Annotated in this window: 57 protein-coding genes (2 of these 57 cut by a window edge); 46 read left to right on the top strand and 11 right to left on the bottom strand. The window is 33.2% G+C overall.

The window, feature by feature from the left end:
* The 10 genes from EG849_RS01375 to EG849_RS01330 form a co-directional block, all read left to right on the top strand.
* On the top strand, positions 1 to 764 hold the 3' portion of the coding sequence (locus EG849_RS01375) for a hypothetical protein (protein WP_125011291.1). 220 nt of this gene lie to the left of the window's left edge; 764 of the gene's 984 nt are visible here — the last part of the coding sequence; the start codon falls outside the window, past its left edge; the stop codon is at positions 762 to 764.
* Positions 765 to 774: 10 nt separating this feature from the next.
* On the top strand, positions 775 to 1,533 hold the full coding sequence (locus tag EG849_RS01370) for a methyltransferase domain-containing protein (RefSeq protein WP_125011290.1): 759 nt from the start codon (positions 775 to 777) through the stop codon (positions 1,531 to 1,533).
* Positions 1,521 to 2,234, top strand: a complete 714-nt coding sequence (locus EG849_RS01365) for a glycosyltransferase (RefSeq protein ID WP_158611906.1) — start codon at positions 1,521 to 1,523, stop codon at positions 2,232 to 2,234. The genes EG849_RS01370 and EG849_RS01365 overlap by 13 nt, the downstream gene beginning before the upstream one ends.
* Positions 2,234 to 4,351 (top strand): DUF6311 domain-containing protein, encoded by a 2,118-nt coding sequence (locus EG849_RS01360; RefSeq protein WP_125011288.1) that lies wholly within the window; start codon positions 2,234 to 2,236, stop codon positions 4,349 to 4,351. The genes EG849_RS01365 and EG849_RS01360 overlap by 1 nt, the downstream gene beginning before the upstream one ends.
* Positions 4,352 to 4,360: 9 nt before the next feature.
* A complete protein-coding gene (locus tag EG849_RS01355) occupies positions 4,361 to 5,425 on the top strand; it encodes an acyltransferase family protein (RefSeq protein ID WP_125011287.1) in 1,065 nt (354 codons plus the stop codon).
* A gap of 59 nt (positions 5,426 to 5,484) precedes the next feature.
* Complete coding sequence (locus EG849_RS01350; RefSeq protein WP_148096050.1) at positions 5,485 to 6,078, top strand: hypothetical protein; 594 nt, start codon at positions 5,485 to 5,487, stop codon at positions 6,076 to 6,078.
* Between the two features lie 101 nt (positions 6,079 to 6,179).
* Positions 6,180 to 7,460 (top strand): oligosaccharide flippase family protein, encoded by a 1,281-nt coding sequence (locus EG849_RS01345; protein WP_158611905.1) that lies wholly within the window; start codon positions 6,180 to 6,182, stop codon positions 7,458 to 7,460.
* Complete coding sequence (locus EG849_RS01340; RefSeq protein WP_125011284.1) at positions 7,457 to 8,371, top strand: hypothetical protein; 915 nt, start codon at positions 7,457 to 7,459, stop codon at positions 8,369 to 8,371. Before EG849_RS01345 ends, EG849_RS01340 begins: the two co-directional genes overlap by 4 nt.
* A 26-nt stretch (positions 8,372 to 8,397) precedes the next feature.
* Positions 8,398 to 9,660, top strand: coding sequence for a hypothetical protein (locus EG849_RS01335; RefSeq protein WP_125011283.1), 1,263 nt, complete (start codon positions 8,398 to 8,400; stop codon positions 9,658 to 9,660).
* Positions 9,647 to 10,753: a glycosyltransferase family 4 protein gene (locus tag EG849_RS01330; protein ID WP_158611904.1), complete on the top strand. Its 1,107-nt coding sequence runs from the start codon at positions 9,647 to 9,649 to the stop codon at positions 10,751 to 10,753. Before EG849_RS01335 ends, EG849_RS01330 begins: the two co-directional genes overlap by 14 nt.
* 16 nt (positions 10,754 to 10,769) lie before the next feature.
* Here EG849_RS01330 and EG849_RS01325 read toward each other — a convergent pair whose 3' ends face one another.
* Entirely contained in the window at positions 10,770 to 11,546 is a 777-nt protein-coding gene (locus EG849_RS01325; protein ID WP_125011281.1) for a 2OG-Fe(II) oxygenase, read from the bottom strand.
* Positions 11,547 to 11,738: 192 nt separating this feature from the next.
* On the opposite strand from EG849_RS01325, the gene EG849_RS01320 reads away from it, so the two are divergent.
* Genes EG849_RS01320 through EG849_RS01300 form a run of 5 tightly spaced genes read left to right on the top strand, consistent with a single transcriptional unit; the run spans position 11,739 to position 17,203 of the window.
* Positions 11,739 to 12,842: a DUF1972 domain-containing protein gene (locus EG849_RS01320; RefSeq protein WP_125011280.1), complete on the top strand. Its 1,104-nt coding sequence runs from the start codon at positions 11,739 to 11,741 to the stop codon at positions 12,840 to 12,842.
* The gene (locus tag EG849_RS01315; RefSeq protein WP_125011279.1) at positions 12,784 to 14,097 is read left to right on the top strand and encodes an O-antigen ligase family protein; all 1,314 of its coding nucleotides are present in this window, start codon (positions 12,784 to 12,786) and stop codon (positions 14,095 to 14,097) included. The genes EG849_RS01320 and EG849_RS01315 overlap by 59 nt, the downstream gene beginning before the upstream one ends.
* Positions 14,094 to 15,077, top strand: a complete 984-nt coding sequence (locus EG849_RS01310; RefSeq protein WP_125011278.1) for a UDP-glucuronic acid decarboxylase family protein — start codon at positions 14,094 to 14,096, stop codon at positions 15,075 to 15,077. Before EG849_RS01315 ends, EG849_RS01310 begins: the two co-directional genes overlap by 4 nt.
* Positions 15,077 to 16,429, top strand: a complete 1,353-nt coding sequence (locus EG849_RS01305; protein ID WP_125011277.1) for an exopolysaccharide biosynthesis polyprenyl glycosylphosphotransferase — start codon at positions 15,077 to 15,079, stop codon at positions 16,427 to 16,429. Before EG849_RS01310 ends, EG849_RS01305 begins: the two co-directional genes overlap by 1 nt.
* A 3-nt stretch (positions 16,430 to 16,432) precedes the next feature.
* A complete protein-coding gene (locus EG849_RS01300; protein WP_125011276.1) occupies positions 16,433 to 17,203 on the top strand; it encodes a glycosyltransferase family 2 protein in 771 nt (256 codons plus the stop codon).
* A 6-nt stretch (positions 17,204 to 17,209) separates the two neighbouring features.
* Here the strand turns inward: EG849_RS01300 and EG849_RS01295 are convergent, their stop codons facing one another.
* Positions 17,210 to 18,520, bottom strand: a complete 1,311-nt coding sequence (locus EG849_RS01295; RefSeq protein ID WP_125011275.1) for a phenylacetate--CoA ligase family protein — start codon at positions 18,518 to 18,520, stop codon at positions 17,210 to 17,212.
* 89 nt (positions 18,521 to 18,609) lie between these two features.
* Here EG849_RS01295 and purD point away from each other — a divergent pair, with 89 nt between their 5' ends.
* On the top strand, positions 18,610 to 19,881 hold the full coding sequence (gene purD, locus EG849_RS01290) for a phosphoribosylamine--glycine ligase (protein WP_125011274.1): 1,272 nt from the start codon (positions 18,610 to 18,612) through the stop codon (positions 19,879 to 19,881).
* A gap of 66 nt (positions 19,882 to 19,947) precedes the next feature.
* On the opposite strand, the gene EG849_RS01285 is transcribed toward purD, so the two are convergent.
* Positions 19,948 to 20,178: a DUF6341 family protein gene (locus tag EG849_RS01285; RefSeq protein ID WP_125011273.1), complete on the bottom strand. Its 231-nt coding sequence runs from the start codon at positions 20,176 to 20,178 to the stop codon at positions 19,948 to 19,950.
* A 100-nt stretch (positions 20,179 to 20,278) separates the two neighbouring features.
* On the opposite strand from EG849_RS01285, the gene EG849_RS01280 reads away from it, so the two are divergent.
* The gene (locus EG849_RS01280; protein WP_125011272.1) at positions 20,279 to 21,208 is read left to right on the top strand and encodes a DUF6427 family protein; all 930 of its coding nucleotides are present in this window, start codon (positions 20,279 to 20,281) and stop codon (positions 21,206 to 21,208) included.
* Here EG849_RS01280 and upp read toward each other — a convergent pair.
* Positions 21,203 to 21,856: a uracil phosphoribosyltransferase gene (upp, locus tag EG849_RS01275; RefSeq protein ID WP_125011271.1), complete on the bottom strand. Its 654-nt coding sequence runs from the start codon at positions 21,854 to 21,856 to the stop codon at positions 21,203 to 21,205. The two genes, EG849_RS01280 and upp, sit on opposite strands and share 6 nt — an antisense overlap.
* Positions 21,857 to 21,997: 141 nt before the next feature.
* Here upp and EG849_RS01270 point away from each other — a divergent pair, with 141 nt between their 5' ends.
* Positions 21,998 to 22,603, top strand: a complete 606-nt coding sequence (locus EG849_RS01270) for a DUF4254 domain-containing protein (protein WP_125011270.1) — start codon at positions 21,998 to 22,000, stop codon at positions 22,601 to 22,603.
* Between the two features lie 44 nt (positions 22,604 to 22,647).
* Complete coding sequence (locus tag EG849_RS01265; protein ID WP_233581732.1) at positions 22,648 to 23,688, top strand: glycosyltransferase family 9 protein; 1,041 nt, start codon at positions 22,648 to 22,650, stop codon at positions 23,686 to 23,688.
* 308 nt (positions 23,689 to 23,996) lie between these two features.
* On the opposite strand, the gene EG849_RS01260 is transcribed toward EG849_RS01265, so the two are convergent.
* A complete protein-coding gene (locus tag EG849_RS01260; protein WP_125011269.1) occupies positions 23,997 to 25,049 on the bottom strand; it encodes a ferredoxin--NADP reductase in 1,053 nt (350 codons plus the stop codon).
* A 124-nt stretch (positions 25,050 to 25,173) separates the two neighbouring features.
* Here EG849_RS01260 and EG849_RS01255 point away from each other — a divergent pair, with 124 nt between their 5' ends.
* The 15 genes from EG849_RS01255 to atpG all read left to right on the top strand — a co-directional run bounded on the left by EG849_RS01255 (position 25,174) and on the right by atpG (position 38,115).
* A complete protein-coding gene (locus EG849_RS01255; protein ID WP_125011268.1) occupies positions 25,174 to 25,506 on the top strand; it encodes a PadR family transcriptional regulator in 333 nt (110 codons plus the stop codon).
* A gap of 2 nt (positions 25,507 to 25,508) precedes the next feature.
* Positions 25,509 to 26,102 carry a hypothetical protein gene (locus tag EG849_RS01250; RefSeq protein ID WP_125011267.1) on the top strand — a complete coding sequence of 198 codons (594 nt, stop codon included), beginning with the start codon at positions 25,509 to 25,511 and terminating at the stop codon, positions 26,100 to 26,102.
* A complete protein-coding gene (locus EG849_RS01245) occupies positions 26,099 to 26,794 on the top strand; it encodes a hypothetical protein (RefSeq protein ID WP_125011266.1) in 696 nt (231 codons plus the stop codon). The genes EG849_RS01250 and EG849_RS01245 overlap by 4 nt, the downstream gene beginning before the upstream one ends.
* 56 nt (positions 26,795 to 26,850) lie before the next feature.
* Positions 26,851 to 28,320 carry a DUF5687 family protein gene (locus EG849_RS01240; protein ID WP_125011265.1) on the top strand — a complete coding sequence of 490 codons (1,470 nt, stop codon included), beginning with the start codon at positions 26,851 to 26,853 and terminating at the stop codon, positions 28,318 to 28,320.
* 24 nt (positions 28,321 to 28,344) lie between these two features.
* The gene (locus EG849_RS01235) at positions 28,345 to 29,040 is read left to right on the top strand and encodes an ABC transporter ATP-binding protein (RefSeq protein ID WP_125011264.1); all 696 of its coding nucleotides are present in this window, start codon (positions 28,345 to 28,347) and stop codon (positions 29,038 to 29,040) included.
* 208 nt (positions 29,041 to 29,248) lie between these two features.
* Positions 29,249 to 31,939, top strand: a complete 2,691-nt coding sequence (gene porW / locus EG849_RS01230) for a type IX secretion system periplasmic lipoprotein PorW/SprE (protein ID WP_199732243.1) — start codon at positions 29,249 to 29,251, stop codon at positions 31,937 to 31,939.
* Between the two features lie 2 nt (positions 31,940 to 31,941).
* Positions 31,942 to 32,349 (top strand): bactofilin family protein, encoded by a 408-nt coding sequence (locus EG849_RS01225; protein WP_125011263.1) that lies wholly within the window; start codon positions 31,942 to 31,944, stop codon positions 32,347 to 32,349.
* On the top strand, positions 32,318 to 32,539 hold the full coding sequence (locus EG849_RS01220; RefSeq protein WP_125011262.1) for an AtpZ/AtpI family protein: 222 nt from the start codon (positions 32,318 to 32,320) through the stop codon (positions 32,537 to 32,539). Before EG849_RS01225 ends, EG849_RS01220 begins: the two co-directional genes overlap by 32 nt.
* The gene (locus tag EG849_RS01215) at positions 32,539 to 32,922 is read left to right on the top strand and encodes a hypothetical protein (RefSeq protein ID WP_233581731.1); all 384 of its coding nucleotides are present in this window, start codon (positions 32,539 to 32,541) and stop codon (positions 32,920 to 32,922) included. Before EG849_RS01220 ends, EG849_RS01215 begins: the two co-directional genes overlap by 1 nt.
* Positions 32,923 to 33,055: 133 nt before the next feature.
* Entirely contained in the window at positions 33,056 to 34,210 is a 1,155-nt protein-coding gene (atpB, locus tag EG849_RS01210) for a F0F1 ATP synthase subunit A (RefSeq protein WP_125011260.1), read from the top strand.
* A gap of 40 nt (positions 34,211 to 34,250) precedes the next feature.
* Positions 34,251 to 34,451 (top strand): ATP synthase F0 subunit C, encoded by a 201-nt coding sequence (gene atpE / locus EG849_RS01205; protein WP_022827760.1) that lies wholly within the window; start codon positions 34,251 to 34,253, stop codon positions 34,449 to 34,451.
* A gap of 81 nt (positions 34,452 to 34,532) precedes the next feature.
* A complete protein-coding gene (locus EG849_RS01200; RefSeq protein WP_125011258.1) occupies positions 34,533 to 35,024 on the top strand; it encodes a F0F1 ATP synthase subunit B in 492 nt (163 codons plus the stop codon).
* 4 nt (positions 35,025 to 35,028) lie between these two features.
* Positions 35,029 to 35,562, top strand: coding sequence for an ATP synthase F1 subunit delta (gene atpH, locus EG849_RS01195; RefSeq protein WP_125011257.1), 534 nt, complete (start codon positions 35,029 to 35,031; stop codon positions 35,560 to 35,562).
* A 37-nt stretch (positions 35,563 to 35,599) separates the two neighbouring features.
* A complete protein-coding gene (gene atpA / locus EG849_RS01190) occupies positions 35,600 to 37,177 on the top strand; it encodes a F0F1 ATP synthase subunit alpha (RefSeq protein WP_125011256.1) in 1,578 nt (525 codons plus the stop codon).
* An 80-nt stretch (positions 37,178 to 37,257) separates the two neighbouring features.
* Complete coding sequence (gene atpG / locus EG849_RS01185) at positions 37,258 to 38,115, top strand: ATP synthase F1 subunit gamma (RefSeq protein ID WP_125011255.1); 858 nt, start codon at positions 37,258 to 37,260, stop codon at positions 38,113 to 38,115.
* 51 nt (positions 38,116 to 38,166) lie between these two features.
* Here atpG and EG849_RS01180 read toward each other — a convergent pair whose 3' ends face one another.
* Complete coding sequence (locus EG849_RS01180) at positions 38,167 to 40,251, bottom strand: prolyl oligopeptidase family serine peptidase (protein ID WP_125011254.1); 2,085 nt, start codon at positions 40,249 to 40,251, stop codon at positions 38,167 to 38,169.
* A gap of 167 nt (positions 40,252 to 40,418) precedes the next feature.
* Here EG849_RS01180 and EG849_RS01175 point away from each other — a divergent pair, with 167 nt between their 5' ends.
* The 10 genes from EG849_RS01175 to EG849_RS01130 all read left to right on the top strand — a co-directional run bounded on the left by EG849_RS01175 (position 40,419) and on the right by EG849_RS01130 (position 50,465).
* Positions 40,419 to 41,882, top strand: coding sequence for a lipopolysaccharide biosynthesis protein (locus EG849_RS01175; protein WP_125011253.1), 1,464 nt, complete (start codon positions 40,419 to 40,421; stop codon positions 41,880 to 41,882).
* A 7-nt stretch (positions 41,883 to 41,889) separates the two neighbouring features.
* Positions 41,890 to 42,324 (top strand): dUTP diphosphatase, encoded by a 435-nt coding sequence (gene dut / locus EG849_RS01170; RefSeq protein ID WP_125011252.1) that lies wholly within the window; start codon positions 41,890 to 41,892, stop codon positions 42,322 to 42,324.
* Between the two features lie 29 nt (positions 42,325 to 42,353).
* Complete coding sequence (locus tag EG849_RS01165; protein ID WP_125011251.1) at positions 42,354 to 43,364, top strand: sugar phosphate nucleotidyltransferase; 1,011 nt, start codon at positions 42,354 to 42,356, stop codon at positions 43,362 to 43,364.
* Between the two features lie 20 nt (positions 43,365 to 43,384).
* Positions 43,385 to 44,740: a tetratricopeptide repeat protein gene (locus tag EG849_RS01160; RefSeq protein WP_125011250.1), complete on the top strand. Its 1,356-nt coding sequence runs from the start codon at positions 43,385 to 43,387 to the stop codon at positions 44,738 to 44,740.
* The gene (locus tag EG849_RS01155) at positions 44,737 to 45,507 is read left to right on the top strand and encodes a DUF4292 domain-containing protein (protein ID WP_125011249.1); all 771 of its coding nucleotides are present in this window, start codon (positions 44,737 to 44,739) and stop codon (positions 45,505 to 45,507) included. Before EG849_RS01160 ends, EG849_RS01155 begins: the two co-directional genes overlap by 4 nt.
* Positions 45,508 to 45,527: 20 nt before the next feature.
* Positions 45,528 to 46,775: a murein hydrolase activator EnvC family protein gene (locus tag EG849_RS01150; RefSeq protein WP_125011248.1), complete on the top strand. Its 1,248-nt coding sequence runs from the start codon at positions 45,528 to 45,530 to the stop codon at positions 46,773 to 46,775.
* Between the two features lie 431 nt (positions 46,776 to 47,206).
* On the top strand, positions 47,207 to 47,548 hold the full coding sequence (locus EG849_RS01145; RefSeq protein WP_125011247.1) for a hypothetical protein: 342 nt from the start codon (positions 47,207 to 47,209) through the stop codon (positions 47,546 to 47,548).
* A 36-nt stretch (positions 47,549 to 47,584) separates the two neighbouring features.
* A complete protein-coding gene (locus EG849_RS01140) occupies positions 47,585 to 47,965 on the top strand; it encodes a GLPGLI family protein (RefSeq protein ID WP_262678981.1) in 381 nt (126 codons plus the stop codon).
* Positions 47,966 to 47,989: 24 nt separating this feature from the next.
* On the top strand, positions 47,990 to 49,513 hold the full coding sequence (locus tag EG849_RS01135) for a carboxypeptidase-like regulatory domain-containing protein (RefSeq protein ID WP_125011245.1): 1,524 nt from the start codon (positions 47,990 to 47,992) through the stop codon (positions 49,511 to 49,513).
* Between the two features lie 610 nt (positions 49,514 to 50,123).
* Positions 50,124 to 50,465 (top strand): hypothetical protein, encoded by a 342-nt coding sequence (locus EG849_RS01130; RefSeq protein ID WP_125011244.1) that lies wholly within the window; start codon positions 50,124 to 50,126, stop codon positions 50,463 to 50,465.
* A 221-nt stretch (positions 50,466 to 50,686) separates the two neighbouring features.
* Here the strand turns inward: EG849_RS01130 and EG849_RS01125 are convergent, their stop codons facing one another.
* Both EG849_RS01125 and EG849_RS01120 read right to left on the bottom strand, forming a co-directional pair.
* Positions 50,687 to 51,196: an acyl-CoA thioesterase gene (locus EG849_RS01125; RefSeq protein WP_125011363.1), complete on the bottom strand. Its 510-nt coding sequence runs from the start codon at positions 51,194 to 51,196 to the stop codon at positions 50,687 to 50,689.
* Between the two features lie 407 nt (positions 51,197 to 51,603).
* Positions 51,604 to 52,539 (bottom strand): HU domain-containing protein, encoded by a 936-nt coding sequence (locus EG849_RS01120; protein WP_317125174.1) that lies wholly within the window; start codon positions 52,537 to 52,539, stop codon positions 51,604 to 51,606.
* 106 nt (positions 52,540 to 52,645) lie between these two features.
* Between EG849_RS01120 and dprA the strand changes: the two genes are divergently transcribed.
* Positions 52,646 to 53,749 carry a DNA-processing protein DprA gene (gene dprA / locus EG849_RS01115; protein WP_125011242.1) on the top strand — a complete coding sequence of 368 codons (1,104 nt, stop codon included), beginning with the start codon at positions 52,646 to 52,648 and terminating at the stop codon, positions 53,747 to 53,749.
* 33 nt (positions 53,750 to 53,782) lie between these two features.
* Here dprA and trpS read toward each other — a convergent pair whose 3' ends face one another.
* Positions 53,783 to 54,757 carry a tryptophan--tRNA ligase gene (gene trpS, locus EG849_RS01110; RefSeq protein ID WP_125011241.1) on the bottom strand — a complete coding sequence of 325 codons (975 nt, stop codon included), beginning with the start codon at positions 54,755 to 54,757 and terminating at the stop codon, positions 53,783 to 53,785.
* Positions 54,758 to 54,881: 124 nt separating this feature from the next.
* Here trpS and EG849_RS01105 point away from each other — a divergent pair, with 124 nt between their 5' ends.
* Positions 54,882 to 55,643 carry a lysophospholipid acyltransferase family protein gene (locus EG849_RS01105; protein WP_125011240.1) on the top strand — a complete coding sequence of 254 codons (762 nt, stop codon included), beginning with the start codon at positions 54,882 to 54,884 and terminating at the stop codon, positions 55,641 to 55,643.
* An 83-nt stretch (positions 55,644 to 55,726) separates the two neighbouring features.
* Here EG849_RS01105 and EG849_RS01100 read toward each other — a convergent pair whose 3' ends face one another.
* Both EG849_RS01100 and EG849_RS01095 read right to left on the bottom strand, forming a co-directional pair.
* Positions 55,727 to 57,301 carry an outer membrane beta-barrel protein gene (locus EG849_RS01100; RefSeq protein ID WP_125011239.1) on the bottom strand — a complete coding sequence of 525 codons (1,575 nt, stop codon included), beginning with the start codon at positions 57,299 to 57,301 and terminating at the stop codon, positions 55,727 to 55,729.
* Positions 57,298 to 57,671, bottom strand: the 3' portion of a protein-coding gene (locus tag EG849_RS01095) for an RNA polymerase sigma factor (RefSeq protein WP_125011238.1). 172 nt of this gene lie beyond the right edge of the window; 374 of the gene's 546 nt are visible here — the last part of the coding sequence; its start codon lies off the right edge, out of view; it ends in the stop codon at positions 57,298 to 57,300. The genes EG849_RS01100 and EG849_RS01095 overlap by 4 nt, the downstream gene beginning before the upstream one ends.

The raw sequence follows: 57,671 nt of genomic DNA, 5'->3' as shown, positions 1-57,671 counted from the left end.
TAAATGCTAATTTTAGTTCAGTTGATTATGCGTACTCAAAAGTAAATTTGATCAATTCAAAAATTGGAGAAGGTGATATTTCTTTTTTAAAGGCTATTGGAATTAAAAACCCAAAATTATTGAGAGAAATTTCAATTGAGCCAATCAATGATGTGTATCAATTTGCAGAGCAACGTGAGCATAACTTTGAATTATTAAAATTGATGGCGGAAGATGGTGATATCAATAAAGTGATGGATGGTGAAGTGACAAGCAAAAACTATAAACAGCACAAAATTAAAATTACTACGAATGGTATTATCGACAGAAAATCAGTCATTGAACCTATTTTAACCTATTTGAATTCTAGTGAGTATTTTACAGATATCCAGAAATCGCTTACTGAAAGTACAAAATTAAGATATATAGAAAATGAAAAAACGATTGCTCAAATTGACGCAATTCTAGCAACTTTAGGTAAAGGAGGAACTGATGTTGGCGATAAAATGGTGTATTATAATAATGAAAATACCCAGTTAAATGATGTTCTTATAACGAAAAACAAATTAATTCAAGAGCAAGCTTTTATAAAGGTTGATTTAATTAGTTCAAGTAAAATAATCAAGGATAATAGTAGTTCTTTAAACGTTAAAAATAAAAAAGGGGTTAACGGGAAAAAGAAGGTTATTTTACCCTTAATTTTTATTGGTTTATTTGTAATATTGGGAACAATTAGAGCATTTTATCGTTCAAAAATGTATAAAATCAAGAGTAACCCAAGCTAGACTTAATAAAATGGATATATCTGAGTTTTCAAGATTAGAAGACAAAAGTAAATATAGAAGACATCCTTGGGAAACGTCTCGCAAAAACGTGTTGCACACTTTTTTAAAACAAGCAAAAATTCCTTTTCCTATTCAAAGAATTGTGGATATTGGAAGCGGAGATGCGTACGTAATTCACACATTGGTTGAAAAAAATTTAGCGACTGAATATTTTGCCATTGACACAGCTTACAATCCGGAAGTTGTGGAACAATTAAAAATTAATAATAACAATAGTAAAGTTCAATATGTTCAAAATCTGCAAGAATATTTAAAAAAATATCCTACAGAAGAACCAACACTTTTTTTGTGTATGGATGTTTTAGAACATCTGGAGGACGAGAAAATAATTTTAGACGATTTGAATCGCAAAGGGAATAACCATTATTTTTTTGCAGTTCCGGCTTTTCAATCTGTATTTTCAAGTCATGATGTGCTTTTAGGTCACTACAGAAGATATACTTTACCTCAATTATCTTCATTATTAAATAAAAATGAATTTGAAATAATTGATAAAGGATATTACTTTACAACATTGCTTTTCTTTAGAAAATTAGATAAATTCTTAAAGAAAGACAAAGAAGCCTCAATCGACAACTGGGAAGGCGGTAAGACCAAAACTTTTTTTATAAACACCTTATTAAAAGTTGATTTTATTACAAGTTTATTTTTAAAGAAAATAGGCTTTCAAATACCAGGCTTATCATGTTATTGTCTATGCAAAAAATAGCAATCATTATTCCTTGTTACAATGAGGAAAAAAGACTTCAAGAAAAGGCGCTACTTCATTTATTGGAGCATACTACTGTTGATATTTTTTTAGCAAATGACGGAAGTAAAGACAATACATTACCTATAATTGAAAAGTTTTCAGCTTTAAATTCTGAACGATGTTTCGTGTTTCATTATCCACAAAATCAAGGAAAGGCAAATACTGTTTTTAAATCAGTCAATGAAGTTTTAGCCAAAAATGAATATGATTTCATTGGCTATTTTGATGCTGATTTTTCTACACCAGCATCTGAAATTACAAGAATGACCAAAGAATTGAACAAAAATGAGGCATCTTTCATTTTTGGTTCAAGGGTTTTACTTTTAAATTCAAATATTCAAAGAAAATATTACCGCCATATCATTGGCCGAGTGATTGTAACATTCATTAATTTAAAGTTTCGCCTTGGAATTTATGATACTCAATGTGGGGCAAAAATTTTCTCTAAACAGACTGCAGCTGTAGCTTTTAATAAAGAATTTAGCACATCATGGTTATTTGATGTTGAGGTTTTTATACGATTGAGAAAAGAGAACTTATTATTGCTAGGACAAGAATTTCCTTTAAAAGAATGGAAAGATATCGAAGGCTCAAAATTAGGTTTTAAGACAAGTTTTAAAATTTTAAAGGAGTTGTATCTATTAATAAAGAAATATTAATGATGTTTAAAAAAGAAAGATATAATTACTTAATCATATTATTGATTTCAGTAATAGCATTCCATTTTAGTCACGGTTTAGATAAGTTAGACCCAACGAACATTAACTGGTTAATGTCTGTATATCATGATTGGGGAACACATTATCTGGGTTGGGCATTTTATAGAAATGATCCATGGACATTTCCAATAGGAGAAATTCAAAGTTATAATTATCCGAATGGTACAAATATTGGGTTTACAGATTCCATTCCATTGCTCGCAATTTTATTGAAGCCATTCACTTCTATTTTACCCGAAGACTTTCAATACTTTGGATTTTGGCTCTTTTTAAGTTCTTTTTTAACAGGTTTATATGCCTTTAAAATATTTAAACTATTCAATGTCAGTTCATTATATGCATTTATTGCGGTTGTGTTTTTTGTTTTAAACCCAGTACTTTTATTTAGAAGTTTGCACCCAGCCTTGTGTGCTCAATGGATAATTATCGCTTCGTTTTACTATTATTTAATTAGAACAGAATCAACAACTGCCAATTCTGTTAATAAAAAACAATTCTTAATTTTGGCACTAAGTGCTTTGATATCGCCTTATTTGACAGCGATTATTGGAATTTTTAATATTCTGTTACCTGTAAAAAACTATTTTTTCGATAAATCAATTTCTAAGAAAATGCTTTTTATGTATCCTGTTATTTCCATACTATCAGTCTTAATCATATGGTATATTTTAGGAATGATTGGCATAGGAGAATCGGTTAATTTAGCATCTTCAGACTCTTTTAATTTAATGAGTTTTAATTTGAATTCCTTTTTTGACTCTTACGGATATTTTTCAAAATTTCTGCCAAAATTAGGAATGGTGAGCGATAAACAATATGAGGGATTTGCTTATTTAGGTTTAGGTATGATCCTACTAGCATTCTTTACTTTATTTTGGCTTGGATTTAAAACTTTAAAAGATTTTAAGTTTTTAAAAACAATTGAAAAAAAATATCTGATACTTTTTATCGCCTGTTTCTTGTTGTCGCTTTTTGCAATAACAAATCATATTTCATTAAATGAAAAGATTTTATTTAAGTTTTCTCTACCTAACAGTATTGAAAAAATTTGCTATACTTTTAGAGCAACCGGAAGATTTATCTGGCCCATGTATTACCTGATATTTATATTTTCACTTTTAATTTTTTACAAAACAAAAGTAGCAAGTGGTTTAAAATATTTGATTTTGATCACCTTATTGATACTCCAATGTTATGACACACAAGATTTATTTAAATCTAATTCTTTAAGAACAGGACCTAAAAAAACTTTCGAAACAAAATTAGCAGACAACGAGTGGAAAAATGTGTTTAAAAATTTTGATGAGATAATTACATATCCTCCATTTAACACCAGTATTTTAACTCCGTTAGATTATCAAGATTTTTGTTTTTTAGCCTTAAAAAGTGAAAAGCCAATCACAAATGGATATGTTGCAAGAGTTGATGCACAAAAATCGCAAGAATTCACCTCTAAAATTTTTCAAAACTTGAGAAACGCAATAATTCAAGAAAATCAATTGTTTATAACAACACCTCAATTTATTCAAGACTTTAATGTTTTAATAGCAAAAAACAAAGTTGTTTTAAAAATGATCGACGGCTATATTTTGATATATTCAAAAGATAAAAAGATAGATATATCGACCAAAGATGATAACGCTTATATAGCTTCTTTGGTAAAAGATGCTACGCAAAATGATATTCAAATCACAACCGGAAATTTAACAGACACAGACGAGATTAAATTTTATGTTGAAAATTTTAATTTTGACAATAATGTACTTCAGGTTGAAGGTTGGGCTTTTATAAAAAACAGCAAAGACAATAGCAAAGATTCTCTTTTTGTAATTTTAAATGAAGAAGCTAGATACTATAAAATACCAGCAAATATGCTTCAAAGATCAGATATTACAAGCACATACAAAACAGGAAAACTAGACAATTCAGGTTTTAAAACAACCTTTATTGGTGACAAATTAGAAAATGGAAACTATAAAATCTTTGTAGGTATTAAAAATGAAAAAGGAGATTTAAAATATGCAAAAACGGATAAATCCATAAAAATCAATAACTAAATAGTGGAAATGACTGAATATTTAAGTCAAAAAATTAAAGCAGTTTCTTTTTTTGCCATTATATTGGTTGTGATTTTACATTGCTATAATCTGGATTTGTACCAATCCTTAGAAATTTATGATTCAAGCAAAAATTTCAATTGGTTTGTCCAAACAATTATTTCTTTCGGAATTACTCGAATTGCCGTACCGCTTTTTTTTATAATCTCGGGATATCTTTTTTTCTTCACATTTAATGGAAATGCTGACTTTGCAATCAAAATAAAAAAAAGGTTCCATACCCTTGTAATTCCTTATTTACTTTGGGGATTCTTTGGAATTTTATTTTATTATATATTGCAAATCATACCTCAAACTGAAGCTTTTTTTACCAAAAAGCTAATAAAAAATTACAGTTTAAACGAGTTTTTTGATGCTGCTTTTTTAAACCTGATTCCTTACCAATTTTGGTTTATACGTGATTTAATCGTTTTAACACTTCTATCACCACTTTTATATTTCATTACAAAAAAATTAAATTTTTGGTTTCTGCTGATCATTTTACCATTTTGGATAGTAACGTTAGACAATATAATTTTCACAAGTGAATCATTATTGTTCTTCTCTTTTGGAATTTATTTGTCGATACATAATCAAGAAGTTGTCAAAAAAACCATTTCTAAAAAAGCAGTTTTAAGTCTATTAGTTTGCTGGATACTTTTGTTGACAGTAAAAACGTTTTTTCAAGTAGAAAATTTCTCACCACTTTGGATACAGATCGGGCATAAGACAGCAATTCTATCCGGAATAATTGCATTTTGGTTTCTATATGATTTACTATTTAAAAACAACCAAGGTTTTATTACCAACTGTAATTCTTTATTCAAATTTACTTTCTTTATTTATGCATTTCATGAACCCATTTTGACGATTATTAAAAAAGGGATGTTTTATTTTTTTGGTAAGCAAGAAGAGATGCACATTGTTGTGTATTTTTTATCACCGATAGTGACAATTTTTATATGTTTGATTACCGGAATAATACTGAAAAAACTAATCCCAAAGGGGTTTAAAATAATTACGGGTAATCGATAAATATTTGTTTTCGAAAATTATTTCATAAATTCTTTAACATATTGAAAAAATGTATAGTTTTGCACAAAAATCAATTCAAAAACAGTATAATAAATATGAGAATCCCTAGCATTTTAGCGACTGCATTTTTATCAATTTTTCTTTTTTCTTGCAAAAGTGAAAATAAAGAACAAGACCAAAAAGATGTTGTTACCGTAGAAAAACCCCAAATAAATGACGAGTTATTTACAATTACTATAAATGCTGTCGTAGAAAAAGATGATAGTTTTCAAGTATATTATAAAGATGCTGAAAAAGACGCATTTGTAGAAGAGAAATCGCTTTACAATGTTTTTAAAGGAAGCAATCAAGCACAAGACATTCAGTTTGTACTTCCAGAAAATGCTTTACCAAACTACTTAAGATTTGATTTCGGAATAAATAAAGAACAATCTGAAGTGGTAATCAATTCAATAAAGATTGATTACTTGGGTGAAAATTTTACAATTAAAAATAATGAGCTAGACCTTTTTATAAGTTTTAACGATCAAACATTAAAATTTAATAAAGAAAAAGGATCAATTGCTCCATTTGTTGCTAAAGACGGTTCATATGATCCAATGTCGTTTACAGGACAAACATTATATGATAAAATTCAAATTTTTAAGCAATAGCAAAATTTAAATTAAACCACCTTTCTAGGTGGTTTTTTTATTTAAAGTCGCTTTGATAAGTAGATAATCCTATATTTGCAATCAACTTTTATAGCTTCCGATTGAACAAGATTTTAAATAGCTTTAGATCAAGCAAGGCATTAAAAAACTTTATCATTTATGGTTTTGGTCAGGCAGTGAATCTGGTAAGCCCGCTGTTGATTACACCTTACATCATTTATATCTGCGGATTAGAAAAACTTGGCGTCATTGCCGTTGGTCAATCATTAGCCTATATCTTAAACGTAATAATTGATTATAGTTCAAATATCATTGGAGTTAAAGAAATTTCAATAAGCCGTGAAGATAACAGCAAAATTCAGCAAACATTTTCAGAAGTTTATATTTCCAGAGTTTTTTTATTTTTAGCTGTATTTTTATTTATTTCGGTATTAATTTTCACGATACCTTATTTTGAAAAAAATGCACTTCTAATCTTTTTAAGCACTTCAATCATTCTTGGTCAAGCCATAAATCCAACTTGGTTTTTGCAAGGCATTGAGAATTTTAAGTGGATAACGATAATCAATATCTTGGCCAAAGTAATTTACATCGTTTGTATTCTCTTATTTTTAAAAAAAGAATCTGATTATATTCTAACTAATTTTTGGCTTGGATTAGGTACGATATTAGCCAACATTTTAGCGTTTGTTTGGATTATTCAAAAATTCAAAATTAAATTCAAATCAAAAGCCATACAAGGCGCAAAACGAATTATCAAAAGAGATTTTATGTTTTGTGTTTCTCAGTTTTTCTTTGCCATAAGAAATTATTCATCTGTTTTGGTCATTGGTTTTTTTGCCAGTGATTTTGTGGCCGGGCAATTCAAGGTAATTGAACAAATCATCAATCTTTTCAGAACGTATCTTCAGATGTTTTTTAAGTTTACATACACTTATGTTTGCTTTAGGATTGACAAAAGCATGGTAAACGGTTTGATTCTTTGGAAAAAATACAATGGTTTAAATTTAATTTTTTTAATTGGATTGCTTTTCCTTGCGTTTCTTTTTTCAGATCAAGTTCTGCTCTTTTTTAAAGTTGGAGCTGAATTAATTAACAAATTATCTTCTTATTTGAGATTAGCATTGCTACTTCCTTTTTTAATTGCAATAACACTTCCGTTAGAACAACTCATATTTAATTTTTCAAAAAATAAAGAGTATATTCGACTAACGATATTCTCAACAATTATTAATATTTTAGGCCTTACAATTCTAATTCGTTTTAGTGAAGATTTAAAGTATTCAATTCTGTTATTGATAGGTATTGAAATGTTTTTGATTTTAGCGTATTTGATTTTGCTTAAATCATATTTATTCGATAGAAAACTAGTTGAAAGATGAAAAATTTTTTAAGGATTTGGTATAAAAAAATATATCAAAAAACCAATTATGATGTGCATAAAGCACTGTTGATGAACGGAAAAATTCTTTCGCAATTGAACAGCCAAAAACAGAATATTGAGTCATTAGATGAGGTTGAATTTCAAGTGTTTTCGCAAAGAGGTGAAGATGGGATTATTCAATATTTGATTAGTAAAATTGAAATTCCAAATAAGATATTTGTTGAGTTTGGCGTAGAAACCTATACAGAATCAAATACCAGATTTCTTTTAATGAACAACAACTGGAGCGGTTTAGTCCTTGACGGTTCTGAAAAAAACATAGATTTCATCAAAAAAGATTTCATCTATTGGAAATATGACATCACTGCGAAAAGAAGTTTTATAACTAAAGATAATATCAATGATTTAATCTCAAGTTATACAAAAACAGAAGATATCGGACTATTAAGTGTTGACATTGACGGAAACGATTATTGGGTTTGGGAAGCTATAAATTGTATACAACCACGAATTGTAATATGTGAATATAATTCAGCATTTGGTCCTGAAAAAAAAGTCACAATTCCGTATAAAGAAAATTTTATAAGAGGTGTAGAACATTATTCTGAGCTATATTTTGGAGCATCATTAGCTGCATTTTGTGATTTGGCTGAAAAAAAAGGATATCAATTTGTGGGTACTACAAGCGCTGGAGTAAATGCTTATTTTGTCAGAAATGATGTCGCTTCGCCCTTTAAAAAGTACACTCAAAAAGAAGGATTTAATGAATCGGCAAATCGTGATTCAAAAACAAAGGTAGGAAAACTTTCGTTTTTGCGTCATTCTGAAAGACTTAGAGTAATTGAAAATATGCCTGTTTTTGATCTTGAAAAAGGCGAAATTTTAAAAATTAAAGATAGCTTTAAATAAAAGCTAAGCAATCAGCATCGGTTAAAATGAAAAATAAAGAGTTGTTATATCAATTGTTGTACTTTTTTTGTATTGGAGTAACATTCTTGAACAATTATGAGCTTGTTTTTGCAGTTTGGTCAGTCACAATTTTGTTGACTTTACAAAAAAAATATTCCATTACCTTATTAAAATATATTTCATTTTTTGTTGTAATTCTTTCAACGGCATTCATCAGTTCACTTTTTAGAGACCATAAAATTTATGGCATTATTAGAGACATAACTTATCTAGCCAAGCCAATTATGGGACTTTGGGCAGGATATCAGTTGTGCAAAGTCTCGTCAGAAAAAGCATTAAAAATGTTTATTTATACGGGCGCGATAATTTCATTTATCCACATAGCTATAATTTGCATTACGATAATTACCTATGGCACTTTTAATGTCAACTTGATTCGGCAAGAAGCGGGTTACTTTAGTGATTATGAAATCTATGTTTTGATTATGCTTATTTTTAGTGATAAATTTAAGATTCAATTTTCAAAATCAAGACTTCGAATTTTAATACTGCTAGTTGGAGTTTCAAGTTTTTTATATTTAGCCAGAACAAATCTGATTCAATTTGTAGTTCTTTTTGTTGCTTTAAAAGGGTATTTTGTCTTAACTAAAAAATCAATAATCGTTCTTGTTACCATTTTTATTACCGTTTTAATAGGTTATGGAGCCGTTTATTCATCAAACCCAAAGCGAGGAGGCAAAGGGCTTGAAACTTTTTTATACAAAATAAAAATTGCTCCGATTGAACCTTTTAAAACCAAAATAAACAAAGACGATTGGAAAGATTTTAATGACAATTACAGATCTTATGAAAATATTATTGCCGTAAAACAAGTTTCAAACGAAGGTTTATCGGCTGTTCTTTTTGGCGAAGGACTTGGGGCAACACTTGATTTAGGAAGAGAAGTTTGGTCAAATGACGGAGAATTTGTTAGATACATTCCCATCGTGCACAACGGATATATGACTGTTTTTTTAAAATCAGGAATCTTTGGGGTTTTCTTCCTCATCTGCTTTATCATAGTTCTCTGCAAGCAAAAAAGAGTGAATGACGACGAGATAAAGCACATCAATTATTTTTTAATTGGTACGGGAATATTTTTGATTTTTTCAAATTGGGTCTTTTTAGGACTTTATTTAAAACTCGACAATAAATCAGTAATTATAGGATTTTTGATTGCATTGCGACAAGTAATAGACAAAGAAAATAGAATCCTTTACTTAAATGCAAAAGAGAATGAAAAGGACTAATATTTTTGTTGACTGTCACGTTTTTGATGATGGTTTTCAAGGAACCACAACTTATTTAAAAGGACTTTATCAAGAACTGGTTAAAGACACAACTATTCATTTTTTCTTTGCAGGGGACGATGTTGAAAATTTGCAAAAAAATTTTGGAAGCTCTCCAAACATCAGCTATTTAAAATACAAATCAAAAAATAAATTCTTTCGGCTTATTTTTGATATTCCTAAGATGATTAAGTCTAACAATATTGATTTTGCTCATTTTCAATATATTGTTTCGCCTGTTAAAAGATGCAAATATATTGTCACCACGCATGATGTCTTGTTTATCGATTTTCCTGATTATTTTCCTCGACTTAATGCGTTGAAAAATAAGTTTTTGTATAAATGGAGCGTAAAAGCTTCTGATGTTGTTTTAACCGTTTCTGAATATTCAAAAGCACAAATTGAAAAGCATTTTGCAGTAAAAAATGTTTGGATTACCACAAATGCAGTCTCAGAGGAGTTTTTTGAAACCTATGAAAAGAAGAAGATTCAAGATGAAATTTTTCAAAAACACGATATTTCAAAATATATTATTTGCATAAGTCGCTGGGAGCCAAGAAAAAAGCAAGATTTGATTTTAAAAAGCTACATAAATCTTGAATTATATAAAAAATATGATTTGGTTTTTATTGGTGATACTACATTTGAAAATAAAAAATACAATGAGCTTTATGCAAATTTAGATAACGAGATTAAGCAAAAAATTCACACTTTTGAAAAAGTTCCGTTTAATGAAATGCTTTCTTTTTTAAGAGGATCAGAACTTCTAATCTATCCGTCAATTGCAGAAGGTTTTGGCATTCCGCCATTAGAATCGGTAGCAGCGAAGGTTCCAACGATAACTTCAAATGCGACCGCTATGTCAGATTTTGATTTTTTAAAAGAGTATAGCTTTGATCCAATGAATCAGCAAGATTTTGAAGAAAAGCTTTTGTTGGCATTAACAATTGATGACCTTGAACTTGATGAATTTTCAACAGCTTTAAAACAAAAATACAGTTGGAAGAAAGCAGCAATTGCTTACCAAGAAGCCTTAAAAACAAAAAAGCCTTGATGAACAAGGCTTTTTTTTATTGATTTTTAGCAGTTCCGCTGCCAAAAAATTTATTTTTTGTTTGTACTAAAAAGTTATAGTTTTTAGCCAATAGTTTTTTCATAAAAGAAGCATCCTTGTCAGGAAACCAATCTGTTGTTCTTGGAGTTTCAATCAAATGCTCGTGAACCTGATAAGCATAAGTAGCAACTGACGTTCTAAATCTTCCTTCAGGAAAATTTGTCATGTTATAACCGTGTAAAGAATAAGGAGCACATTGCTGAATGATTAACCTGTTAAAAGGAACATCCAACTCTTCTTCTTCGTTGGTTCTCAGATCTTTGATGATTAAACCTCCTTTATATTCTGTCTTCCAATCTTTGTTAAGATATAACAACAAATTTAATTCTCTATACCAATTTTTATTGATAGGATGATAATTAAAATCAAGGTGCATATCAAGAAAACTATTTTTTTTTCCTTGGTGTAAACCGCCTCCGTGATTTTTTGGATCCACAAAAACTTTTTTTGCAGTAATATGACAAAGAATTTTATTAAATCTTTCAGATGCTAGATCAGTATAAAGTTCTAAAAGTTCAGGAGAAAGTTCGCGATAATTAGATTTTTCAAACTTATTATTTGCAAAAGCATAATCACGGCTTTTATTGTTTAATTCAGGAATGCTCGCATAAGCTCGATTCAACTTGTCTAATTCACAGAAATCATCAATAATTAAATGAGGAAATGGCTGTGCTGCCAAGTAAGTGTTTCTTAAGGCATCGATGTTATTCTCTAATTTATCGAAATTAATCATATTGTGATATTTATTGAAACAAAAATATATATAATTAGTCTAAATAGCACTATTCCTAATTTAAAATCAACTTCAAAATTTGATAACCTTAAAAAAAGTGTTAATCACGTTTGATAAAGCGACCATTTCTTAAAAAGTAACCTTAAAATTATCTTAAAAACAGTATTTTTGCAACCGAAAATGCAATTAAAAATGAAAATAGCCATATTAGGAACTCGAGGTGTACCAAATCACTATGGTGGTTTTGAACAGTTTGCAGAGTTTTTTTCAATATTTCTTGCTGAAAAAGGGCACGAAGTTTATGTCTATAATTCGCACAATCACCCATATCAAGAAAAAACTTTTAAAGGTGTACATCTGATTCATTGTTATGACCCAGAATTTAAAATTGGAACTGCTGGACAATTTATCTATGATTTGAATTGCATTTTAGATTCTCGAAAAAGAAATTTTGATATTATCTTACAACTTGGCTACACTAGCAACTCAATTTGGCACTTTCTTGTTCCAAAAAAAGCAATCATCATAACCAATATGGACGGTCTTGAATGGAAAAGAACAAAGTATAAGCCGATTGTTCAAAAAGCCTTAAAATATGCTGAAAAACTAGCCGTAACTAGTAGTCATTCCTTAATTGCAGATTCCATCGGAATTCAAAATTATATTCAAAAAAAATACAAAAGAGCCTCAAAATATATTGCTTATGGAAGTGATGTTTTTAAGAATCCTACAAATGATGTTCTTTTAAAATATAAGGTAGAAGAAAATAAATACAATATGATTTTGGCGCGATTAGAGCCAGAAAACAATATCGAAATGGTTCTTGACGGAGTTGTAAAAAGCAATGATCTTACCACAATTTTGGTCATTGGAAATCACAATACAAAATTTGGAAATTACTTAAAATCAAAATTTCATCAAACAAATATTAGATTTTTAGGAGCAATTTACAATCTAGAAGATTTGAATAATTTGCGATACTTTTCAAATTTTTATTTTCACGGTCATACCGTTGGTGGAACCAATCCTTCATTGTTAGAAGCGATGGCATCTCAAGCCTTTATTTTGGCACACGAAAATGAATTTAATCAAGGAATTTTAAAAGAAAATGCATTCTATTTTTCATCGTCAGAAGAAGTGAAAAATTTAATACTGTCAATTAAAAAATATGATAACTTGCAGAAAATTGAAAACAATTTAAATGCAATAGAAAATGAATTTAACTGGACAAAAATAAATGGCGATTACTTACAACTTTTTGAAGAATGTCTATCAAGATTTAAGGATAGAAAATAGTCAAAATAAGCTATTTATTCCTTCAATTTTAGTGCTGCTTTCAATACCGTTAAGCTATGCACTCAATAATATTTTTCTAGTCATTTTTGTTGTCATTTCTGCCAGTACATTTAAAAAAGAAGATTTTAAGTTACAAAAAAACCTTCTGCCATTAATGTTGCTTTATCTTTTGATGGCACTTTCTTTACTTTGGACACTAAGTTTTTCAAGAACATTTTCTGCATTATCAAAAGAAATAGCGTTACTCTTACTTCCTTTGTGTTTTTGTGCAATAAAACAATTTACAAAAGAGCAAATCTTTAAAATTTTAAAATATTATAGTTTCGGAATGGCCTTATTTGCGCAGTTCTATTTTGCAAAAGCAACTGTTCGGTATTTTTTAAACCATGATACTTCCGTTTTTTTCTACCATGAATTAGTGACCAAAGATTTGAACGCAATTCACGTTTCGGTTTATATGAGCGTTGCCTGCTTTTATTTTCTAACTAAAAACAATAAAAAAACGATTGACATCATTTGCTCCTTCCTTTTAACGACTATTATTTTTATGTTAGCTTCAAAAAATATTATAGTTGTGTTTCTCTCATTGGTATTTTTATACTTTTTTTTCTATGCTAAAATTTCTAAGAAACTGAAATATGGCAGCATTTTTACGGTCATTCTTATCTTTATATCTCTTTCCTTTGTAAAACAAATTAGAGATCGATTTTTAATAGAATTTAAAACAAATACCACTGAAAATACGCTCGCCGAAGGTTATGGAGCCCAAGCTCAAGTTTATAATGTTAGCATAAAACAAGCCTGGAATAATGAAGAATTTAAGGCTAATGATTATTTTCCCGGAACAGCATTCAGGGTTTACCAAACCAGAATTTTTATCGAAATGCTGCAAGACGATCCCATTTTCTTTACAGGATATGGATTAAATGCCTCAACGATCAAAATTGGTAAAAAAGCAAAAAAATATAAAGTTCACGAAGGTTATGCAGGTTACAATTTTCACAATCAATATGTTCAAAATTTCGCTGAATTAGGTGTTTTTGGTTTGTTAATTTTACTTTTGGCATTAATAATTAACATACGAAAAGCCTTTTTAAGTAAAAATTTTCCGCATATTGCCTTTGCAATCTTGATTTTAATGTTATTTTTAACTGAATCATTTTTGTGGAGGCAAAGAGGAGTCGTTTTTTTCACAATGATGTATTGCCTTTTCAACGCACAGAAAAACTTTAAAGCCAACAGACAAACTATATGAAAAGAATTTTAATTACTGGCGCCGCTGGCTTTTTAGGCTCACATCTCTGCGATCGTTTTATCTCTGAAGGCTATAACGTTATCGCAATGGATAATTTGATTACTGGAGATTTAAAAAATATCGAACATCTTTTTAAGCTAGAACATTTTGAGTTTTACCATCATGATATCACCAAATTTGTGAATGTACCCGGAAAGTTAGATTATATTTTGCATTTTGCATCTCCAGCAAGTCCAATAGATTATTTAAAAATTCCAATTCAGACTTTAAAAGTAGGCTCTTTAGGGACACATAATTTATTAGGATTAGCTCGGGTAAAAAAAGCTAGAATCTTAATTGCATCCACATCTGAAGTGTATGGCGACCCATTAGTTCATCCACAAACCGAAGAATATTATGGAAACGTAAACACCATCGGGCCAAGAGGCGTTTATGATGAAGCAAAACGTTTTCAAGAATCGATTACCATGGCATACCACACTTTCCATGGTGTTGAAACCAGAATTGTTCGTATATTTAATACGTATGGACCTCGAATGAGATTAAATGACGGTCGGGTAATTCCGGCTTTTATTGGACAAGCGCTTCGTGGCGAAGATTTGACTATTTTTGGCGATGGAATGCAAACACGTTCTTTCTGTTATGTGGACGATCAAGTGGAAGGAATTTTTAGATTATTGCATTCTGATTACGTTTATCCCGTAAATATTGGAAATCCAGACGAAATTGCAATTAAGGATTTCGCTGAAGAAATTATAAAATTAACGAGAACAGATCAAAAAGTGGTATATCATCCTTTACCAATTAACGATCCGTTGCAACGCCAGCCTGATATTACAAAAGCAAAAGAATTGCTGGGCTGGGAAGCAAAAGTTTCAAGGTCAGAAGGAATGAGAATTACCTATGAATATTTTAAATCTTTATCGTCAGAAGAATTGATGAAGGAAGAGCATAAAGATTTTTCGAAATATATATTTTAGTGCCAAAAAAGACAGGAAGATACTCGGGCTACATCAGGCCATTTTCATATATGCTAGATTTGATAATTATCAACATCTTAGCAAACTTTCTGTTACCAGAAACTTTAAATCTATTCAGCTATCACATTTTTATTACCATTTCTTGGTTGATAATTGCTTGGAATATAGGATTTTATGAAGTGTATCGCTACACAAAGGTTATTAATATTTTGGCTAATGTGTTCAAACAATATTTCATCTTTTTAATTGTAAATTTCGCATTTATAGGGTTTTATCTCAAGTTTTCTGAGCCATCCATGATGGTTTTATTTGTAAGCACCTCAATATTGCTGATTTCGTTGGCGAAGTTTTTTATCTATTTTGCATTAAGAAAATTTAGAGTCGTTTTTGGAGGAAATTTTAGGAGAGTTATTATTGTGGGAAACGGAAAAAGTGTAGTCCAATTAGAAGATTTCTTTAATGACAATCCAGATTATGGATATAAATTAGAACACACTTTCAACTTAAATTACAATAAAGAGGAAGAATTGGAGCAATGTTTTGAATTCGTGATGGATAATAAAATTGACGAAATCTATTGTTCTTTAGCCGATCTTTCCAATACGGATGTAAATAAATTTGTTGATTTCACCGATAATAACTTGAAGATATTAAAGTTTCTTCCAGACAATAAAGAGGTCTTGGCCAGAAACTTAATTTATGATTATTATGATTACATTCCCATTATTTCACTCCGAAATATTCCATTAGATGAAACAGCAAACAAAGTAATCAAAAGGTTATTTGACATAGTATTTTCCTTATTTATTATTATCGGAGTTTTATCGTGGTTAATCCCAATTTTAGCGGTTTTAATAAAATTAGAATCCAAAGGAAACGTTTTTTTTAAACAAAAAAGAAATGGGTTGAATTACAAAGAGTTCAATTGCTACAAATTTAGATCCATGGAAATCAATGATGTTGCTGATTTGCACCAAGTTTCAAAAAATGACCCTCGAATCACAAAAGTGGGTCGTTTCATTAGAAAAACCAGCATAGATGAATTGCCTCAATTTTTCAATGTTTTATTAGGCGATATGTCAGTCGTTGGACCAAGACCGCACATGGTCAGCCATACCGAAATGTACGCGCGCAGAATTGACAAATTTATGGTGCGTCATTTTATAAAGCCTGGAATCACAGGCTTAGCACAAACAAAAGGTTTTAGAGGCGAAGTCGAAACCGATAAAGACATTATCTACCGTGTGAAATTTGATATTTTCTATCTTGAAAATTGGTCGATTTTATTAGACATTAAAATCATATTTTTAACGATTTACAACGCAATTAAAGGCGAAGATAAAGCATATTAAAACATGGAAAAGCACCTTGTTTCCATAATCACGCCTTCGTATAATTCAGAAAAGTTTATTTCGGAAACCATAAAATCGGTTCAAAATCAGACCTATCAAAATTGGGAAATGATAATCGTTGACGATTGTTCCACTGATAAAACCATTTCAATTATCAATGAATTTTTGGATGATAAAAGAATAAAACTATATCAATTAAAAAATAATTCAGGAACCGGAATCGCTCGAAATAAAGCGCTTTCTCTTTCGTCAGGAAGATTTATGGCATTTCTTGATTCCGATGATTTATGGAAGTCAGAAAAGCTTGAAAAGCAAGTGGATTATTTGATTTCAGAAAACAAACCGTTCACTTTTTCCTTTTACGACTGTATTGATGAGTCTGGAAAATCCCTGTACAAAACGATCGAAGCGCCTTTAAATTTAAAATACAACCAGTTATTTTGGAGTAATTTAGTCGGAAACTTAACCGGAATTTACGATGCTGATTTTTTCGGAAAAATACAAATTTCTTCTTCCAGAAAAAGACAAGATTGGATGCTGTGGCTCACGATTTTAAAACAAATAAAAACGGCAAAACCCATTGCTGAAAGTTTGGCGATTTACAGAGTTCGAGACAATTCACTTTCGGCTTCAAAAGCTTCGTTAGTTAAACACAATTACAATGTTTACAGGCATTTTCACAAGTTAAATGCAATTTCTGCAAGCTTATGTATGTTGAAATTTCTCTTCACGCATTTTTTTATAAAACCAAAATACATCAGAAAGCATTTTTAAATAGATTTACAAATAAGATGAAAACTGCTTCAATTTACCGCGACTGGTGCGTTCCAAAACTGCTTTTCTGATAAAGGTAAATTTCAAATTGGGTTCCAGATATAAAGAAATCGCATCTTCAATTTTTAAAATCTGCTGTTCACAAAGAGCAATTTCGCTCACATATTCGACTTCAAAAGTATCTATTTTTTGCTGTTTTATTACAAATTCACGCACGTTTCCGTCATCTTCAATGATTGATTTAGTTACATAATAGAAGGTTAGTCCAGGAGATTTTTTACCGCTTGGAAGCAGTGCCACATCGTTCGTTCTGCCAATTAATTGCTTGAGAATTGGTTTTTTTGTAGTACTTTTTTCATCTAAAATTCCAATGTCGCCAATTTCATATCTAATAAAAGGATGCGCTTTGTTGTATAATGACGTGATCACAATTTTGCCTTCTTTTCCGTTTTCAACTGGCTGATTGTTATCGTCTAAAATTTCCACAAACAAGGTTTCAGAATTCACTTGCCATTCACCATTTTTATTTTCAAAAGCAATCAAATCCAATTCAGAAGCTCCATATTCATTGATGATTTCAATTCCGAATTGTTTTTGCAATACAATTTTATCTTCCGCAAAAAGCATTTCCGAAGTCACAAAACACGCTTTTAAAGTCGGGCAAACATCTTTTAAAACGATATTTTTGCGTTTTAAAAATTTGGCAAATAAAACTATAGAACTGGTGTATCCGTTGATGTGGTCAAATTTTGCCTTCTTGAATTTCAGCAAAACTTCTTCTAAAAAAGCATCCGATAAATCAAAAATCGGAAAGCGGTATCTTCTTCCTAAAAAATCTTTCAGGCGTTCTTTTTTGTTTCCGATAAAACCCAACGGAATTCCATAAAATCGAGCCTGATACGAAGTATTAAAATCAATGCCAAACCAGCCAAAACGGTAAATAATCGATGCCCAAGTCAAGGCGTGGCAATACTTATCTTTGGCAAAAATAAAAGGATGTCCGCTGGAACCTGAAGTTTTATTGACAAAAACACTTTTTTCAAAATATCCTTTTGAGAATCTTTCTGATAAAGGCTTTTGTAAATCTTTTTTGGTCAACACTGGCAAATTATACCAATTATCGACATTTTTTCCATTGGCTAATTTTTGGTAAAATGCATTGTTTTGAAGATGAAAATCTACGATTTCTTTCTTTTTCTGTAAAATATAAGCCTCATAATCTTCTTCTGGAACTTCAAGAATGTGCTTGAAATCCAGTTTAGCTTCGTCAATAGCAAAGCCATTTACCTTTAAGGAAAAGTCGAAAATTTTAAACACAGACAAAAGTTGATAGTTTTTAGTAAATTAATTATTTTTTATGTTCAAAAGCAATTAATTTTGGAACTTATTAAACAAACTACACAACAATGACAATTTTACTATTAGGTTCTGGCGGAAGAGAACACGCTTTGGCTTGGAAAATGTTACAAAGCGACAAATGCTCGAAACTTTTTGTAGCACCAGGAAATGCTGGAACAGAAGCCATTGCCATCAACAAAAACATCAGTCCAACCGATTTTGAAGCGGTAAAAAAGCTGGTAATCGAAGAGAAAATTGAAATGGTTGTCGTTGGTCCCGAAGATCCGTTGGTTGCCGGAATTTTTGATTTTTTCAAAAATGATGAAGCTTTAAAAAACGTTCCGGTAATTGGACCGTCAAAAAATGGCGCGCAATTAGAAGGAAGCAAGGAATTTGCCAAAGAATTTTTGGTAAAACACAATATTCCAACTGCAGCTTACGGAAGTTTCACGGCGGCAACTTTAGAAAAAGGACAACAATTCTTAGAAACTTTATCTCCGCCTTATGTTTTAAAAGCAGATGGTTTGGCTGCAGGAAAAGGCGTTTTAATCATTCAAGATTTGGAAGAAGCAAAAACCGAATTGAAAAATATGTTGGTCGATGAAAAATTCGGTCAGGCAAGTTCAAAAGTCGTTATCGAAGAATTTTTAGACGGAATTGAATTGAGTTGTTTCGTTTTAACAGACGGTAAAAATTATAAAATTCTTCCAACGGCCAAAGATTACAAAAGAATCGGTGAAGGCGACACTGGCTTGAATACGGGCGGAATGGGAGCAGTTTCACCAGTTCCTTTTGCGGACGCTGTTTTATTGGAAAAAATTGAAAGTCGCATTGTAAAACCAACCATCGAAGGTTTGCAGAAAGACGGAATTGAATACAAAGGCTTTGTTTTCATCGGATTAATCAACGTGAAAAACGAACCGATCGTGATTGAATACAACGTGAGAATGGGCGATCCGGAAACGGAAGTTGTGATTCCGAGAATTAAATCTGATTTGGTTGAATTGTTTCAAGCCGTTGCAGCAGAAAAATTAGGCGAAAAAACATTGGAAATTGACGAAAGAAGCGCGACTACAATTATGGTTGTTTCTGGCGGCTATCCTGAAGAGTATGAAAAAGGCAAAGCCATTTCAGGAATCGAAAATGTGCAAGATTCGATTGTTTTTCACGCCGGAACAAAAACTGATAACGGACAAGTGGTTTCAAATGGAGGTAGAGTTTTGGCCGTAACTTCGTATGGAACTAATTTTCAAGAAGCAATTGCTCAGTCGTATAAAAATATTGAAAAACTGAAATTTGATAAAATGTATTTCAGAAAAGATATTGGATTTGACTTATAAAAACAAAAAATTCCAAGAGACATTTTTAAAATGGTCTCTTGGAATTTTATTTTTCTTGGATAAAAATTATTTCAAGAAAGAATGAGCAGTCGTATCTTGATACTCATCATTGTTTTCTTTGTGCAATTTTAATTGTTTGATCCAGTAGACAATTGCCACCGCGCAAATAATCATAAAAATCCAGTTTAAAGTATTTGCACCAAACCAACTAGCCAATTCTAATTCTCTCAACCAGTCAAGTGGCTTAAATAAAATATCCACGAACAAATATTCTATTCCTTCAAAAAATGCTTTCATATCGTTTTGTTTATATTTAATTTGTCAGATGAAACATTTAAAATAGCATCATCTTCGAACAAGTAGTATCTTTACAATTGCAAAAGTATAAAATATCCTTATGATTACAAGCATTTTTAGTAAATCTCGACCAGCAAATTACATAATTATTACAACGCTCTTGGTCGTTTGCTATTTTTTATACCTGCAAAACTTTCCTGAAACCATGGAAACTTTGCAAGGAATCGGCTCGAAGCTAGCATTGTTGCTGGTTTTAATAGGTTCTTTGTTTATCATAAACTTTGTTACCAAAAAGAATGGATTGAGCAAGGACAATAGTTTTGCCTTTTTGATTTTTTTCTCATTTTTGATATTATTTCCCACAACTTTAGGGAATACAGAACTGATTTTGTCTAATTTCTTTATTCTTTTAGCTTTGAGAAGGTTGATTTCACTACAATCTTTGCTTACGCCAAAAGAAAAAATATTCGACGCCTCGTTTTGGATTTTTATCGCTTCAATTTTTCATTTCTGGAGTATTCTCTTTATTTTGATTGTTTTTGTGTCGATACTTTTTCATGTTTCAAGAGATTACAGAAACTGGGTTTTACCGTTTATCGCCTTCTTTTCTGTTGGAATTATCGGCTTGATGTACGCCTTGATTTTTGATACCAGTTTAATTGATTCAATTATTGACAGCGCTTACATTGATTTCAATTTCAATTATTTTACCAATAATTACCAGAATTTTGCCCTTTCTTTATATGTTGTTGTGGCGCTATTTTTCTTCGTAACTCAAGCAGTATCAATTCCCAGCAAGCCTTTAAATATGCAATCTTCTTACAAGAAAATCATTGTGGCTTTTATTCTTGGCGCCGTTGTTTTCTTGATTTCTTCGGATAAAAATAACAGCATGCTGATCTTTACTTTCGCGCCAGTGGCCATTATGGCGACGAACCAAATTGAAGCAATGCAGATTAATTGGATGAAGGAGACAATACTTTATCTTATTGTCGGATGTAGTTTATTGACGTTTGTGTCGCAATTATAATTTGTTTCCGTAAGCCAAATCGCCAGCATCGCCAATTCCTGGAATAATGTAATTTTTGTCGTTTAATTTCTCGTCTAACGTGGCCACCCAAAGATGGCAATGGTCAGGAAGGTTTTGTTCCAAATAAGCAATTCCTTCGGGAACAGCTATTACAACTGCAATGTGAACTTCTTTTGGGGTTCCTTTTTCCATCAATTTATTAAAAACGGCTACCATTGATTGGCCAGTTGCCAACATCGGATCAATCAAAAGCAAGTTTTTGTTTTCAATACTTGGAACGGCTTGATATTCTACCTTGATTTCAAACGCATCGTCGTTGTTATAATGATGGCGATACGCCGAAACAAAACCATTTTCAGCCGAATCAAAATAATTCAGAAAACCTAAATGCAAAGGCAAACCAGCTCTTAAAATTGAACACAAAACCAAATCGTCCTCAATTTCTGTTGTTTTTTTGATACCAAGAGGTGTTTGGATTTCGATATTTCTATAATGCAAGTTTTTGCTCAATTCATAAGACATCACTTCGCCAATTCGCTCAATGTTTCTGCGAAAACGCATGCTGTCTTTCTGAACATTTACATTTCTTATTTGTCCCAAAAAGTGATTGAGAATACTATTTTCTTCAGATAAATAATGGATTTGCATTTTGAGTTATGAATTATAAGTTTAGAATTATGAGTTTGAACCAAATTGTCTGTTCAATGAAATCTTCAAATCTGAAATCTGAAATCTTTTTACCCGCCATAAAGGTATAAAAAGTATATTTGTATTTTAATTGTAAAATTTATGTTTTCAAAACTAGCCTATTCCGTATTTGAGCAAAGTATCAATGATTATCACAAGTATGATAACGTTGACCAACCAATTAACAATCCGTATTCTAATGACACATTTGAACATTTATTGTATCTAAAAAATTGGATAGACACTGTTCAATGGCATTTTGAAGACATCATTCGTGATCCAAATATTGATCCGGTTGAAGCTTTAAAATTGAAAAGAAGAATTGATGCTTCCAATCAGGAAAGAACTGATATGGTGGAATTTATAGATAGTTTTTTCTTAAAAAAATACAGCGAAGTAAGAGTAAAAGATTCGGCAAAGATCAATTCTGAAAGTCCGGCTTGGGCATTTGACAGATTGTCTATCTTGGCTTTGAAAATCTATCACATGAACGAAGAAGCAACAAGAAAAGACGCTTCAAAAGAACACATCAGCAACTGCCAAGTAAAACTGAATGTCTTGTTAGAACAAAGAAGTGATTTGACAACGGCAATCGATGATTTGTTGACCGATATTCAAAACGGCGACAAGTATATGAAAGTGTACAAGCAGATGAAAATGTACAATGACGATGATTTGAATCCGATTTTGTACCAAAACAAAAAATAATACTAGTTTATAATATTCAGGCCTTGTTTCTAATACGTTTTAATTTGTCAAAAATCAAGCACATAGTAGTTTTCAGGCTTTCAGCAATGGGTGATGTCGCGATGACAGTTCCCGTGATTCGCGCGTTAGTTTTGCAACATCCAGAAGTGAAAATCACGGTAGTTTCCAGGCCTTTTTTTAAACCTTTTTTTGATGGAATTTCCAATGTGAATTTCTTTGCCATTGATTTGAAAGAAAGACACAAAGGTTTCTTCGGATTGCTTCGCCTGTACAAGGATCTGGCTCCATTAAAAATCGATGCCGTGGCGGATCTGCACAACGTTTTGCGTTCAAAAATCATAAGGAATCTTTTTGCATTAAGCGGAAAAAAAACTGCATTTGTTGACAAAGGAAGAGCTGAAAAGAAAGCATTGACAAGAGCCGAAAATAAAATTTTCAAACCGGTAACTTCAATGTTTGAAAGGCATACCAAGGTTTTTAAGCAACTTGGTTTTGAAATAAATCTAGATAATCCTGAGTTTCCTGCAATGGCAAATCTTTCATCCGAAATTTTAAAAGTTACGGGAGAAAAAAGTGGTAAATGGATTGGGATTGCGCCTTTTGCACAATATGATTCTAAAGTGTATCCGAAGGATTTGATGCAGGAAGTGATTGATAAATTAGCCGAAAACGCAGACAATAAAATCTTTCTATTTGGTGGCGGAGACAAAGAAATTGAAATCTTGAATCAATTGGCCCAAGGAAAGGAAAATGTAATTAATATCGCAGGAAAATTAAAATTTGATGCAGAATTAAAGCTCATTTCAAATTTAGATGTAATGCTTTCCATGGATTCTGGGAACTCGCACATTGGCGCAATGTTAGGCATAAAAGTGGTTACGCTTTGGGGCGCGACGCATCCTTACGCGGGTTTTTTATGCTTTAACCAGCCCATGGATTCTGCCTTGGCTGCTGATCGGGAAAAATACCCGTTGCTTCCCACTTCCGTTTATGGAAATAAAAAAGTAGCAGGTTATGATGACGCCATGCGAAGTATTGCTGCTGAAAGCGTCGTACAAAAAATAGAAGAATATTTAAAAAAATAACCGCAGGTTTACAGATTTTTAAAATTATCTGCGACGCTGCGGTAAGTTTTAAAGCAAAAAAATGCTTTTTATTTTTTTAAAAATCTTAAAGCCAAATCTTATTAATCCTGCAGATTTCTTTAGTGTAATTTTTTAAGTTTGAAATCGTTTCTTGATAGTTTGGCGCTTCATAACCAAAACGCTCGTGTTTCATCTGCTCTTTTCAAGTGTCTTGCAACCTTTCATTACTTTGTTGACCATATCAAGTAAAATCAACTGCTTGCTGTCGTTTTTCTCAAATTTCAGGTACACTGAAAACTTAAAACGGATTAAACGTCGTCGAAATCAATATAAATTGTTTCAGAAGTTGGATGCGCTTGGCATGTCAACGTCAAGCCTTCGGCGATTTCTCTGTCGGTCAAAATAGAGTTTTTCTTCATTTCTGCAGTTCCCGAAACAATTCTGGCGATACAGCTGCTGCAAATCCCGCCTTGGCAAGAATATGGCGCGTCAATACCTTGTTTCAAAGCGGCGTCAAGAAGGGTCATCTTTTGGGACATATCAAAAGTAGTTTCCTCATCGTCAACCATCACAGTCACTTTTGAATGGCCTTCAAGCGATTGGTCTATTTTATTTTCGGTAGCAGAAGTTGAAAATAACTCGAATTTGATATGTTTTTCGTTGATATTGTTCTCTTTCAAAACACCGTTTACGGTATTGATCATTTCTTCCGGTCCGCACAAATAAAATTTGTCGAACGCCAAAGAAGCGTGTTTGTTTTTCAAGACAAAATTTACGGCCGATTTTTCAATTCTTCCAAAAAGTGCGTTTTCGGCACGCGCTTGGCTGAATACAAAATGCACAAAAAAGCGACCTGTATATTTCAATTGCAAGTCGTGCAATTCTTGATGAAAAATCGTGTCTTCGGGTGTTTTATTTCCATAAACCAACACAAATGTGCTTTGCGGTTCTTTCTCTAAAACTGTTTTTATGATGGACATCACTGGTGTAATACCGCTTCCGGCAACAAAAGCCGAATAGTTTTTGCTTCTTTCAGGATTTGGCTCAAAAGTAAATTTTCCTTCTGGAGTTCCCACTTCAATCACGTCTCCGGCTTTTAAGCTTTTGTTTGAAAAAGTAGAAAAAACTCCGTTTGAAACGGCTTTGATTGCAATTCGCAACTCGCCACTTTCCGGTGAAGAGCAGATTGAATAAGCACGGCGAATCTCGTTTCCGTCTAAAGTCAATTTTAAGTTGATGTATTGTCCGGCGATGAAATTGTAATTGGGTTGCAGTGCTTCGGGAACATTGAAGAGCACTGAAACCGCATCTTTAGTCTCGCGTCTTACTTCTTTTATTGCTAGTTTATAAAATGTTGACATCCTTTATATTTTATGCAAAAGTAAGCAATCTGTTAAATTTTTTAAATAAGAAAACCTTAAAATTAATACATAGGATTATTATGTATAAGAAACTTATGTATATTTGTAATGCAAATTTACGCTTATGAAAAATTCACAATTGTACAAAGGAAGTCTCAATACTATAATAATGAAGCTATTAGGCGAAAACGGGCGAATGTATGGCTATGAAATTACCCAAAAGGTAAAAGACATTACGCAAGGCGAATTGAACATTACCGAAGGCGCCTTGTATCCGGCATTGCACAAATTAGAAGCAGAAGGATTGCTTGATGTGGAAATGGAAAGGGTGGACAACCGCCTTAGAAAATATTATAAACTGACCGAAAGCGGGCAAAAAGAAACCGTAAATCGTTTGGCAGAATTAGAAGAATTTATCAGGAATATGCAAATTATCGTGAATCCAAAATTAGCTTAATTATGAAACAACTTTCCTTAGAAAAAATCAAATTTATCAACAGTTATCTTGAAAAATCAGATGTCATTTTTGTAGATATTCGTGCTGAATTGACAGACCATATTGCGTCAGCCGTAGAAGAAAAAATGGAAGCCGAAAACCTTGATTTTTATGAGGCTTTCAAAGATTTTATGGTTGATAACAAAAAGGAATTGTTGAAAGAAAAGAATCATTTTTTCCCTTCGATTGTAAGATTTTCCAAAACGCTTTACAAATGGTATAATTTGGCAATCGCCCTTTTGGTTGCAATTACTTTTTATTTTATATCAGAAACAATTTTGCCTTTTATCAATGTTTTGATTTTTGGACTAATAATGTGTTTCTATGTATACCAAACAGCGAGTGCATTAATTACCAAAAAGCGTTTTGCTCATTTAGAACAAGTCACTTTTTCTCTGACGATTATTTATTTTGGATCACTTTTTTTTAATGGATTTTACAAAGATTTTCACGGAAATTTTTACAGCTTGGGAATAGTGAGTTTTCTGCTTATTGCCTTTCTAATTCATTATTGTTTGACGATTTCAAAGTTTAATCCAAAATTATTTGTTCGATGAAATTATCAGTGACCCAGATTGATCTAGTATATAAATTTACGCTGGATCATTTTGTTAAATATTATGATTTACAAACGGAATTAGTGGATCATTTGGGTAATGGAATTGAAAGCCAATGGATTGAAAATCCCACAATTTCTTTTGATGAAGCATTGCAAAATGAGTTCAAAAAATTTGGTGTTTTTGGTTTTATGGATGTTGTAGAACAACGCCAATCAGCCTTAACCAAAAGATATAATAAGTTGGTTTGGAAACATTTTAAAGCATTTTTTGCATTTCCTAAAATTATAATGACCATTTCTTTGATTTTAGGTCTGTTCTTTATTTTGAAAAACATTTTATTTGATAATGTTCTAATAAGCGTATTTGTTCTGGCACTTTTGATTTATTCTTTTTACAACATGATAAAAAATAAAAAGCGGGCAGATAAAAAAACACAGTTAGGTGGAAAACGCTGGCTTTTTAAAGAGATTATCTACAACTATGGCAACTCATTTGTTATGGTATCTTTACCATTACAGTTTTTGATTCACTTTCCACAAATTTCTATTCAGAATAATTTTATACTCTTCGCGCTTTCAACAGCAGTAGTTGCATATTATTTGACAACTTACATAATGTTCACAATAATTCCGGCAAAAGCAGAAGAATATTTGTTGGAAACGTATCCAGAATATAAATTTTCAAAATAATTTGTAACATTCTTGAATTTTTTTCTACTTATTTAATAAACCAAACCAAAATTAATATGTTTAAAAAATTCCTCTATCTCGAATGGAAAGCTTTTGTAAGGTCAGCTTCCTTCGGTACAAACCTCGCTTTAAAAATCATTTTAGGAATCGTGGCTTTCATGTATGCCATAATTTTTCTTTTTGCAGGAGTTGTATTGTTTTATGGATTAAAAGATGCCAACCTTGATCCGCTTTTGGAAGTCAACAAATACTTAATTTATTATTTGATTTTCGATTTACTTTTTCGATTGTTTTTACAAAAGATTCCGGTATTAAATATAAGACCATTGCTGACTTTGCCTATTAAAAAAGCTACGATTGTCAATTTCTCTTTGGGTAAAACGATGCTGTCTTTTTTCAACTTGGTTCACGCTTTTTTCTTTGTGCCATTCTCGATTGTTTTGTTGGTTGAAGGTTACAATCCGTTGAATGTAATTTTATGGCATGTGGCAATAATGTCGTTGATTTATGTAAATAATTTTCTAAATATTCTGTTGAACAATAAAGATTCTCTTTTTGTAATTTTCATGGTGATTTTTGGGGCTTTGGGAGTTTTACACTATTATGATTATTTCAATATAACTGATTATACTGTTGGATTTTTCCAAGGCTTGATTACAACCAATTATTTATTTCTGATTCCGGTCATTTTGATAATTACACTTTATGTAATCACATTTAATTTCTTTAAGAAAAACCTGCATCTCGACACCGGACTTTCTTCAAAACACGATATTGCCAAGACGGAACAATTCACTTGGTTAGATCAATTTGGAAACATCGGAACTTTTTTGAAAAACGACATTCGATTAATCAAAAGAAACAAGCGTTCAAAGACAACCATTTTCATGAGCGTTCTTTTCCTATTTTATGGATTGCTTTTCTTCTCCGGCGGAATCGAATCTTACGATAATCCGATGATGAAAATGTTTGCCGGAGTTTTTGTCTCCGGAGGATTTTTATTCACTTTTGGACAATTTGTTCCAAGTTGGGACAGCGCCTATTATCCGCTCATGATGACGCAAAACATTTCCTATAAAGGCTATTTGAATGCAAAATGGTGGCTGATTGTAATTGCAACGGGAGTTTCCACCCTTTTAGCAGCACCCTATTTGTATTTTGGTTTAGAAACGTATTTGATAATTATTGCTGGAGCCATTTTTAATATTGGTGTCAACTCACATTTGGTTTTGCTTGGTGGCGCATACGTGAAAACGCCAGTAGATTTGAATTCAAGCAAAGGCGCTTTTGGAGATAAAAAAGCATTCAACTTAAAAACGATGCTAATTTCATTGCCAAAAATGTTGTTGCCAATGTTAATTTATATTGCAGGATATAAATTTATTAGTCCAAATGCAGGATTAATTTTAGTCGCATTAATTGGTTTAATTGGTTTTGCTTTCAGAAATAAAGTTTTTTCGATGATTGAAAAAATTTATAAAGCTGAAAAATATTCCACAATTGCATCTTACAAACAAAAATCATAATCTTAAATTATAAAAGAAAAAATCATGATACAAGTCACTCAACTATCAAAATCTTATAACGGAACAACCGTACTTAAAATAGATAATTTAGAAATTAAAAAAGGAGAAAGCTTTGGATTAGTTGGAAACAACGGAGCCGGTAAAACCACTTTTTTTAGCCTTCTTTTAGATTTGATTCAACCATCAACAGGTTACATCAAAAACAATACTTTTCAAGTAGATAAAACGGAAGAGTGGAAACCCTTGACGGCTGCTTTTTTAGACGAAACTTTTTTAATTGGGTATCTTACACCAGAAGAATATTTTTATTTTATCGGAGATTTAAGAGGTCAAAATAAAGCCGATGTGGATGCTTTATTAGTAAAGCACACCGAGTTTTTCAACGGAGAAATTTTAAACAGCAAAAAATACATCAGGGATTTTTCAAAAGGAAACCAAAAGAAAGTGGGAATCATTGCCACATTAATAGGTAATCCGGAAGTAATTATTTTAGATGAACCGTTTGCTAATTTAGATCCAACGACACAATTTCGACTGAAGAAAATCATCAAAGATTTAGCTTCAGATCCCAATGTAACCATTTTGGTTTCAAGCCATGATTTACAACACACAGTTGAAGTTTCAGACCGAATTGTAGCACTTCATAAAGGCGAAGTGGTAAAAGACATTCAAACTTCTACAGAGACTTTGGCAGAACTTGAAACATTTTTTGCCGTATAAATTACCAAGATATTTAACAGTCGCAGATTTCTTTATTTTTAATTAATTTTAAAAAAATCAGGAAATCTGTGGCTTTTTATTTTCTATAAAAAATCAGACAATCATCAAAAAAACGGTCTTTTTATTCGACATATCAAAAAGAAGCGTATTTTTACCCGTCATTATACTAAAACCAACTTTTAAAAGTTAAGGATAAAAACGTTTTACATTGAAAACCAATACACTTAAATACGCACTTTTTCTCGGATTCTTTGCGTTTCTTGCAGCTTGTTCTACAAAGAAAAACTCTTTTGTAGGAAGAAATATGCATGCCTTAAGTACAGAATATAATGTTTTGTACAATGGCGAAATTGCCTTACAAGCTGGTATTGCAGAACTTAAAACGCAGTATGTTGATAATTTCTGGGAATTGCTTCCGGTAGAAAGAATGCAGGAAACGGAAGATAATATGCTTCCGGGTGAAAAGAAAAATCCAAATTTTGAACGTGCTGAAACCAAGGCGAACAAAGCGATTCAAAAGCATTCGATGTATATTGAAGGAAGCGAAAAAAATCCGCAAATGGACGAAGCCCACCTTTTATTGGGAAAATCAAGATATTATGATCAAAGATTTGTCCCGGCTTTAGAAGCTTTTAATTATATTCTATACAAATATCCAAAAAGCGATAAAATTTACGATGCAAAAATTTGGAGAGAAAAAACCAACATGCGTATGGAAAATGACGCCATTGCTGTAAAAAACTTAAATGCGCTTTTAAAAGAAATTAAATTTAAAGACCAGACTTTTGCGGATGCAAATGCGACTTTGGCGCAAGCGTTTTTAAATTTAGAAGAGAAAGACAGTGCGGTTTCAAAATTGAAATTGGCTGTTGAATATACCAAACAAGACGAGGAAAAGGCGAGATATCATTTTATTTTAGGGCAGCTTTATGAATCTCTAAATAAAAAAGACAGCGCATTTGCAGCATTTCAGAGTGTGATTGATATGAAAAGAAAATCACCGCGACGTTATGTAATTCAAGCGCACGCAAAACAAGCAGGTCAGTTTGATTTTAAAAGCGGCGATACTTTGGCGTTTATGAAAAAGTATAATGATTTGCTGAAAGACAGAGAAAACCGTCCGTTTTTAGATGTGATTAATCATCAAGTGGCGCTTTTTTATGACAAGCAAAATAATGACAGCTTGGCCAAAAAATACTACAACAAGTCTTTAAAATCAGTATCTCAAGATCCTTATTTGATTGCTTCCAATTATAGAAATTTAGCCGAAATTAATTTTAATGACGCCAAATATTCTCTGGCCGGACAATATTATGACAGTACTTTGGTTCGTCTTGATGCACGCACACGGGAGCACAAAGCGATTAAAAAGAAAAGAGAAAACTTAGTTGATGTAATTAAATATGAGGCGATTGCTCAAAATAATGACAGCATCCTTCACATTGTGGCACTTTCTGAACCAGGTAAAAACAAGTTCTTTGAGGAGGTTATTGCCAGATTGAAAAAAGAAGACGAAGAGTTTGCAAAAAAGGCATTGATTGCGAGTCAAAATGCGGGCAGCAATAACATGAGCATTAATGCGGCAAGTGAACAAGCTTCTGCAGAAATGCAAAAGAAAATGTCAAAAGGAGGACTTGAAGAAGCTGGACTCAATGCAAAAAGTGTAATGCAAGGTGTAAATGATCCAGTGAGCTTAATGCCTCCAGGAGAAGGACCTAGTATGAATTCATCAACGGCTTCTAATTTTTATTTCTATAATGCGGCAACGTTGGCTTATGGAAAAAATGATTTCAAGAAAAGATGGGGAAACAGAACTTTAAAAGACAATTGGAGACTTTCTGAAGGAAAATCAAAAATTGGTTTTGGAGATGAATCAGCTGAAGAGGATATTGCTTCAAGTGAAGAAACTGAAGAAAAAGAAGAATTTCTTGACCCAAGATATACCCTTGATTATTATTTAAAACAGCTTCCGACAGATCAAAAAGAGATCGACAGCCTAGGCAAGGAAAGAAATTTTGCGTATTATCAATTGGGACTGATTTATAAAGACAAATTTAAAGAGTATAAATTAGCCGAAGGAAGACTTGAAAAACTGTTAGAAAATAATCCTGAAGAACGATTGGTGCTTCCGGCGATGTACAATCTTTATAAAATTTATGAGATTACCAACAAAGAGAAATCGGTTGTGATGAAAAACAAAATCATTGCGCAATACCCAGACTCTCGTTATGCAAACATCTTAAAAACGTCACCAGCCGATTTGGCAAAAGCTAAGGATACGCCAGATGCAGCTTACAACAAATTATTTAAAAGCTATGAAGCAGGAAAATACCAGTCAGTGTTGACCGAAAGCGAAATCTTGATTGATGTTTATGCGGGCGAAGACATTATCCCTAAAATTGAGCTGCTAAAAGCCAATACCGTTGGAAAATTAAAAGGCCTTGAAGAATATAAAGGAGCTTTAAATTATGTGGCTTTAAATTATCCAAATAGCAAAGAAGGTAAAGAAGCCGAAGCGCTGTTGACAACCAATATCCCAAAATTAGAAGCGGTGGCTTTTGACAAGGAACTTCCGATGAGCTGGAAAATTTTATATAAAGTTCCTACAAATCCCGAAGATAAAAACACAAAAGCACTTCAAGAGAAATTGAAGAAATTTGTTTCAGAAAGAACCTCTGATAAATTGACTGTTTCATTTGATGCGTACACCATGACAGACAGTTTTGTGGTAATTCACGGAATGATTTCGGAGGACAGGGCAAAAGATATTGCCACGATTTTGAAGGATTACAAAGACTACAAAATTGCCGATAACGCAATTGTGATTTCAAATGAAAATTATAAAGTGGTTCAAGTAAAGAAAAATCTTCCGGATTATTTAACGGCTAAAAAACCATAATTATGTTTGAAAAATCTCCAAAATCCTACACGGATCTTTTGGGCAAAACCAACAGAATTGTGGAAGGAACCATCATAAAAGGCGATATTATTTCAGAAGCTGATTTTAGATTAGACGGAGAATTAATCGGTAATTTTCAATCAAAAGGGAAAATTGTCATCGGTCCGGCCGGAAAAGTGATCGGCGATATCAGCTGCAGAAATGCCGATATCGAAGGAAAATTTGACGGAAGAATTGAAGTGCTTGAGATTTTAAATGTAAAGTCAAAAGCAAAAATTTATGGCGAAGTGATCGTCGGAAAATTATCAGTAGAACCTGGAGCAGAATTCAGCGCATCGTGCGTGATGAAAGCAAATGTTAAAAACTTAAACCCAAACGATGGAAGACAACCAGGAGAAAAAATCGCCTAGCAAGTGGGCCGCGATGATCAATATTCCGATTCAAATGGGAGTTATCATTTTTATTTTCACCTATGCCGGAATGTGGCTTGATGAAAAATATTCAAACGGTTCTTCCACATGGACAATTATTTTGTCGCTGCTTTCTGTATTTATCGCACTTTATAACGTCATCCGCCAAGTTAAAAATTTAAACAAATAATGAATAGAATTACCGATTTTTTAAAGTATTTCGTTCCGTTTTCGGTTGTCTTATTCACAGCGCAGTATTTCACCATGCAGTCGCTATCACAAACAGTAAATTTCTTTTACCAAGCTTGGAGCATTTATACTTTTAATATAGTTGCCACCGTTTTAGTGTTCCTGTTTTTAATTTTTGTCCATAAGAGTTTTAAAGATTACACCGGATTTGCGTTCTTAGGGGCTTGCCTTTTAAGAATGATGGCAGCGGTCTTTTTTTTGATTCCGTTGATTAAAGCAGGCGTAAAAGACCCTATAATTGATATCTCGACGTTCTTTATACCCTATTTTTTATTTTTATTTTTCGAAACCTATTTTGCGGTTCGTTTAATAAACAAAGGATAATGGCTTTGAATATTAAAGAATTGTCATTGAAATGCCAAATTACTAAAAATTACATCGATATGTTTTCAAGTGTGAATTAAATATGTACCTTTGCAAAAAATTTTGAAACCTAAAATTAGATATACATTTAATAATGATAATTTCAATTAAACCAGTCCGATTTTTATTACTTGCTTTATTAGCGCTGACTCCGACGTTAAATTTTGCGGCATCAAATGATAGCATCGCTGATAAAACAGAGGTTGTCGAGCCAGTTTCAGAAGGCCATGAAGCAGTAAGTTCTCATGCAGCAGAAAAAGAATTTAGTCCTACTGATTTGATCAATTCTCATATCGGTGATTCGCATGAATTTCACATCGCAGATTGGGGGGGGCATCCCATTTCTTTTTACCTTCCTGTAATTTTATGGACCAACAGTGGTTTAGAAGTTTTTTCTTCTGAACACTTTCACCATGATAATACGGGTCATCACATTGTCAATGCTAACGGTCAAGAATTGGTTCGTTATAAAGAAATTATTTTTTATGCGGATAAATTTGAAGCATTAACTCAAGACGAAAGAGACAATGGTGCTTTTGCATTTGATGCAAGACCTTTAGATTTCTCAATCACAAAGAATGTTTTCTCAATGTTGATGTCTGCAATTGTGTTGTTCTTTTTGTTTTTTGCTGTAGCAAGATCATACAAGAAAAACCCAAAAGCACCAAAAGGATTGGCAGGTTTCTTAGAACCATTGGTAACTTATGTTAGAGACGAAATTGCTATTCCAAATATTGGAACAAAAAAATACGCTAAATTTATGCCGTATCTTTTGACTATCTTTTTCTTTATTTGGATCAACAACCTTATCGGATTAATTCCATTCTTCCCATTCAGTTCTAACTTGACAGGAAATATTTACTTTACTTTTGTAATGGCAGTTATTACTTTTATCGTCACAACAGTTAGTGGAAACAAAGAATATTGGGGGCACATTTTTTGGATGCCTGGTGTACCTACTCCGATGAAGTTTTTTATGATGCCAATTGAATTAATTGGTATGATAACAAAACCATTCGCCTTGATGATTCGTTTGTTTGCAAACATCACTGCAGGTCACATTATCATCTTAAGTTTAGTTTCTTTAATTTTCATTTTCAAATCCATTGCTATCGGACCCGTTGCTGGAGCATTTGTATTGTTCATGACTGTTCTTGAAATGTTGGTTGCTGCTTTGCAAGCGTATGTATTTACATTGCTTTCAGCATTATTTATTGGTCAGGCTGTTGCAGAACACGATCATCATTAATTAGAGTTTTATTAAATATTAACTATATAAATTTATTATTATGATTTTAGCTGGAATCGGAGCTGGATTAGCTGTAATTGGTGCAGGATTAGGTATTGGAAAAATTGGTGGTTCAGCAATGGACGCTATTGCTCGTCAACCTGAAGCTGCTGGAAAAATCCAAACTGCTATGATTATTGCTGCTGCACTTATTGAAGGTGTTGCACTTTTCGCAGTAGTTGTTGCGTTAATCGCAAAATAATTAAAGATTAAAACTTCCTGCAGGCGGTTGGCTTCAGGAAGTTTTTTTAAAAAAGACAAACAATTTTAAATATATAATCGTATGCAATTAACTTCACCAGAGAGTTTAATTTTTTGGACAACACTTATCTTTGTTGTTTTCTTCATTCTTTTGGCAAAATTTGCTTGGAAACCAATCTTGGGTGCTGTAAAAAGCCGTGAGGAATCAATCAATAATGCTTTGGCATCAGCGGAAGCAGCTCGCAGAGAAATGCAAAATTTAACTGCAGACAACGAGCGTATCTTGCAAGAAGCTAGAATGGAACGTGATGCTTTATTAAAAGAAGCGCGTGACATGAGAGATAAAATGGTTGCGGATTCAAAACAAGAAGCACAAGTTCAAGGAGAAAGAATGATCGAGCAGGCGAAAGCAGCTATCGAAGCAGAGAAAAATGCAGCTATGGCTGAATTGAAATCTCAAGTTTCATCATTGTCTCTTGAAATCGCTGAAAAATTATTGAAAGAAGAATTATCTAACAAAGATGCTCAAACCAAATTGGTGGAGAGAATGTTGGGTGACGTAAAATTAAACTAAGATCATGTCAGGAACCAGAGCAGCAATTCGTTATGCAAAAGCAATTTTAGACTTAGCCATCTCTTCAGGAGCAGGGCAAGAAGTCTATAATGATATGGTTTTGATTTCTTCAACGATAAAAGACAACAAAGAATTGAGCGATTTTATTGAAAATCCAACTCTTTCAGTTGCCGTTAAAGAAAGCGCCTTGACAGAAGTTTTCGCCCAAACAAATGGATTGACAAAAGGTCTTTTCCACTTGTTGTTCGAAAACAAAAGATTTGAGATTTTAGAAGGAATCGCTTCGCAATACACGATTCAATTTGATGAAATGAATGGTTTTGAAGTTGCTACGGTAACTACAGCTATTGAAATGGATTCCGATTTAGAAGCAAAGGTTTCAGAAAAAATCAGAGAATTTTCAAACAAGAAGATTACGATTCAAAATATCGTAGATCCTTCAATTATCGGAGGATTTATCATAAGAATAGGCGATAAGCAATACAATGCATCTATCGCTAACAGATTACAAGTATTAAAAAGAGAGTTTAGTAATTAGTTTTACCACACGTAAAGTGTATAAATTATAAAACAAAATGGCGGAAATTAAACCTGCTGAAATTTCAGCAATATTAAAAAAGCAATTATCAGGTTTTGAATCTGGTGCAACGCTGGAAGAAGTTGGAACAGTACTTAATGTTGGAGATGGTATTGCTCGTATTTACGGGTTATCAAATGTACAATACGGTGAGTTAGTAGAATTCGATAACGGATTAGAAGCTATCGTTTTGAACCTTGAAGAAGATAACGTGGGTGTGGTACTTTTAGGGCCGTCAACAGGTATCAAAGAAGGTTCAACTGCAAAAAGAACACAACGTATTGCTTCATTAAAAGTTGGTGAAGAAATGGTAGGCCGTGTTGTAAACACACTTGGTTTCCCAATCGACGGTAAAGGTCCAATCGGAGGAACTTTATACGAAATGCCATTAGAAAGAAAAGCTCCTGGAGTTATTTTCCGTCAGCCAGTAACTGAGCCATTGCAAACAGGTGTTAAAGCTGTTGATGCAATGATCCCAGTGGGTCGTGGACAAAGAGAGCTTGTGATTGGTGACCGTCAAACTGGTAAATCTACCGTTTGTTTGGATACTATCCTTAATCAAAAAGAATTTTATGATGCAGGGCAGCCTGTATTCTGTATATATGTTGCAATTGGGCAAAAAGCTTCAACTGTAGCAGGAATCGCTAAAATGTTAGAAGAAAAAGGCGCAATGGCTTACACGGTTATTGTTGCTGCAAACGCTTCTGATCCAGCTCCAATGCAAGTTTACGCACCTTTAGCAGGAGCAGCAATTGGAGAATACTTTAGAGATTCTGGTCGTCCAGCATTAATCGTTTATGATGATTTATCGAAACAAGCTGTTGCTTACCGTGAGGTTTCGCTTCTATTGAGAAGACCACCGGGACGTGAGGCTTATCCTGGAGACGTTTTCTACCTTCACTCTCGTTTATTAGAGCGTGCTTGTAAGGTAATCAACAATGATGAAATTGCAAGACAAATGAATGACTTGCCAGATTCAATCAAAGGAATCGTTAAAGGTGGAGGTTCGTTAACGGCATTGCCAATTATCGAAACACAAGCAGGTGACGTTTCTGCGTATATCCCAACAAACGTAATTTCGATTACTGACGGACAGATTTTCCTTGATGGAGATTTGTTTAACTCAGGAGTTCGTCCTGCGATCAACGTAGGTATTTCTGTATCTCGTGTTGGAGGTAATGCTCAAATTAAATCAATGAAAAAAGTAGCAGGTACTTTGAAATTGGATCAAGCACAATTCCGTGAATTGGAAGCGTTCGCAAAATTCGGTTCTGACCTTGATGCGGTTACATTGAACGTAATTGAAAAAGGAAAAAGAAACGTTGAAATCTTGAAACAAGGTTTGAATGATCCTTATACTGTGGAAGACCAGGTTGCGATTATCTATGCAGGTTCAAAAAACTTGTTGAAAAACGTTCCTGTAAGCAAAGTGAAAGAATTTGAGAAAGATTTCTTAGAATTCTTGAACGCAAAACACAGAGATACTCTTGATGCTTTGAAAGCGGGTAAATTAGATGACAAAATCACTGATGTTATCGAAAACGTAGCGAAAGAAGTTTCAGCGAAATATAACTAAAATTAAGGTATAAGGTCAAAGGTTTGGGGTTCAAATTAGAGCCCTGAACCTAAAACCAAAAACCCTGAACCCATAAGAAAATGGCAAACTTAAAGGAAATCCGTAATAGAATTACTTCCGTTTCATCAACGATGCAAATCACGTCTGCGATGAAAATGGTTTCTGCTGCAAAGCTGAAGAAAGCACAAGATGCAATCACTGCAATGCGTCCTTATGCCGAAAAACTAACGGAATTATTGCAAAATGTTAGCGCTTCTCTTGAAGGAGAAAACGGCAGCAAATATTCTGACCAAAGACCTGTTAACAAAGTTCTTGTTGTTGCAATTACTTCAAACAGAGGTTTGAGTGGTGCTTTTAACTCGAACATCGTAAAACAAACAAGAAACCTTGTGGGACTTTACGCTGGAAAACAAGTTGATTTCGTTACCATTGGAAAAAAAGGAAATGATATTATCAGAAAGACAAATACAGTAATTAATAATAATAATACTGTTTTTGACGATTTGACTTTTCATAATGTAGCTGCAATTGCTGAAGAGTTGATGCAACTTTTTGTAGAAGGCCAGTATGATAAAATTGAATTGGTTTACAATCAATTTAAAAACGCGGCAACGCAAATCATCATCACTGAGCAATTTTTGCCAATCGTTCCAATCGAGTCCGAAAGCAAAAGCCAAGTTGATTATCTTTTTGAACCATCAAAAGAAAGAATCATTGAAGAATTGATTCCGCTTTCTTTGAAAACGCAATTGTACAAAGCACTTAGAGATTCATTCGCTTCAGAACACGGAGCGCGTATGACTGCAATGCACAAAGCGACAGATAATGCAACAGAATTGAGAAATCAGTTGAAATTAACTTATAACAAAGCACGTCAAGCTGCAATTACCAATGAAATCCTTGAGATCGTGGGTGGAGCCGAAGCTTTGAAATCATAAATAATTTATAGAATATTAAAAAGGCGCTTAGAAATAAGCGCCTTTTTTGTTTTAGTTATTTAAGTGATAAAGTAAGAAATTATAAAATTCAGAATCTTCCGTAATCTGATCTTTATAATTCGCATTTTTGCCATAATGTCCTGAATTTTTCAGCGTTTTTAAATAAATAGGATTCTTTTGAGAGGCTCTATTCTGTAATTTTGCAGCAAATTTATACGAATGCAAAGGCGGTACCCTGTCGTCATTTTCTGATGTAATAATCAGGGTTGTCGGGTAATCCACATCGTCTTTAATATTGTGATAAGGTGAATATTCTAAAAGCGAATTAAATTCATTTTCTAGTTCTGGATTGCCATATTCGTCATTGTGATATTTTCCAACGGTAAACTGGCTGAATTTTGCCATATCAAAAACACCAAACTTCGGAATGGCCACCTTAAATAATTCAGGTCTTTTTGTCATCGCAACACCGACTAACAAACCACCTTGCGAACTTCCGGTAATGGCAAGTTTCTTTGGGTTTGTATAATTCTCTTTGATTAAAAATTCTGCGCCGTCAATGAAATCATTAAAAGTATTCATCTTTTTTAGGCCTTTTCCATCTTTGTGCCATTTGCGCCCTTTTTCACCGCCACCGCGAATTTCAGCATAAGCATACACGCCGCCTCTTTCTAGAAAAGTAAGCAATCCAGTATCGAAATTGGACCCATAAATGGATCCAAAACCGCCGTAAGCCTCTAATAATGTTGGATTTTTGCCATCCAAAGCCATTCCTTTTTTATGAATAATTGTTATCGGAATATCTTTACTGTCTCTGCTTTTGTAAGTCACGATTTTGGTCTCAAAATGGTCAAAAGTGAATAATGAAGGTTTTGGTTCTATGAAGTCATTAAAATAAGGTCCATACTTTCCGGTCTCAATATTTAATTTGTAATTAAGGTAAGAAATTACATAAGAATTAAATGTAACATAGAGTTCGTTTTTCTTAGCATCTAAGAAATTAATTCTGAAATCCATTCCATAGGGCGCCTCAAACTTTCTTATAAACTTTCCGCTATAATCATAAATATGCATGTAGTTTTTTGCTGTGGTTTTGTATTTGCAAATGATATAGTTTTCTAAGAATTTTGTTTCAAGTAATACACTATTGTAAATTTGGGGAATCACTTTAAATTCTTCTGACTCGTTGGTCAAATTAAAATAGCTGACTTCTCCAAAATCTGATTTTGTATTTGAAAAGTAAACTTTGCCATTTTTAATTGTATGAAAGTTAAAATCGCTTTCATTGTGCTTCGCAAAAGGTTTTAAAGCAAATGTTTCATCAGAAAGGTTAGCATAGAAATAATATCTTTCTGTTTCTGCTTTATTGGTTTCCACAATAATCAGTTTGTCTTCAGCAGTAAAAAAGTGAAAATCATTTTCAGATGCGGTAGTGTCATAAATTAACTTGTCATTCGCTTGTGTGTCACCAATTTTGTGATAATAAAGCAGGTAGGTCGAATCTCTTTCAAAGGTATTGACGTTGCTATTTCTTTTGTAAAAAACACCTTTTTCATGATTCCATGAAACGCCCGAAAACTTTATTTTTGTCAAAACATCCTCTAAAGTTTTCTTTTTCTCCACGTCAACAAAACGAATTTCTTCTTGATCGCCTCCGTCCTTGCTGATTTTAAACGCAATCATTCTTGAGTTTTTTGAAGGATAAAAACTACTGAGCCTGACGTTATTATATTTATAAATCTTATAAGGATCTATAATTTCAATAGGATCGTCGTTCAATGCTTTTCGATAAAATAAAACGGGAGGTTTGTTTTTATCAAGAATATATCTGGTATAAAAATAGTCGCCTCTTTTGGCAGGCAATCCATTTGTCGATAAGAAATCATATTCCTTTATTTTTGAAGCTGTTGAATATTTCTTTTTTACCGTTTCAAGATGGCTGTAGGTTTTGGTATTTTGTAATTCCATCCAAGCATTCGTTTCTGAAGATTTCATCTTCTCCATCCAAGAATAGTCATCTTGGTAGGTAAAGTTGTGCTTTGAAAATGGAACAGGAATCTTTTTTGCCTCGGGGTAATTTTGAGAATAGGATAGCGCAGACAATAGGCACAGCATAAAAATTAATATTTTTTTCATCAGAAATATCTTGTATTTTTCGCAAATATACCTTTTTTATATTGGCTAGCTTTTTCGTATTTTGTCTTGTAGTAAAATTTGCTATAAAAAATATCGATTACCAATTCAAATTGGTTTTAAAACCAAAGAAATAGCTATTTTTGTTACATTCAATTGAAAAACTTATTTTGAGCCTATATAAAAATCTTTTCAAGCAGACTGCCATTTACGGACTAGCTACGGTTTTGCCGAGAATGCTGAGTTTTCTGTTAGTAATGGTTCATACCGATAAACTCGTAAAAGCGGATTATGGAGAAACCACCATACTTTTGGCGTATATGGTTTTCTTCAATGTGATTTTATCGTATGGAATGGAAACTGCCTTTTTTCGTTTTTATAATTCGGAAGACAATAAGAAAGACGTAATTGAAACCTCTACAATTTCTATTTTTTGGACTTCCATTGGGTTTTTATTCCTTTCGCTTTTTTTTCGGAATACACTTTCAACTTGGATTAATGTTGATGTGGAGTTTGTTACCTATGCCATTTGGATATTGGTTTTAGATGCTCTGGTAACCATTCCGTTCTCCAAGTTAAGAGCCGAACAAAGACCAATAGTTTATGCCGTTATCAAGATTGGAAACGTGGTGATCAACATGGCCTTGAATTTGTTTTTCTTGCTATATCTTCCTCAAATTGCACAAAATTATCCGAATACTTTTCTGGCAACATTATACTTTGAAGATTTTCAGATAGGCTATATTTTTATGGCAAATTTAATTGCGAGTCTAGCCACCTTCCTGGTGCTTTCGCCAAATTATTTGCATGTGAAATGGCATTTCGATTTTCAGCTTTGGAAACGAATGATGCGTTATGGATTTCCAATTTTGATTGCAGGAATTGCATTTGCTGTAAACGAACATTTAGATAAAATTATCTTAGAACACCTTTTGCCAAAAGACATTGGAAAGTCAGAAGTTGGTGCTTATGCAGCGTGTTACAAACTCGGATTGTTTATGGTTTTGTTTGCAACAGCCTTCCGTTTAGGAATTGAACCGTTCTTTTTCAGCCACGCTAAAAATGAAAATGCAAAGCAGACTTACGCGATGATTACAAAATTTTTCGTAATCTTTGGTTCTCTGATTCTTCTAACCGTCATTGTTTTTGCCGATTTATTGAAAATGATAATGATCAAAGACGAATCGTATTGGGAAGCGATGCGAGTGGTTCCGTTGATCATTCTAGCCAATTTCTTCCTCGGCATTTACAACAATCTTTCCGTTTGGTACAAATTGACCGACAAGACAAAAATTGGCGCTTATATATCAATTATTGGAGCAATTCTTACGTTAGGGTTAAATTACCTTTTGATTCCAAAATACAGTTATATGGGTTCCGCAATTGGTACCATTGTCGCTTACGGAAGTATGATGGTGATTTCGTACATTCTCGGAAACAAATATTATCCAGTTCCGTATGATATGAAAAAAATTGGAGGCTATATAGGCGTTTCAATTCTGTTTTCAATCGTTTCGTTCTATTTCTTCAGAGAGAATTATTTTGTCGGAATTCCACTAATTATCATTTTTACGTATTTCATATATTACAACGAAAAAGAAACATTAAATAAAATTATAAAAAGAAAAGCTTAAGCATAAAATGGAAATCAAGATAATAAACAAATCACAGCATTCTTTACCAAACTACGAAACTATGGCCTCAGCCGGAATGGATTTGAGAGCAAACCTTTCAGAACCAATTACCTTAAAACCGTTAGAAAGAGCGATCGTAAAAACCGGGCTTTTTATAGAATTACCAATTGGCTATGAAGCCCAAGTTCGTCCAAGAAGCGGCTTGGCTGCAAAAAAAGGAATCACGGTTTTAAATTCTCCTGGAACAGTTGATGCCGATTATCGTGGTGAAATTGGTGTGATTTTAGTAAATTTATCAAATGAAGACTTTGTAGTAGAAAATGGAGAGAGAATTGCCCAATTAATCATTGCACAACACGAACGTGCCGAATGGATCGAAGTTGAGGGATTGTCTGAAACATCTAGAGGTGAAGGCGGTTTTGGAAGCACGGGAGTGAAATAGTATGCAGCCGCAATAAACAATAAAAACACATGAAAATAATAGTTCCAATGGCGGGACGTGGTTCACGTCTTCGCCCACATACATTAACAGTTCCAAAACCATTGATTCCCGTTGCAGGAAAACCAATCGTGCATCGTTTGGTGGAAGATATTGCAGGCGTTTTGAATCAACAAATTGAAGAAGTAGCATTTGTTATCCACGAAAGTTTTGGTAAAAAAGTAGAAGAAGATTTGATTGCCATTGCCGAAAAATTAGGAGCAAAAGGAACGATCTATTACCAAAATGAAGCGTTGGGAACGGGCCATGCCATTATGTGTGCCAAAGATTCCTTGAGCGGTCCGGCAGTTATCGCTTATGCAGATACGCTGATCCGTGCCGATTTTGATTTGGATACAACTGCCGACAGCGTGATTTGGGTAAAACAAGTAGACGAACCGGAAGCTTTTGGCGTTATTAATTTAAACGACAACAACGAAATAATTGAATTGGTTGAAAAACCAAAAGAATTTGTTTCAGACCTTGCGGTAATCGGGATCTATTATTTCAAGGATGTTGCGGTTTTGAAAAACGAACTGCAATTGGTTTTAGACAACAATATCATTCACGGAGGCGAATACCAAATCAACGACGGAATCAAGCAAATGATGGCAAAAGGCATGAAATTTGTACCTGGAAAAGTAGATGAATGGATGGATTGCGGAAACAAAAACGTAACAGTAGAAACCAACTCAAGAATGCTTGGGTTTTTGCATAACGACGGAGTACACTTGGTTGCAAGTGATGTGAAATTAGAAAATTCAACAATTATTGAGCCTTGTTATATCGGGAAAGATGTAATTTTAATCAACGCAACTGTGGGTCCAAATGTATCCTTAGGAAATGGTTCTCATGTAATTGACTCCACCATAAAAAACAGTTTGGTTCAAAATCATTCACACATCAAAAATGCAAATTTAGATAATGCCATGATCGGAAGCCACGCCAAATTTGACGGAAACTTTACAAGCATCAGTATCGGAGATTACTCTGCTTTGGAATAAAATTTGATAAAGGGTTAACTATGAAAATTAAAAAATATCTTGTCTCTTCGCTTTTCTTCGGAATGTTACTGTTTCCTGCTTTTGCTTTTGCCCAAGCCGAACCAGACGATATTGCCTTGGCGGAAGATAAATTTCAAGATAATTTTTATGAATCATTGAAACAAAAAGGCATTGAAAATTATGACAAAGCCGTTATCGCTTTAGAAAAATGTTTGGCGTCAAAGCCTGAAAATGCGGTTGTACATTTTGAATTAGGTAAAAATTATTTAAGCCTGAAAGATTATAAAAAAGCCTATGAGTATTTTCAAAAAGCGAGTGTTTTAGATCCAAAAAACAAGTGGTATTTGGTGGGTATGTATGATGTTTGTTATCAAACGCGCGATTACAACCAGGCGATTGTCATTGTAGATAAATTGGTGCCATTTGATGCGAATTATAAAGAAGATCTGGCTTCGCTTTTCATGTACACCGAGCAATTTGACAAAGCCTTGGCACTGATCAACGAATTGGACGAATCTGTTGGCAAAACGCCTCAAAGAGAAGCCTACCGCGCTTCAATTATGAAAGATTCAAAGTATGAAGCTGTTGAAAAAGACAAACTTTTGGCTGAAATCAAGAAAAATCCAAAAGACGAATCAAAATATATTGCTTTGATTTTGTTGTATTCAGATAGCAACCAAGAAGAAAAAGCGTTTGAAATCGCCAAAAAATTAGAAAAAGAAATTCCTGATTCTGATTTTGCACAAGTCGGACTGTTTAAGTTTTACCTGAATAATAACGACGGTGAAGAAGCTGTTTTGGCGATGAATAAAGTTTTTGAAAGTAAAAAGGTAGACGCAAAAACGAAGTATAAAGTTTTAAACGAGTTCTTGATTTTTGCTCGAAATAATCCAAGTTTTAATGCAGATCTAGATAGAGCCGTCAGTTATTTTAATGCGGAAGAACAAGTGGCTTCGACAAAAGAAATTGGGAAAATATTTTATGCCAAAAAAAATTGGGAACGCGCGATTCATTATTTAGAAATTTATTCTAAAAATAATCCGCAAGAAGTGGAACCCAATATCTTCTTGCTTCAAGCGTATGCGGAAAGCGCTCAGTTTGAAGCATTGTCAAAAAAAGCATCTGAATTGATTGACTTTTTTCCACTGCAACCAGAATTTTATTATTATTCAGGATTGGCAAATAACCAATTGAAAAACCATAAAAAAGCCAAAGAGTTTTTAGAAATGGGACTGGATTATTTGCTTGAAAACCGCGATTTAGAAATCAATTTTAATATTCAACTTGGCGAAGCATTCAGCGGACTCGGAGATACCAAGAAAAAAGAACAGTATTTTTTAAAAGCCGATAAATTATTAAAACAAAAAATGCAATGAAAAAATATCTTATCCTGACCCTCGGCATCGTAATGTTTTCGTGCAATTCAAAGAAAGCGGTGATCGCTGAAGGAAATGCACGCGAAACCGTGGCTTCATCTGAAGTGATTAAAAATCATTATAACTTAAAACGTAATTTCAAGACGGCCTACATAAAATCAAGCGCAAAATTTAAGGATGATAAGCTATCGCAAAATGTTTCGGCTGAAATCAGAATCCAAAAAGACGAGCAGATTTTGGTCAGCGTCCGTTTTCTGGGAATCACAATGGCAAAAGCACATATTACGCCTAAATTTGTAAAATACTACGAAAAAATCGGAGGTAAATACTTTGAAGGCGATTATTCCACGTTGAGCAGATGGCTTGGAACCGACCTTGATTTCCAAAAAGTTCAAAATATGCTGATCGGGGAAGCGATGGACGATTTGAGAAAAGGAAAATACAAAACTACGGTAGAAGACCAGCTTTTTAAAGTAGCAGATACTTCTAATAAAAATACAGAAAAATCGTTCTTCTTTGAAGCGGCCAATTATTTGATAAAAAAACAAGAAATTACGCAAGCCAAAGAAGACCGAATGCTTTTGGTTTCGTACCCAAACCACCAAGACTATCCGCAGGTGGTAATGCCAACCGAAGTAAAAATAGAAGCCTACCAAAAAGGAAAAAAGACAAACATTGATATCCAATACAATTCCATTTCGTTTGATGAAAACTTAACGTTCCCATATAGTGTTCCAGAAGGTTACGATAGAATATATATTGATTAGATTTGCACAAACAAACCATTATGCCGAAATTCATACTCACACTCTTTTTTTTACTGACCACTTCTTTGATTTGGAGCCAAAGCGATGCCCAAAGAAAATTAGAAGAGCGTAAAGAGCAGCTCCAAAAAGAAATTGCGGAAGCCAGAACGGCTTTAAATTCTGAAAAAAAGAAGGAAAAGTCTGTGATGACGCAAATCAACCAGCAGGCTGCAAAAATCAAGCTGCAAGAAAAATTGATTGCCACCACTGAAAAACAAGCCAAATTATTGAGCGATGACATCTATACGAATCAGCTTAAAATAAATGCGTTGAAAAAAGACCTTGATGTCTTGAAAAAAGATTATGCAAAAATGATTGTGAAGTCTTACAAAAGCCGTTCAGAGCAAAGTAGGGCAATGTTTCTGCTTTCTTCACAGAATTTTCTGCAAGCCTATAAAAGAGCGCAATATATGAAGCAATATTCCAACTATAGAAAAAACCAAGGTGATGAAATCAAGGAAAAATCTACGGAATTAACTACATACAACGAAAAATTAGGCGTTCAGAAAAAAGAGAAACAAAAGCTAATTGTTGAAAACGAAAAAGAGAAAAAAACGTTAGAAGTAGAAAAGCAAGAGCAGGAAACATTAATGAAGTCGATCAAAAAAGACGTCAAAAAGTTAACTGCCGAAATCAATAAAAAACAAAAAGAGTCAAAAGAAGCCGACCGACAAATCAAAAAATTGATTCGGGAAGCTATCGCAGAAGCGAATAGAAAGGCCGCTGCAGCGAATAAAAAAGCAAATCCAAAAGCAACAGTTGCCGAAACAAAAGCAATTGAAAATTCATCAAAAATTGTTTTAACGCCTGAAGGGAAAATTGTTTCAAACAGCTTCAAAGCAAACAAAGGAAAATTGCCTTGGCCAGTAGCAAAAGGTTTTGTCTCTTTAAAATATGGAACTCATCCGCATCCAATATTGAAATTGCCAGTGCATTCCTCTGGAGTAGAAATCAGCACCGATCCTGGAACTTCGGTCAGAGCCGTTTTTGATGGAGAAGTTACGAGTGTTCAAGTAATGTCTGGAAACAACATGGTGGTGTATGTTCAACATGGGGATTTTTACACAGTATATCAAAACTTAACTTCGGTTAGTGTTTCTAAAGGAAGTAAAATTTCAAGAATGCAAAACATTGGTAAAGTAGCAACCAGAGGTGGTCATACCACTTTAAAATTCTTTGTCTTGCAAAACACAGAATACTTAAATCCAGAATCTTGGATTTCTAAATAATTACAATAAAAAAGGGAACCAAATTGGTTCCCTTTTTTATTCAATAAACAAAGCCTTCAATTCCGTAGCATCATGCGGATTCATTTACGGGTTATTCAATGAGTTTTTTAATCTGTTGATTAATTGTTGATACAACCCCTTTCTCAACCCCTCTTTTTATGATCATAATTGTTAAACAAGATTGAATCTGGTAACATAACGATAAGATTTTTTCTATAAAAGAACAATTTTTTCTTGAGTATTTTGGGAAGAAGAATTCTTGTCTGATTCATACTTTCATAGTTTTGGTCAGAAATGCCTAAATGTTCAGCCATTAAATGTGTTTCTTGTTTTTATAATTTATGAATATTATATTAATAATCTGATTAAATAGTGGAAATTTTATTAATAATAGCGTAATTTGGTTTTTATTTTTATGATTTTAATAAAATATGATGAAGAAAACATTCCATTTATTTCTATTTTTTTTAGTATTGAGTATTCCCGTTTCTTCACAAACGAATAAGCAATATGGTATTGTTAAAGTTAGTTATGGTGTGAATGTAAATTTTGATAAAAATAATGAAATTTATAAAATCCATGAGAAATTTTCACCCGGTCTGGTTGCTTTTGCAGAATTAGTAGCTCCAGAAGTTGATTTCTCTTTAGTTTTTAGTGATTCTACCTCGATTTTTTATTTAGAGGAAAAATTGTTCTCAGACAACAGAGCAGCTAGATTTGTACTAAGAAATGTTCACTTTTATGGACGGATTAAGCAACAAAGCAACAATTAGATCACCGAAGAATTACAAGAAGATTTCGGTAAATTTTTGGTTTCTAGACCCTATCAGAAGTGGAAATTGTTTGATGAAACCAAAATGATTGGAGATTATTTATGTTTTAAAGCAACTACATTTAGAACAGTTACAAATCCTAAGGGCAAAGTGATTAAATATGATTATACAGCATGGTACAGTCCACAACTTCCGTACAAGTTTGGTCCTGCTGGCTATGGCAATTTGCCAGGTTTAATCATTGAGTTGCAAGGAGAAGGGTTTACTTATGGCGTCAAGAAAATTCAGTTTTATGATGATGCAGAAAAAAAGGAAAACGAAATGCCATCTTTTAGAAAATTAAAACTTATTTCAGATGAGGAATTTGAAGCGTTGGCCGCTGAAGATGAAAAGCGCAGACAGATTAGAAAAGATTAATTTGACTATGTTACATGATAACTTATGATTTTTAAAAACTTTTTGGTTTGTTGCTTTACGGCGTTTACTTCTATAACTTTTGCTCAAAATAATACAGTAACTGTTAGTGGAACGGTTACAGATAGTTTGCAACAGCCGTTAACGAGCGTAACTTTAATTGCGAAGCCTAAACAAGAAAACTTCAAAACAACCTATACTATATCTGACAGTAATGGTTATTATAAACTTCAATTAAATAATGGCTTAGTTTACGAACTTAATATTTCATATTTAGGTCATAATTCAATAAAAAACGAGGTTTATTTTACAGAAAATACTATAGATTACAATTTTAAGCTTACTTCAAAAAATGAAAGTTTAGATGAAGTTGTTATCAATTATAAATATAAGCCTATTGAAAAAAACAAGAATACAATAACCTATAATTTAAAAGCATTTACAAACGGTAATGAGTTTAAGATGAAGGAGGTATTAGAAAAGTTACCAGGCGTAAAAGTAGAAGATAACGTTATAAAAGTACAAGGCAAAACGGTAACAAAATTGATGATTGAGGGCAAACCTTTTTTTGATGGAAGTACGAAATTGGCAATTGAAAACATCCCTGCAGATGTAATGGATAAAATTGAAATTATTTCAGACTACAAAGAATCTGAATTGCTAAGAAACTTGGCAGATAATGAAGATTTAGCACTAAACGTGGTTTTAAAAGAATATAAAAAAGATTTTTATTTTGGAGATATTGAAGCAGCGGTCGGCTTCGGACTTGATGAATTCTACAGTTTACATCCGGCAATATTTAAGTATAGCCCTAAATCGAATATTAGCTTTATTGGCGACATAAATAATTACAATAAAAGCAGCTTAAATTTTGGTGATTTATCTAAATTGGTTGGTGGGTCGAGTAACTTATTTAAAAAGAATGATTTAACCAATAATTTATTAAATGCTGCATCAAGTAATCAGGAAAGATTTGAGTCCTTCACACGGTTTTCTGCTTTAAATTTTCAGCACGAGGTAAATAAAAAACTCTGCATTTCTGGTTATGGCATATATTCAAACAATGATATTATTAATAAGTCGTTATCTGCAAGAGAGTATTTATCTGATAATGCGTCTGTTTTTGAAACAAGAAATGATTTTAGAGACGCTAATGATAGTTCGGGAATATTGAATCTAAAACTGGATTATAATCCAAACGTTAGTCAAAAATGGATGTATAACATCAATTATTTACGAAACACTAATAATTTTCAACAAGAATCTTTATCAAGTTCAGAAACCACCGGCGAATTTTTTACCAAGGCAAATGGTATGGGTGATAATTTCTCACAAAATTTAGAAGGGTATTTAAAGATAGATGATAGACATACAATGGGAGTGGGTTTACATCACAGTAGTACCAATTCAAATTCTACAGAAAATTGGTCTAGTGATACTGCTTTTTTACAAGATTTTTTACCGTTAATGACGGCAACAAATTATCTTATTCAGCAAAATGGAGCTGTCAGATCCGAAAAATTTAATGTCTTAATAAAAGATTATTGGTAGCAAGTCGAAATTTTCATCTTTTTTATAATGTTGGATATAACTTAAAAACACTCTAATACGAAGCAATTTAAGTCAAGTTTTAGCAGATGATTCTAATCTAGATTTTCCTGAAATAGGCAATAACAATCGCGTTGCTCTCTCGGATTTAAATTTTGGTTTGGGAATTAAAACTCAAATAGAAAAATTTGAATTCATTTTAGAAGCCAAACCACATTATTATAGTTTCAGCCGCGCTCAAATTAATAGCAATAATTTTTTTATCGCACCCAAATTAAAAATTAGAGGATGATATAAAGTTAGATTTTGATTACGACTTTCGTAACAACTATCTCAGCGATTTAAGTTATTTAGAAAATACAAGAGTAACAGGCTTTAACTCCGTGTTATTGGGTAACCCAAATCTTGAAGATGAACGTGCTCATAATTTTAGCCTCTTTTATAGCAATTATAAGCATATTGATGACTATTTTATAGATGCGTCCGTAGATTACAGTATAAATAGCCCTGTTAAGAACAATAGTATAATTCAATCAGGTATAAATCAACTAAACATACCTATAATTCTTAATTTACCCAAACCAATTTAGGTTTAAAGACAGATTTTGGTTTTTTGTTTAATAAATCAACTTTAGAATTTGGAATAGATTCAGACTGGAGTAAAGTCAATCAAGTGATTAATGAAAAAATAAATTATATAAATTCTTTTGAGTATAACCTTAGTACGAAATGGCAATTAAAGTGGAATAAAAAAACGCAACTTAGCTTAAAATATCGTCATTCTGGTTACCAAGTAAATTCAATAGAAAAATCTCAATCATCTGAAGATACATTTTCTATAAATTTTGATAGTAGATTTTTGAAAAATATTATTTTTAAAACAGATTTCACAACGCATTTTGTTAAAGACTTCAGTGAAAATTTTCAAAATTATACATTACAAAATTTTATTTAGGATACGCTAAACCAAACAGTAAGCTTTCTTACAATTTAAGTTTTAGAAATATCTATAACAATGGTGTTATAGTAAGAAGCTCTTTCAGCAATAATTTAATTATGTCGAATCAAGTTTTTACAATTCCCCGCGTACTTTTATTAGAACTTAAATACAAGTTTTAATGACAAAAAAAGCCCCAAAGCGTTAGGTATTTTGGAGCTTTTTTAATCGAAATTCTTTTATACAAACAAAGCTTTCAATTCCGTAGCATCATGCGGATTCATTTTTCCCGCCAAAACCAAACTCAATTGCTTTCTTCTCAACGCCGCGTCAAAACGCTGTTTTTCTAATTCAGATTCTGGGATAATTCCAGGAACTTCCACCGGACGGCCCGTTTCATCCACAGCCACAAACGTGTAAATCGCTTCGTTGGCCTTGTTTTTAATCCCAGATTCGCGGTCTTCAATCCAAACGTCAATATAAATTTCCATCGAACTTTTAAACGACCTTGAAACCTTCGCTTCAATCGTTACAACACTTCCCAACGGAATTGCACGGTTAAAAGCCACATGGTTTACTGAAGCCGTAACCACAATTCTGCGCGAATGTCTTCTGGCCGCAATACTCGCCGCACGATCCATTCTGGCCAGCAATTCACCGCCAAAAAGATTATTTAAAGGATTTGTTTCACCTGGCAAAACCAAGTCGGTCAAGACGGCTACAGATTCTGATGGAGTTTTTGGTTGCATCTTTTTTTGGCAAAGGTAAGAGATACACAACAGTTTTCTGTATTTTTTTGAAGCTATTCCCGCTTTTCCCTGCAACTCCTCAGCCAAAAAGCTTTTTTTCAACGCCACAAAAAGAGCTTCCTCCGGTCGCATTTTTCCGGCAAGAAAAAATAGCTTTTCGGCTTCCGGGGTTTTCGGTTCAATCGGGGCTGGTGACGCAGTTTGTTGACAAACTAAATCGACAGCGATTAATCCCGAGGATTGCAAAAAGGCAAATGGTTTCTCAAATAGCGCTGATACGGCAATTGCCTGAGCTCTTAAACCGGTCACCAAACCGGTTTAAAGCGAGTTGCCGCAGCAGGAATAGGGCTTGCTGATTCGCGGGAAGATTCGCTGCAAAAAAAATCCCGAACGAATCGGGATTTGAATTATAACTCTTTAATCAGAAGCCAAGCTTCGCGATTTTCAGTTTTCTGTATTTTAGACATTTCTTTTTGGGCTTCTGAATAGGTAGAAAAACTGCCATAAAGCACCGGATGCAAGCCGTGATTGTTTTGTTCTATTCTTCTTGACTTAAAGCCTTTTTTGCTTAATCTTTCGTAGATTTTTTGTGCATTGGCTTCATTTCTGAAAGCGCCGGCAACAATATGATACGCCATTTTTTCTTCCTTAACGGTCAATTTCACGGCTGGTAGCGGGCTTTCAATAAAGAAAGTAGCTTCTTGAATTTTATTTTCTACTTTTTGCTGTACTGATTTTTCAACCATCAATTGCTCTGAAGTCAATGTGTTTTGATGCTCGTTGTAATAATTGTTCCCAAAGAAACCAGCAGCGCCAAGTCCAAGAACGAAAACCGCAGCATATTTTAAATAAGAATTCTTTCTTTTTTCTGGTGTGAAGAGAATCGGCGCTTTTTCTTCTAAAGCTTCTACTTCCTGCTTGTAGATTTCTCTTTGGATTTTTGGCGACACAAAGGTGCTCAATCCAAAAGAATCTGTCAGGTAATTCAAGCTGTCAAAGGATTCAAAAACCAAATTGTTTTCTGAATTCACAGAGAATTGCCCGATGTTTTTTATTTGTAAAGTTTGGCTTTGCTGCAATTGGTATTTCCAGTTTAAAACTTCACTCTCGATGTTTTTTACGGCATCTTCATAGGTGATTTTTTCAGCTTGGGAAATGTGGTTTGCTAACAAGCCATCATTGTTTTTTAAATGAAAATTAAAAGAAACGACTTTTCTTGGCGGGTAAAAAGAGGCAGCGCTTTCGTTAAGACGGGCAGATTGGATTTCGGTCAAAAAAGCGCCGAAACCAGGTACCGAAACGCATTGGTATCTGTATAAAAGTTGTGATATGTGGTGTTCCATCTTCATAAAACAAAGTTAGCCAATCATTGGTCAGGGCAAAATTTTATCAACAAATTTTATTAACAATCTAAAAAAAAGTGTTTTCTTTGATATTCAATTATTTGCCATGTACGAAGAAGAATTATTTTATGTGTTAGCACTGCAAAAAGTGGAGTTAGTGGGCGATATCGTCGCTAAAAAACTGCTCAACCATTTTGGAACAGCCAAAAATGTGTTTGAATCTAAAGCTTCAAAGCTGTCCAGCATTGATGGAATTGGAAGCATCTTAATCAAAAACCTGAAAGATAAATCTGTTTTTGAAAAAGCAGAAAAAGAACTTCAATTTATCAAAGAAAATCATATCGACACGCTGTTTTTTCAGGATGATAATTATCCTGAAAAACTAAAACATTGCATCGACGGACCCATCTTGCTTTTCTCATCAGGAAACATTGATTTTAAAAACAGAAAAATCATCAGCATCGTGGGAACGCGCCAAATTACTTCGTACGGAATGGAATCGTGCAAGAAATTGATTGCTGATCTGGCGCCGCTGGATCCGATAATTGTGAGCGGTTTTGCCTACGGCGTTGATATTGTGGCGCATCAGGCTGCCATGGAAAATAACTTGCAGACCATTGGCATTTTGGCGCACGGATTGAATCAGGTGTATCCAAAAGTACATACCAAATATGTTGCAAAAATGGAAGAAAACGGCGGTTTTATTACAGAGTTTTGGAGTAATTCTAATCCTGACAAGGAGAATTTCGTCAAAAGAAATCGCATTGTGGCCGGAATGTCTGAAGCCACGATTGTCATTGAATCTGCTGATAAGGGCGGTTCGCTGATTACGGCAAATATGGCAATGGATTACAATCGTGATGTTTTTGCGTTTCCGGGAAGGTCAACTGATAAATACAGCCGAGGCTGTAACAATTTAATCAAAACCCAAAAAGCAAATTTGATGACTTCTGCGGCAGATTTAATTTATATGCTCAACTGGGATTTGGATTCTGAAAAATCAAAACCGGTTCAAAAGCAATTGTTTGTAGAATTGGACAACGACGAACAAAAAATCTATGATTATCTGCTGAAATCTGGCAAAGAATTATTAGATATTATTGCCTTGGAATGTGAATTTCCGGTGTACAAAATTTCTTCCATTTTATTAAATATGGAATTGAAAGGCGTGGTTCGTCCGTTGCCAGGGAAGTTGTTTGAAGCTATTTAAATAAAAAATCCCTGCAATTGCAGGGATTTTCGTTTAATATCCTAATTTTTGTCTAACGCGTTGCAACACTTCATTTGCTTTTTCTCTTGCTTTTTCTGCACCTTGGAGCAATAATCTGTCCACTTCGTGTTTGTTGTTCATGTAGTAAGCATATTTTTCTCTTTCTACTTTGAATTTTTCTACGATTAATTCGAATAAAGCTTGCTTGGCGTGTCCCCAACCAAAATCTTTATTTGCGTTTTTATATTTTTCGGTTATTTCTGCCAGTTGCGTTTCAGTTGCAAGCAATTTATAGATGGCAAAAATCTTGCAGGTTGCCGTATCTTTTGGATCTTCAAGCGGCGTGCTGTCGGTTTCAATTGACATCACTTGTTTGCGCAGCGCCTTATCTTCTAAAAAGATATTGATGATGTTATTGGCTGATTTGCTCATTTTTCCACCATTTGTTCCGGGAACATATTTGGTGTCTTCTTGAGTGTAGGATTCTGGCAAAATAAAAGTTTCTCCCATCTGGTTGTTGAATCTTGAAGCCACGTCGCGCGTGATTTCAATGTGTTGCAATTGGTCTTTTCCAACCGGAACAAATTCAGCATCATATAAAAGAATATCAGCGGCCATCAACATTGGATAGGTAAATAATCCAGCGTTTACATCAGAAAGTCTATCGGCTTTGTCTTTAAAAGAATGTGCCAAAGTCAATCTTTGAAACGGAAAAAAGCAACTCAAATACCATGATAATTCGGTTGTTTGAGGAACATCTGACTGGCGGTAAAAAACTACTTTTTCTACATCTAATCCACAGGCAAGCCAACTTGAAGCCGTGCTATACGTATTTTCACGCAAAGTTTCTCCATCTTTGATTTGCGTAATTGAGTGCAAATCAGCGATAAAAAGATACGACTGGTTTTCTGGTTTGTTTGATAATTCAATAGCGGGCAAAAGCGCACCAAGCAGGTTACCTAAATGTGGCGTTCCTGTGCTTTGAATTCCTGTAAGGATTTTTGACATAATTACTTAATTTTTGCAAAGGTAAATGTTTTATCAAAAACTAAGCTTTGAATTCTTACATTTGGAACACAAAATTTAAAATCCAAGTTTCATTTTCTTCGGAAGTTTCTAACAAATAATATAAATGCGATTTTTTAAAATAATTTTTTGGGTTCTATGGCGCATCTGGTTTTATATTATGCTTGGTTTGCCAATTATAGTGATGCTTCCTTTTTTGGTGGTTTCTATTTTAAAAGAAAAATGGTATCCTTACTTTTTTGTGATGGCCAGAATTTGGGCCAAAGTGATTCTCTTTGGAATGGGCTTTTATTACATAATTGAGCGCGAACAAGAATTGGAGCCAGGAAAAAGCTACATGTTGGTTTCCAACCACACGTCAATGACCGATATTATGCTGATGTTGGTTGTTGCTAGAAATCCATTTGTTTTTGTGGGTAAAGTGGAATTGGCAAAAATTCCTTTGTTTGGGTTTTTCTACAAAAGAACTTGTATTTTAGTCGATAGAAAAAGCTCAAAAAGCAGAATGGAAGTTTTTGAAAGAGCACAGAAAAGATTGGCTCAAGGTTTAAGTATTTGTATTTTTCCCGAAGGAGGCGTTCCTGATGACGAATCGATTTTGTTAGATGAATTTAAGGATGGTGCTTTTAGATTGGCATTGGAACATCAAATCCCTATTGTGCCGATTACGTTTCCGGATAATAAAAAACGATTTTCATATACCTTTTTAAGCGGAAGCCCAGGATTAATGCGCGCCAAAGTGCATCATTTTATTGATACCACCGGAAAAAATGTAGCAGAAAAGAAGGATATCAAAGAAATAAGAGAAAAAGTAAAAGCAATTATTTATGAGCAATTACTGAAATTTAAGAACAAAAAAAGCGCCTAACCAGGGCGCTTTTCTTTGTCATTAACGTATAATAATGACGTACTTAACTAATTTTAAAACTATAAAAACCAACTAAATTTTTATTAAAAACTAAAACTTAATCCAGAATAAATTCCAATGAAGTAGGGCTTGAAACCGCCTTCATTGTCACTGAAAGTATTCAATTGATATTTGAATTTTGGTTCTACATTGGCTTGAAATGATGTCCAAAATTTATATTTAAAACCTAAACCGATATTAGATGTAAATGAAACATCATTTAAATTATCGGCTTTTCCAGCATTTACAGAATATCCGTTAGAAACAACAGAAAGATTGTTTTCATTTAAAAACAGGGTGCTCATTCCTCCAATAAGTTCAATGCCAAATTTTTTGTCCAAAATTTTATAGGAAAGCTCTATTGGAACTTCAATATATCCCATCGTCTGGTTCAAATATCCCGGTGTTTTTCCTGGAACATTATCAAAAGAAAGCACATTTACAGCAGAATTGTCTTCCACAATTATATTAGTTCCCTTTGAAGCATAACCATTTGAATTTTTTGCAGCAGCATCCGACAGCCCTGCATAATACACAATATCATTAGTGTTGTAACCTAAAGTCAATTTATTTACGCCGCCGCGTACAGACCATTTGTTTGACAGCGCATAATTTACGCCTACACCATAACTCATGTTCTTTTCATAATTCTTGCTGTTATCTGAGAATTCGTCAGAAATGGGCGAACCATTGGAAGCAGAGCTAAAATAAATAGGGGCTACGTTTGACGTAATTTGCCACCTATTTACTTTAGTTTCTGTTGCCGCTTGTTTTTCTTTTTCTTGTTGCAATAGCGATTCTTCCAGCGGATTAGGAACGGCAACAGCAACAGCTGCCGAATCCTTTTTTTGTTCTTCAAGTGCTTTTAAGTCAAAAGCAATCTCTGTTTTTTTTTTAGTTATTCCTTTTTCAACAGCAATTTTGTTATTTTCTAAAGTAGGATTTTGATTTTCTTTAAATTTTGAGCTTTCCTGATTTGCGATAGCGTCGTTATTTTTGCTTTCGGTAGATTTGGCAACTTCGTTTTTGATTTGATTCTCAGATTTATTTTCTGTACCATTTGCAATCAAGTTGTTTTCAGAAGTAAGCTGTAAATTATCTTTTTTCTTGTCTTTTACAGAAGTTGTTTTTTTATTTTGCGAATAAGTAACGGCTGTGTTTTTATTTTTTAATCTGTTGTTGTTGTCTCTAGGTGTCAATTCTTCAGAAACTTCTTGATTGACAACAGCATCATTTTGTGAATTTTTATCCGAATCAACCGCATTGGTTTTTTCAGGATTTGAATCGTTCAATTCATTAGTCTCTGTTATTGCATCATTATTTTTTATCGGAATAAGATTCTTTCCGTTGTCATTTTGCAAATCATCATTTTCTTGATTTACGATTCCGTTATTTGGATTAATTTTTGGTGAATTGTTTAAAATTCCATAACCAATTAATATTCCAACAAGCAACAAAGCGGCCACGCCCGAAAGTCGAAACCAGATCGGAATCACTTTGCGTTTTTTCTTCTTTGTAAGTGCGACTTCAATATTATCCCAGACTCTCTGTGGGGGCGCCACTTCAAAATCTTTGAACTTTTCTTGAAAAAGCCTTTCTATATTTTTTTTATCACTCATTTTGCTGCTGTAAAATTTCCGTTTCCGGCTTGAGCTTCTATTTTTTCCTTTAAGATCATCTTTGCACGGGCAAGATTTGATTTAGTGGTTCCGGTTGTGATTTCAAGCATTTCTGAAATTTCTTTGTGGGAATAGCCATCCATTACATATAAATTAAAAACCAGTCGGTATCGGTCAGGCAATTCCTGGATTATTTTCATTAAAAAGTCGAGCGAAATATTTCCATCCTCTATTTCTAATTCCTCTTCGTCAGGAATGTTGTCATTGACTATTTCAAAGACGGTATTTCCTCGATATTGTTGCAACACATTGTTGACCATCACCCTTTTTGCCCAGCCTTCAAACGATCCCTTGAAATTAAACTGCCCTA

The sequence above is a fragment of the Flavobacterium macacae genome, from assembly GCF_003865365.1.
Classification (GTDB): domain Bacteria; phylum Bacteroidota; class Bacteroidia; order Flavobacteriales; family Flavobacteriaceae; genus Flavobacterium; species Flavobacterium macacae.
This window is presented reverse-complemented; position numbering and strand designations above follow the sequence as displayed.

What these genes read in the sequence shown, in the direction of transcription:
- EG849_RS01370 (WP_125011290.1), top strand. Translation starts at nt 775, where the DNA reads ATGGATATATCTGAGTTTTCAAGATTAGAAGACAAAAGTAAATATAGA.
- EG849_RS01365 (WP_158611906.1), top strand. Translation starts at nt 1,521, where the DNA reads ATGCAAAAAATAGCAATCATTATTCCTTGTTACAATGAGGAAAAAAGA.
- EG849_RS01360 (WP_125011288.1), top strand. Translation starts at nt 2,234, where the DNA reads ATGATGTTTAAAAAAGAAAGATATAATTACTTAATCATATTATTGATT.
- EG849_RS01355 (WP_125011287.1), top strand. Translation starts at nt 4,361, where the DNA reads ATGACTGAATATTTAAGTCAAAAAATTAAAGCAGTTTCTTTTTTTGCC.
- EG849_RS01340 (WP_125011284.1), top strand. Translation starts at nt 7,457, where the DNA reads ATGAAAAATTTTTTAAGGATTTGGTATAAAAAAATATATCAAAAAACC.
- EG849_RS01335 (WP_125011283.1), top strand. Translation starts at nt 8,398, where the DNA reads ATGAAAAATAAAGAGTTGTTATATCAATTGTTGTACTTTTTTTGTATT.
- EG849_RS01330 (WP_158611904.1), top strand. Translation starts at nt 9,647, where the DNA reads ATGAAAAGGACTAATATTTTTGTTGACTGTCACGTTTTTGATGATGGT.
- EG849_RS01325 (WP_125011281.1), bottom strand. Translation starts at nt 11,546, where the DNA reads ATGATTAATTTCGATAAATTAGAGAATAACATCGATGCCTTAAGAAAC.
- EG849_RS01320 (WP_125011280.1), top strand. Translation starts at nt 11,739, where the DNA reads ATGAAAATAGCCATATTAGGAACTCGAGGTGTACCAAATCACTATGGT.
- EG849_RS01315 (WP_125011279.1), top strand. Translation starts at nt 12,784, where the DNA reads ATGGCGATTACTTACAACTTTTTGAAGAATGTCTATCAAGATTTAAGG.
- EG849_RS01310 (WP_125011278.1), top strand. Translation starts at nt 14,094, where the DNA reads ATGAAAAGAATTTTAATTACTGGCGCCGCTGGCTTTTTAGGCTCACAT.
- EG849_RS01300 (WP_125011276.1), top strand. Translation starts at nt 16,433, where the DNA reads ATGGAAAAGCACCTTGTTTCCATAATCACGCCTTCGTATAATTCAGAA.
- purD (WP_125011274.1), top strand. Translation starts at nt 18,610, where the DNA reads ATGACAATTTTACTATTAGGTTCTGGCGGAAGAGAACACGCTTTGGCT.
- EG849_RS01285 (WP_125011273.1), bottom strand. Translation starts at nt 20,178, where the DNA reads ATGAAAGCATTTTTTGAAGGAATAGAATATTTGTTCGTGGATATTTTA.
- EG849_RS01280 (WP_125011272.1), top strand. Translation starts at nt 20,279, where the DNA reads ATGATTACAAGCATTTTTAGTAAATCTCGACCAGCAAATTACATAATT.
- upp (WP_125011271.1), bottom strand. Translation starts at nt 21,856, where the DNA reads ATGCAAATCCATTATTTATCTGAAGAAAATAGTATTCTCAATCACTTT.
- EG849_RS01270 (WP_125011270.1), top strand. Translation starts at nt 21,998, where the DNA reads ATGTTTTCAAAACTAGCCTATTCCGTATTTGAGCAAAGTATCAATGAT.
- EG849_RS01260 (WP_125011269.1), bottom strand. Translation starts at nt 25,049, where the DNA reads ATGTCAACATTTTATAAACTAGCAATAAAAGAAGTAAGACGCGAGACT.
- EG849_RS01255 (WP_125011268.1), top strand. Translation starts at nt 25,174, where the DNA reads ATGAAAAATTCACAATTGTACAAAGGAAGTCTCAATACTATAATAATG.
- EG849_RS01250 (WP_125011267.1), top strand. Translation starts at nt 25,509, where the DNA reads ATGAAACAACTTTCCTTAGAAAAAATCAAATTTATCAACAGTTATCTT.
- EG849_RS01245 (WP_125011266.1), top strand. Translation starts at nt 26,099, where the DNA reads ATGAAATTATCAGTGACCCAGATTGATCTAGTATATAAATTTACGCTG.
- EG849_RS01240 (WP_125011265.1), top strand. Translation starts at nt 26,851, where the DNA reads ATGTTTAAAAAATTCCTCTATCTCGAATGGAAAGCTTTTGTAAGGTCA.
- EG849_RS01235 (WP_125011264.1), top strand. Translation starts at nt 28,345, where the DNA reads ATGATACAAGTCACTCAACTATCAAAATCTTATAACGGAACAACCGTA.
- EG849_RS01225 (WP_125011263.1), top strand. Translation starts at nt 31,942, where the DNA reads ATGTTTGAAAAATCTCCAAAATCCTACACGGATCTTTTGGGCAAAACC.
- EG849_RS01220 (WP_125011262.1), top strand. Translation starts at nt 32,318, where the DNA reads ATGGAAGACAACCAGGAGAAAAAATCGCCTAGCAAGTGGGCCGCGATG.
- EG849_RS01215 (WP_233581731.1), top strand. Translation starts at nt 32,539, where the DNA reads ATGAATAGAATTACCGATTTTTTAAAGTATTTCGTTCCGTTTTCGGTT.
- atpB (WP_125011260.1), top strand. Translation starts at nt 33,056, where the DNA reads ATGATAATTTCAATTAAACCAGTCCGATTTTTATTACTTGCTTTATTA.
- atpE (WP_022827760.1), top strand. Translation starts at nt 34,251, where the DNA reads ATGATTTTAGCTGGAATCGGAGCTGGATTAGCTGTAATTGGTGCAGGA.
- EG849_RS01200 (WP_125011258.1), top strand. Translation starts at nt 34,533, where the DNA reads ATGCAATTAACTTCACCAGAGAGTTTAATTTTTTGGACAACACTTATC.
- atpH (WP_125011257.1), top strand. Translation starts at nt 35,029, where the DNA reads ATGTCAGGAACCAGAGCAGCAATTCGTTATGCAAAAGCAATTTTAGAC.
- atpA (WP_125011256.1), top strand. Translation starts at nt 35,600, where the DNA reads ATGGCGGAAATTAAACCTGCTGAAATTTCAGCAATATTAAAAAAGCAA.
- atpG (WP_125011255.1), top strand. Translation starts at nt 37,258, where the DNA reads ATGGCAAACTTAAAGGAAATCCGTAATAGAATTACTTCCGTTTCATCA.
- EG849_RS01180 (WP_125011254.1), bottom strand. Translation starts at nt 40,251, where the DNA reads ATGAAAAAAATATTAATTTTTATGCTGTGCCTATTGTCTGCGCTATCC.
- dut (WP_125011252.1), top strand. Translation starts at nt 41,890, where the DNA reads ATGGAAATCAAGATAATAAACAAATCACAGCATTCTTTACCAAACTAC.
- EG849_RS01165 (WP_125011251.1), top strand. Translation starts at nt 42,354, where the DNA reads ATGAAAATAATAGTTCCAATGGCGGGACGTGGTTCACGTCTTCGCCCA.
- EG849_RS01160 (WP_125011250.1), top strand. Translation starts at nt 43,385, where the DNA reads ATGAAAATTAAAAAATATCTTGTCTCTTCGCTTTTCTTCGGAATGTTA.
- EG849_RS01155 (WP_125011249.1), top strand. Translation starts at nt 44,737, where the DNA reads ATGAAAAAATATCTTATCCTGACCCTCGGCATCGTAATGTTTTCGTGC.
- EG849_RS01150 (WP_125011248.1), top strand. Translation starts at nt 45,528, where the DNA reads ATGCCGAAATTCATACTCACACTCTTTTTTTTACTGACCACTTCTTTG.
- EG849_RS01145 (WP_125011247.1), top strand. Translation starts at nt 47,207, where the DNA reads ATGATGAAGAAAACATTCCATTTATTTCTATTTTTTTTAGTATTGAGT.
- EG849_RS01135 (WP_125011245.1), top strand. Translation starts at nt 47,990, where the DNA reads ATGATTTTTAAAAACTTTTTGGTTTGTTGCTTTACGGCGTTTACTTCT.
- EG849_RS01125 (WP_125011363.1), bottom strand. Translation starts at nt 51,196, where the DNA reads ATGCAACCAAAAACTCCATCAGAATCTGTAGCCGTCTTGACCGACTTG.
- EG849_RS01120 (WP_317125174.1), bottom strand. Translation starts at nt 52,539, where the DNA reads ATGGAACACCACATATCACAACTTTTATACAGATACCAATGCGTTTCG.
- dprA (WP_125011242.1), top strand. Translation starts at nt 52,646, where the DNA reads ATGTACGAAGAAGAATTATTTTATGTGTTAGCACTGCAAAAAGTGGAG.
- trpS (WP_125011241.1), bottom strand. Translation starts at nt 54,757, where the DNA reads ATGTCAAAAATCCTTACAGGAATTCAAAGCACAGGAACGCCACATTTA.
- EG849_RS01105 (WP_125011240.1), top strand. Translation starts at nt 54,882, where the DNA reads ATGCGATTTTTTAAAATAATTTTTTGGGTTCTATGGCGCATCTGGTTT.
- EG849_RS01100 (WP_125011239.1), bottom strand. Translation starts at nt 57,301, where the DNA reads ATGAGTGATAAAAAAAATATAGAAAGGCTTTTTCAAGAAAAGTTCAAA.